Raw genomic sequence first — 56,559 nt, 5'->3', positions numbered from 1 at the left:
ATGGCAACGGCATCGCCACGTCCGAAATTGCCCTTCACCAGCCGCACACCGGCGGGAAGCAGGCTTTTGCCGGCATAAAGCGCCTTTTCCGCACCCGCATCCACATGGATTTCGCCAGCCGGCTGCAATTGCCCGGCAATCCAGGTCTTGCGCGCCGTCACCGGTGTACCGGAGGGCGCGAACCAGGAGGACCGAGCGCCATTTTCGATGGCCTTCAGCGGATTGAGCGTCTTGCCGGAAGCGATGATCATGCCGCAACCGGCAGCCGTGGCGATCTTGCCGGCATCGATCTTGGTACGCATGCCGCCACGCGAAAGCTCGGAAGCCGCCCCGCCTGCCATTGCCTCGATCTCGGGGGTAATGTCGGCGATCGTTTCCAGGAATTTCGCATCCGGATCGAGATGCGGCGGCGCCGTATAAAGCCCGTCAATATCCGAAAGCAGCACCAGAAGATCCGCCCCCGTCATGGTTGCCACGCGCGCCGCCAGACGGTCATTGTCGCCATAACGAATCTCGGTGGTCGCTACCGTATCGTTTTCATTGATGATCGGAATGGCGCCGATCTTCAAAAGCTGATTGATGGTGGCGCGCGCATTGAGATAACGGCGGCGCTCTTCGGTATCGGAGAGCGTCAGCAGAATCTGACCGGCGACGATCTCATGCCGCGACAGGCTTTCCGACCATGCCCGCGCCAGCGCGATCTGGCCGACAGCCGCCGCCGCCTGGCTTTCCTCCAGCTTCAATGCGCCGGAAGGCAGGCCGAGCACGGTGCGGCCAAGCGCAATGGCGCCCGAAGAGACGACCTGGACATCCGCGCCGTTTTTCTTCAGCGCGGCAATATCCTCGCAGATGGCATCCAGCCAATCTTTCTTGAGGCCGGTCTTCCGGTCCACCAGAAGCGCCGATCCGATCTTGATGACGATCCGGTGGTGGCTGGCCAGCGGCTTGCGCGTCAGGCTCATAGGCGGTCGTCCCCTTCCTCGGCCTCGCTGTCCTCATGCGGCATCGACCGGTCGGGCAGCGCGGTTTCGCCGCCATTGCTCGCCGAGACGATGACATCGCGAAGGGCGCGCAGCGCTTCCGTCATGCCGATATGTGCAGCAGCGGACAGAAGGAGCGGCGGGCGGCCGCAGGCCTTTTCCAGTTCCTTGGCCTTCTTTTTCAGCTCTTTTTCATCCAGCACGTCGATCTGCGACAGCGCCACGATTTCCGGCTTGTCGGTCAGCCCGCCGCCATAGGCATCCAGCTCGGCCTTGACCGTCTTGTAGGCCTTGCCGACCTTTTCCTCCTGCGCGGAAACGAGATGCAAAAGCACGCGGGTGCGCTCGACGTGACCAAGGAAGCGATCACCGATGCCGACACCCTCATGCGCACCTTCGATCAGGCCGGGAATATCGGCCAGCACGAATTCGCGGCCGTCAATGGTTGCCACGCCGAGGTTCGGATGCAGGGTGGTGAAGGGATAATTGGCGATCTTTGGTCGCGCGCGGGTCACCGTCGCAAGGAAGGTGGATTTGCCGGCATTGGGCAGACCGACGAGACCGGCATCGGCAATCAGCTTCAGGCGAAGCCAAACCGTTTTTTCCTCACCGGCTAGGCCCGGATTGGCATGGGTGGGCGCCTGGTTGGTGGACGACTTGAAATAGGCATTGCCGAAACCGCCATTGCCGCCGGCAGCGAGACGGAAGCGCTGGCCTTCCTTGGTGAGGTCGACGATCAGCGTCTCATTGTCTTCCTCGAAAATCTGGGTGCCGACCGGTACTCTCAGCACCACGTCCGCGCCCTTGGCGCCGGTACGGGTCTTGCCCATGCCGTGCTGCCCGATCGAGGCCTTGAAATGCTGCTGGAAGCGGAAGTCGATCAGCGTGTTGAGACCATTGACCACCTCAACCCAGACATCGCCGCCGCGTCCGCCGTCACCGCCGTCAGGGCCGCCGAACTCGATGAATTTTTCGCGCCGGAAGGAAACGGCGCCCGCACCGCCGTCACCGGACTTGATATAGACTTTTGCTTCATCGAGAAATTTCATCGGACTGCCGTTCTGTCGGTTTGCGGACGCAACGATCTGTCCGCTGCGTCAAACAAAAATATTGTCGTTTCGAATACAAGCGCTTCTCCGCAAGGTCAAAGACTATCGTGCGGCAAGCCCCTGTGCGAGACAAGACCGGCCTTTGGCAAACCGGCCCTGTTCAAAACATCGGGCCGAAAACTGTATGACGGTTTTCGGCCCGATGCTCTTCAGGTGTCAGCGACGCGGCGCAATGAATTCGTCCGCCGTGATCATCGTATCGATATGCGCCACCATGGCGGCGCGCGCCGTGGCGTAGATCTGGTGGCAGCCGGTCACCCGGAAGCCGAGTTTTTCCTGCACGCGCAGCGAAGCGGGATTATCCGCAAACACGCCGGAATGAAGGGTTACCCCCGGCATGCGGCGGAAGAATCGCTCCACCACGCCGGCAACCGCCTCGGTCATGTAACCTTTGCCCCAGTAGAAGCGGTTCAGCCAATAACCGAGATGCCACTCGCCGTGCCGCAATTCCACCGAGACCACGCCGATCAGAGTATCGTCGCCGCTGGTGATGGCGAAATCCCAGTCGGGCAGGGTGCCGGAGGTGCGCAGGACCAGCCATTCCAGCGCATCCTGCTTGTGATAGGGCGCGGGAACGCGGGCCAGCATCCTCGTCACGGCGAAATCGCCAAGCGATTCCGCAATGCTGCCGGCATCGGAAAGGCGCTGCGGCCGCAGCACCAGACGCTTTGTCTCGATGATAGGGCAGGGGCCGGGCGGCGCCAGTGTCGTGGCAGCCCGGCGGCGGGTCAGTTCGAGCGCGCTCATCCCATATCCCCCCAGCTCTTCAGCGAAACCCAGGTCTTGCGGTCCAGCCTGTACCATTCGACCGGCACCATGCCGCCGAGCGCCAGCGAACCGACCATGCCGGAACCCTGGAACTGGAAACCGCACTTCTGGATGACGCGGCGCGAGGCGATGTTGGTGACCCGGCAACGGGCATCGATCTGGTCGATTTCACGCGTGCGGAAAGCCATGTCGATCAGCGCATGCGCTGCTTCGGTCATGTAGCCCCGGTTCCAGTAGGGTTCGCCCAGCCAGTAACCGATTTCCAGCGTCTTTTCGTCTTCCTGGGGTTCCAGCGCGCAGCAGCCCAGAAACTCGCCATTGTCCATGCGGGTAATCGCATAGACGCACTTGCCAATCTCGCCAGCTTTGGAGCGTCGCACAAAATCCGCGGCGTCTTTCGCCGTATACGGGTGCGGCATACGCGACACCATGGTCGCGATATTGGCATTGTTGGCAAGATGGGCAAGGGCGTCGATGTCTTCTTCGTGAGGCTTGCGCAAAACCAGCCTCTGCGACAGTAAAACGGGGCAATCGCTCCTCGACCGATCGGGTCTTAGCCGCTCTTCGGGTGACCGTGATTGGTCAACCCTCAACAATTCAGCTTGCATGGTTCAGTCCCTCCTTGGGGGTAAAGAAAAAGGGGAGTTGGGTGGTGCCCCATCTCCCCTGTTTTCTTGACTGAACCTGATACGTCTCAGCCGGGTCGATGGGACACCGGCTGCATATGACGCTTACCGGCTTATTCTGCGGCTTCCGCTTTCGGAGCCACGGATACGAACACGCGGCCATTGGCCTTCGTGCGGAAGTTTACATTGCCAGCGGTCAGCGCAAAAATCGTGTGGTCCTTGCCGATGCCGACATTGGCGCCCGGATGCCACTGCGTGCCACGCTGACGCAGAATAATGTTGCCTGGAATGACGGCTTCGCCGCCGAACTTCTTCACGCCAAGGCGCTTGGATTCGGAATCGCGACCGTTACGCGAGGAACCGCCAGCTTTTTTGTGTGCCATTGGAGTTCTCCTTTAAACCTTGTTTCCCGTGTCGCGCCGATCAGGCAGCAACGATGTCCGTGATGCGGACGACAGTATGATGCTGGCGATGGCCGCGCGAACGCTTGGAGTTCTGACGACGACGCTTCTTGAAGGCGATGACCTTCTTGCCGCGATTGTGCTCGACAACTTCAGCCTTCACGATCGCACCCTTGACGAAGGGAGCACCGAACTTGGCGTCGGCGCCTTCGCCAACAACGAGAACTTCGGTGAATTCTACAGTTGCGCCTGCCTCTGCTTCCAGCTTTTCGATGGTCAGCACGGCGTCGGCCGCTACGCGGTACTGCTTACCGCCGGTCTTGATGACTGCGAACATTTTTTATCCTTTCATGTTCGTTCCGGCTCTGCCCGCAAATGCAAGCTGGCCGTCTTTTTATCAGTCGGAGTAGCGGAAATCCGTCAGGACCGAATGCCCCTTTGAATGTCTGCCGGTGAAGCCGCCTTTTGAAGGGCGGAATAAACGGAAGGCGCACTACGCCATCAATTTGGGTGCCGATTACGCGAGACGCCGGTTTATGTCAAGATGACGAAGGTTTGAAAAGTAACTGTAACGCCAAGAATTTCATGCTTTTTTGGCAGGTGAAGCAGACGGGTCTCGAAATTTGCCCTGCAAGTGTTTATATGGGCCTTCCAACAAGGAGCAGAAATGGCCCGCATAGACCAGACCGACGATTGGCGGGACCGCCATGCGCCGACACTTTCCGCCTTCGAGTCGCTTGCGATCGAGGCATATGGCCACCTGCCGGAAGAATTTCGCGCACTGACGAAGGATCTCATCATCGAGATCGCCGATTTTCCAACCGATGACGTGTTTGAGGACATGGCGCTCGAAACACCCTTCGACCTCCTAGGACTGTTCGAAGGGCGCGGCATTTCCGAACGTTTCACCATGGAAACGGGCGAGATGGTGAACCGCATCACGCTTTATCGCCGCCCCATTCTCGACTACTGGGCCGAAAACGAGGAAACGCTGGGCGATATCATAACCCACGTCCTCATCCACGAGATCGGCCACCATTTCGGCCTGTCGGACGACGACATGGAGCGGATCGAGGAAAGCGCCGACGAGGCCGCCGCCGATCGCTGATCGGGGCGGCTGGCGCCGCTCATTGCTCGCCGAGCTTCATGTCCGGATGGTATTCCTTGCCCTCGACCACCTTGGTCACGGCCTGACCGCAATGCATGACGCCGCTCGCGGCGTTGAAGGCATAGCTCGGGGAGCCGGCCAGTTCCCAGCCCTTGTTCAGCGCCTTGGTGACCCGGTGACAGAATTTGGAGTCGTCCGGGCCGGTGATGAAACGATAGACCTTCACGTCTTTTTTGCCTTTCCTTGTGCGATGATATCGGCCATGGCGACCAGCCTTTCGGCCTCAACCACATGCAGCCGCTCGATCATCCGACCGTTCATGTTGATGACGTTCAATTCCACAGATTCCGGTTTTGCGAAAGCGGCAAGGATGGCGCGGGCCTCTGCAACTGCCGCCCCATCCGGAGCGAAATGCCGGTTGGCCGGTTCGATCTGAGCAGGATGGATCAGCATCTTGCCATCAAAGCCCATGGCGCGCCCCTGTTCGCATTCGGCTTCGAAAGCTGCGATATCGCGAAAGTCATTCGAGACGCTGTCGATAACGTCCAGCCCGTAAGCCCGGGCAGCCAGCACCACCTGCATCATCCACGGCACGAGATAGCTGCGGCCGGGAAGGGACGGAACGCGTGTTTCCTTGCGCAGATCGTTGAGGCCGATGACGAAAGCGGCAAGCCGCGCTTGCGGCGTATGGGCCGCATCGGCAATTGATGCAGCATTAAGGACACCGAAGGGTGTTTCGATCATCGCCCAGACTTTCAGGCGCTCCGGCGCATCGGTCTCGGCCAGAAGGTCGGCCACCGCATGAATATCGGCGGGCTGCTCCACCTTCGGCAAGAGAACCGCATCCGGGAGGCAGGAAAGCACGAGTTGCAAATCCGCCTTTCCATCCGTCGTCGAGAGCGGATTGATACGGATAATGGCTTCCCGCCCGCCGAAAGGCGCGTCCGCAAACAGCCTTGCCAGATTGTCCCGTGCCTTGCCCTTCATATCGGGCGCAACCGAATCCTCCAGGTCGAGGATCACGCCGTCACAGTCGAGTTCAGAGATTTTTTCGAGCGCCCGGACATTGACGGCCGGAACTGACAGTAGTGAACGGCGTGGTTTCACGGAAATATTTTCGGAAAAATTGACGATGCCGCACTTGTGTCAAGCTTTTGTGACATCTGCAAGCTGACAATCCACTGAATCCTCTTGCAAGCCGGAAAAAGAAGGCCCACATTCATCTGGATAGAAAGGTTTGGATCATGCAAGGCATACGTTCATTTTTCATCGCCGCATCCGGCATTGCAATTCTGGCCATGGCCGCTCTTTTGACCGCCTCGCTTACGGTCGCCTTTATTGGTGTGCTCGCGGTTCTCAGCGCTGCCCGCCTTCTCTCCGCGCGCCTGAAACCGGCCCCCATTCCTGTGAAACCCCGCACGCAGCGCGACATGCGCGTCTGGAACGACGGCAAGGGCACGATTATCGATCTCTGAGATCGTCTCATCCGGTTAAAAATACCAGTGCGCCGTGCGTGGCGTACCGAAGAATGCGGGTTTGCGCTTCTAAAGCGCCGAGTTTTGCAGTATTTCCCGGCAGAGAACATTCGGCAGGCTTTGCCGCCACCGGATTTTGTTCAAGGGAAACACGGGAAGCGACAGATGGAAAAATTCACCAAGCTGACGGGCGTTGCCGCGCCCATGCCGGTGGTCAATATCGACACCGATATGATCATTCCGAAAGACTATCTGAAGACCATCAAGCGCACCGGCCTTGGCAAAGGCCTCTTCGCCGAGTCGCGTTATCTCGAAGATGGCTCGCCCAATCCGGATTTCGTGCTGAACAAGCCCGCCTATCAGAACGCCCAGATTCTCGTGGCCGGCGACAATTTCGGCTGCGGCTCCTCGCGCGAACATGCGCCATGGGCGCTTCTCGATTTCGGTATCCGCTGCGTCATCTCCACCAGCTTCGCCGACATCTTCTACAATAACTGTTTTAAGAACGGCATCCTGCCGGTCGTCGTCAGCCCCGAGAACCTCGAAAAGCTGCTGGACGACGCTTCGCGCGGATCGAACGCGGTTCTGTCCATCGATCTGGAACGCCAGGAAATCAGTGGCCCCGACGGCGGCACGATCACCTTCGAAATCGACGAATTCAAGCGCCATTGCATGCTGAACGGTCTCGACGACATCGGCCTGACGCTGGAACATTCCGGCGCCATCGACACGTTTGAAAAGGCGAACGCCTCGGTCCGCCCCTGGGCCTGACCACATTCCGCTCTTCAAAAAAGCCGATCCCCTACCAAACAGTACCGGATCGGCTTTTGCTTTGCTTGAAAAGCCGTTGAGGCGGAGATAAGAAGCCCCCGATCCCGTCCGGCTGCGATACGACTTGGCATGCGCAGGACGGAACGAGTTTGACGCCGCGCTCGCCGCCATCGAAAACCCCTCGTGATGTTTTCCGGCGCGCCGCCCAAGGAGGGTTCTCATGACAGTCCGTTCGCTTTTCCTGCTGCCCGGTGACGGTATCGGCCCGGAAGCCATGACTGAGGTCCGCAAGCTGATCGATTATATGAACAGCGCGCACAATGCCGGCTTTACCGTTTCGGAGGGCCTTGTCGGCGGTTCCGCCTATGACGCCCATGGCGTTGCGATTTCCGATGCGGACATGGAAAAGGCGCTTGCCGCCGACGCAATCCTGTTCGGCGCCGTCGGCGGCCCGAAATGGGACGGCGTTCCCTATGAGCATCGCCCGGAAGCCGGCCTGCTTCGCCTGCGCAAGGATCTCGAACTTTTCGCCAACCTGCGCCCCGCCATCTGCTATCCCGCACTTGCTGCCGCCTCCTCCCTGAAGCCGGAACTGGTCGAAGGCCTCGATATCCTTATCGTCCGCGAACTGACCGGCGGCGTTTATTTCGGTGAGCCGAAGCAGATCATCGATCTCGGCAACGGCCAGAAACGCGGCATCGACACGCAGATCTACGACACCTTCGAGATCGAGCGCATCGCCAGCGTCGCTTTCGAACTGGCCCGCACCCGCGACAACCGCGTCTGCTCGATGGAAAAGCGCAACGTCATGAAATCGGGCGTGTTGTGGAACCAGGTTGTCACTGAAACCCACGCCGCCAAGTTCAAGGACGTGCAGCTGGAACATATGCTGGCGGATGCCGGCGGCATGCAGCTGGTGCGCAAGCCCAAGCAGTTCGACGTGATCGTCACCGACAACCTCTTCGGCGACATGCTTTCCGACGTCGCCGCCATGCTGACCGGCTCGCTCGGCATGCTGCCTTCGGCCTCGCTCGGCGCACCGGATGCAAAGACCGGCAAGCGCAAGGCCATGTATGAGCCGGTCCACGGTTCGGCCCCGGATATCGCCGGCAAGGGCATCGCCAACCCCATCGCCATGATCGCGTCCTTCGCCATGTGCCTGCGATACTCGTTCAACCTGGTCGATGAGGCAACGAAGCTCGAAACCGCAATTGCCAATGTTCTGGACCAGGGCATCCGCACCGCCGACATCATGGCCGACGGTTGCCGTCAGGTCGGCACCGGCGACATGGGTGATGCGGTTCTCGCCGAATTCAAGGCGCTTTCGGCGTAACGATCGACGAAACCGGTTGGGCAGGCGGCGCCGCCGTCTGCCCCTCCTTCTTTGGCAGAAGATGCTCATACCGCCGGTCGGTCAGCGTCTTCAGAAATGCCACGATGGCATCCACCCGCTTGTCATCCAGCGCCGGCGCGGACGTCAGTTCCGTCATGGCTATATTCTCAGGCACTTCAGGCGCATCCCATGTCTTGCCGGTTTCCGGATTGATCTGACGGCTGGGCTTCTTGCTCTTATATTTCACGTAAAACAGCACCACCGTGCGCAGGTCCTTGAATACGCCATTGTGCATATAAGGGCCGGTGACGGCGACATTGCGCAGGGTCGGCACCTTGAACTTGCCGCGCTGGGCGGGATCGCCTCCCACTTCAGGATTTTGCGCCAGACCCAAGTCGATAGCGTCCGGCTTCGAGCCATTCGCGGTCCTGACCGCCGTATTGGCCGGAACGCCGATATTGAAATATTTATGGTTGGTGAAAAGACCGTCTTCCAAGCCCTTGGCCCCACGGATCTCATGGCAGGTATTGCAATTTGTGAACTGCGTCGAGGAAATCAGAACCCGGCCCAGCTCCTCCTGATCCGTCAGCTTTTCCTCGCCGCGCAGGAAACGGTCATATTTGGAATCGAAGGTGGAGAATTCATCAGAGCGCTCGAAGCTCGCCAGAGCCTTGGTCATCGCGGAATAGGCGGTTTCATCGCTCTGGAAGACATCTTTGCCAAACTGCGTGCCAAAGGCTGCAACATAATCCGGGTTTTCCCTGAGCCGTTTTACGACAGAGGCTTTGTCCGGCATGCCCATTTCAAGCGGATTGAGCGGCGGTCCACCTGCCTGATCCTCCAGCTGGGAGGCGCGGCCATCCCAGAACTGTCCACCCACATAGTCTCCCGCCGCATTTCTGCCGAAAGGCGGCGTGAATTTCGCATAGGCAGCGGTCGGCGCATTGCGGTCACCGAGCGAAATGCCATCGTCACCCAGCGACACATCCCGCCCGACCTTTTCGCTCTCCCGTGCATCGGAAAATCCGGCCGCCTGCATATGGCAGGTGGAACAGGCCATGGTGCGATTCATCGAAAGACTGGGGTCGTCGAACAGGGCCGCGCCGAGCTTCTCCAGCGTCGCGTAATCTTCTCCGCCATGGGCGGCCATGCCTTCAGACCCTGTGCCGAAGGGAGCCAGCAGAATGGATGCAGCAAGAGCGGCGGAGACAAAAATTCCGGGTTTCATCATGGGTAGCACGCTTGAGACAAAATGCGCGATGGCAGGTTCGGACCACGAAACAGAAAACGGCTTTCGATCCGGCCAGACGTCACTGAACATGGATTGCTGGAACTGTTTCCGCTTTTACATGTCCTCTGACGCGATCTATAGCACTTTCCCGTGGCCAGAGCCTACAAACTTTCGCAGCTTGCTCCACTTTGCCGCACATCCCATGGAAAGGCCATCGACGCAGACCGATCAGCTGCCTCTGGCAATGGCGTGAAAGAAGGTGCCGGAGACGAGACCCCTTCTGCCGCCCGATGGCCCGAGCGGACGGCCCTGCCCGTCGGCGATCTGGGCAAAAGGCTCGTCGCGGCCGGGATCGGTGACCCGCGCATAATGAAACTCATGGCCGCGCAGAATATCGCCCGCCGCGCCGAGCGGACCGCCTGCCGCAACCGTCGCCTGCCGATAACCGAGATTCATCTTGCGCGTCGCAAAACTGGTGGCATGCGACAGAAGTCCGGTCATGGCATGGGTTACCCCATCGGCATCCTCCAGCGCCGCACCCAGCACCATATAGCCGCCGCACTCGCCGTGCACCGGCCTTGTCGCGGCAAAACGGGCAATGCCTGTCTTGAAACCGGCCGCATCGGCAAGCTTTCCAGCAAAAAGTTCGGGATATCCGCCCGGCAACCAGCAAATATCGCAGCTCTCGTCAGGCGCCTCGTCAGCCAGAGGCGAGAAAGGCACGATTTCGGCCCCGGCCGCATGCCAATGTTTCCTGAGATGCGGATAAAGGAAAGTGAAGGCCGCATCCTCCGCCAGCGCAATGCGTTGGCCGGGCGGCGCAATCGCCGCTTCCGCCGATCCGGAAGGCACATTCACCGGCGCAGCGAGTGAAAGCAGCGCATCGAGATCGATGGATTTTTCCATCGCATCTGCCAGCCGTTCTATATGTGCATCGATTTCCGGATGTTCGCTCGCCTGAACCAGCCCAAGATGCCGCTCCGGCAGGACAAGCGAAGGATCGCGCAGGACGCAGCCGGCAACGGGAAGTCCGATTTTTTCGATGGCTTGCGAGCACAGCGTCCGGTGTCTTTCACTGCCGGCCCGGTTCAGAACCACCGCCGCCATGGTGACGGCGGGGTCGTAATGGGCGAAACCATGGGCAATGGCGGCCGCCGTCTGCGACTGGCCCGACACATCCAGCACCAGAAGCACGGGAATGCCGAACAGCCGCGCCAGATCCGCCGCCGAACCGGTACGGTTTTCCGCCACCGGAATGCCATCGAACAGGCCCATGGCGCTTTCGATCAGAACGAGTTCCGCGTCCTCGGTCTGCTGCGAAAACAGATGCTGCAGCAGGTGCGGCTGCATGGCCCAGCTATCCAGATTGAGACCGGGCGTGCCGGTGGCGAAGGCATGGAAACCTGGATCGATGTAATCCGGCCCCGTCTTGATGCCCCGTACCTTGATGCCCCGCCGGGCAAAGGCACGGAGGAGGCCGATGGTTACGCTGGTCTTGCCGGACCCCGAACGGGGTGCGCCAATGATGATCGCCCGCGCGGTCATGTCCGTGCAACTCCCAGCCGTTCGCGCATCGAGACGATCTCTCCAATGACGATCAAAGCCGGGGCTTCGAAGTTTTCCCGCTTTGCATCGTCGGCTATGCTTTCCAGCTTACCGATAAAAATACGCTCCTCCGCCGTCGTGGCCGACATGATGACGGCAACCGGTGTTGCAGCCGAACGGCCACCCTGCATCAAAAGTGCCGCAATCGCGCCGATATTCTTCAGCCCCATATAAACGACGATGGGTTCGTGCGTTTTTGCCAGCGCCGGCCAGTCGAGATCCTCTTCGGTGCCCGCCGCATGGCCGGTGGCGAGCGTCACGGCGCGGCTGATACCGCGCATGGTGGCGGGAATACGCGCGGATGCAAGAGCAGCAAGCGAAGAGGTCATGCCCGGCAATATGCGGAATGGAATGCCGGCGCGGACAAGCGCCTCCGCCTCCTCACCACCGCGGCCGAAAATGAAAGGATCACCACCCTTTAGCCGCAATACCTTTTTGCCCTGCCGGGCGTAATCGATCAGCGACGCGGTAATGTCGTCCTGCGTCGCGGAAGGCTTGCCGCCGCGCTTGCCGGCAAAGACGATTTCCGCCTGCGGACCGAGAGCCACAACATCATCGCTCACCAGCGCATCGCGGACGATGACATCGGCCAGAGAAAGCGCCAGCGCCACTTCCAGCGTCAGATACCGTACATCACCAGGCCCCGCGCCCGCGAGCCAGACATGACCGGCTTCGAAGACCGGACCTTTTGCGACGATGCTGTTTAAAATCTGCGGTATCGACATTCTTCTTGGCTGCTTTTTAACGATGACGGAAAAAGCCGTCCCGGCTATAGGAATTCATATGGAAACGGATGGAAAGACCCTTCGCCGCGGCTGGACCACGGGCACCTGCGCGGCAGCGGCCACGAAGGCGGCCTGCACCGCACTTTTGACCGGCGAGTTTCCTTACCCTGTCGAAGTCGAACTTCCAAGCGGCGCAAGACCCGCATTTTCCCTTGCGACGGAGGAAAAGGGCGAAAACTTTGCCCGCGCCGGCGTCGTCAAGGATGCGGGTGACGATCCCGACGTCACCCATGGGGCGCTGATCGAAAGCACCGTCAGACGGGGAAAGCCTGGAAGCGGCATCTCTTTCAAGGCCGGCAAGGGTGTCGGCACCGTCACCCGGCCGGGCCTGCCGCTGCCGCCGGGAGAGCCCGCCATAAACCCCGTGCCGCGCAAGATGATCGAGACCGCCATTCATGAGGTGGCGGGGGCATCGGCCGATTTCGAAATCGAAATTTCGGTTCGTGACGGCGAGAAACTGGCGGAAAAGACCCTGAACGGCAGGCTCGGCATTGTCGGCGGCATTTCCATTCTCGGCACCACCGGCATCGTCATCCCCTTTTCCTGCTCGGCCTGGATTCACTCCATCTGGCGCGGCATCGACGTGGCGCGGGCGACCGGCTGCACCCATGTGCTGGGCGCGACCGGCGACACCTCCGAAAAGGCCGGGCAGGCGCTTTACGGCCTGCCCGAGACTGCGCTGATCGATATGGGCGACTTCATCGGCGGCATGCTGAAATATCTGCGCAGCCACCCGGTCGAGCGGGTGACGATCGCCGGCGGCGTCGCCAAAATGACCAAGCTCGCCCAGGGCATGCTCGACGTGCATTCCAAAAAAGGCCTTGCCGATCTCGAAGCTTTGGCGGCTTTGGCCACGGAAGCGGGGGGAGATGACAATCTCGCCGCTGCCATCCGCCAGGCCAACATGGTCTCGCACGCCTTTCAGTTGGCCGAGCGAACGGGGATAGACCTCGGCGCGATCGTTGCGGAAAAAGCCTGGGTAACCGCGGCGGCGGCGCTGAACACGCCGGCCATCGCGCTCGATATTCTGGTTTTTGATCGTCAGGGCGCGCTGAAGGGGCGCACCGCCTCCACGCCGTCGCATCAACCCGCCGCATCGTCCTTCGGAGAGCGGAACCGACGGACATAGTCGGCGCTGTAAAGCGCGCTCTCGCGAAAATCCGTCGAGGCAAGACCGCGACCGACAAAGATCAGCGCCGTGCGCTCCACCGGCTCGGCCGCAAGCCTGCCCTCGATGTCGAACAGCGTTCCACGAATGACCCGCTCATCCGGCCACGAGGCGCGCACCACGATGGCGACCGGGCAATCGGACCCATAAAGCGGCGTCAGCTCCTCCACCACCCTGCCGATGGCATGGATGGCAAGGTGGATGGCGAGTGTCGCGCCGGTCGCGCCGAAAGCCTTCAACGTTTCACCGTCCGGCATCTTCGATGCGCGGCCGGAAATACGGGTCAGCACGAGGCTCTGCGCCACTTCCGGCACCGTCAGTTCCCGCTGCAAGGCGGCGGCGGCGGCGGCGAAGGAGGGCACACCGGGCGTGACGGTATAATCCAGTCCCAGCCGTTCCAGCCGGCGGATTTGTTCCCCCATGGCGCTCCACACCGAAAGATCGCCGGAATGCAGCCGCGCCACATCCTTGCCCGCCTTTGCCGCCGCCACGAATTCCGCCTCGATCTCATCCAGCGAAAGTGCCGCCGTATCGACGATACGGGCGCCCGGCGGGCAATAATCGATCAGGGCCTTCGGAACCAAGGAACCGGCATAAAGGCAGACCGGACAAGCCGCGATGAAATCGCGCCCGCGCACCGTGATGAGATCGGCGGCACCCGGACCGGCACCGATGAAATGAACCGTCATTGTTTTTCTCCCTGTTCGATGGCGCAGCCGCTATCGTTTGGCGCATTGCTCGTCGTTGCGATGGCGATCGTCACATCACCGACCACGAGGCGCGGCGCGACCAGCCTTGCACTCTCTCCGGCTGCCGCAAGCGCTGCCGCTTCGCTGACGCTTGGCGAACCGGTATGATCCAGGCTCGCTTGCGAAAATGTCATTATATCCGCGGCAACCGCCTCGAGCCGCTCCTGCATTACGATTTCAAGTGACAGCGACAGGACTTTCGCCGCTTCCGCAAGCCCGGCTTCTCCGGCCTTGAGCGGCGCAGTCGCCAGCGAGCCGACCGTCACGCCGAGGGCCTGCTCGGCGGCACGCACAGCCGCTATAATGGCGCTCGACCCCGTGCCTCTGCGGCAGCCTATACCGGCCACGGTCACCATGGCTTGACCCAGCGCCATTGCGTCACCGGCATGGCCGGACGCCAGCCCGACATGGAACCCACAGCCGCCGCCCGCGACACCTCAAGACGGATCAACGAACCGCCAAGCCTGGCGTGGGTGGCAAGCAACAGCGTTTCCATTTCCAGCGTCACCGCATTGGCGATAAGTCGTCCGCCCGGTTTAAGAGCTTCCATGGCACCCGCAAGCACACCCGCTTCACTGCCGCCGCCGCCAATGAAAATAGCATCCGGCCGGGGCAACCCTTCAAAAGCGGCAGGGGCTGTACCGATCATGACCTCAAGTCCCGGAACCCCGAACGTCTCCGCGTTGCGGGCAATGCGCTCGGCCCTTTCCGGATGCTGCTCTATCGCAACGGCACGAAGAGAGGGGTGGGAAAGCATCCATTCAATGCCGATCGAACCCGAACCGGCGCCTATGTCCCACAGCAATTCGCCCCGCCGCGGAGACAGGGACGATAATGTCACGGCGCGGATTTCCCGTTTGGTGATCTGCCCGTCATGTTCGAACAGGCCATCATCCAACCCTGGCGCAAAAGACAGGACACGCGCACCCTCGTCCGCGACGACGTCCATCGCCACAACATTCAACGGGTCGATATCTGCAAAGGAGAAATCGGCCGCCTTGACCTGCCGTCGCCTTTCCCGTTCTCCGCCCAGGGCTTCCAGCAGAATGAATGACGAATCACCGAAACCGCAACTCACCAGCAATTCCGCAATCAGAATCGGTGCTCGCTCGTCCGACGTGAGCGCAATAATCCTCGCACCGGGGTGCAGATGCGGTCGCATGAGATCGATGGAACGCCCATGCAGCGAAACGCAATCGACGGATTGCAATGCCCAGCCAAGGCGGGCGGCGGCCAGTGAAAAGGCGGAAGGCGAGGGGTAACACATCGTTTCCTCCGCCGCGATCCGCCGCAGAAGCGTGACGCCGACCCCGTGGAGGAATGGATCGCCGGACGCCAGGACGCAGATCCGGCGGCCGCGCAACGCCACAACATCGCTCATCCCCACATCAAACGGTACCGGCCAGGGGCACGCCTTGCCGCGAATGGCTGCAGCCGCGAGTTCCAGATGGCGTTTGCCGCCGAAAACCACTTCGGCCGCCTCTATCGCCCGGCGCGCATTTTTACCGAGGCCCTCAAGCCCATCTTCGCCGATACCGACGATGGAAAGCCATGGCTTTGCGTTCTTTTCGGTGGAAGCCTTGTCCTTTCCGGAATATTCAGACGTCATGACACGCTCCATACTCATCCTTGGCGGCACGGCGGATGCCCGTATTCTGGCTGGCGAGCTGGCCGAGGACGCCGGCTGCCGCATTCTGTTGTCCATGGCGGGACGCACGCTCTCGCCGGTTGAACAGCCAGTGCCGATGCGCAGCGGCGGGTTTGGCGGGACGGCGGGTCTGGCGGATTTCATTCGCGCCGAGGATTTCGATATTCTGGTGGACGCCACCCATCCCTATGCGGCAAGAATGTCCGCCAACGCGGTCGAAGCCGCAAGGCTTGCCGGCGTTCCGCTCGTTGTGCTTTCGCGTCCCGCCTGGCAATGCCAGCCGGGTGACAGGTGGCAGGGCGTCGACACTGTCGAACAGGCCGTTACCGCGCTGGGAAATGAAAGCAGGCGTGTATTTCTGGCGCTTGGGCGGCAGGAGCTTCTTCCTTTCGAAGCAGCGCCCCGGCACAGCTATCTCATCCGCAGCGTCGACCCGGTCGACCCGCCGCTGAAGCTGGCGAATGCGCGTTACGTCACCGCGCGCGGCCCCTTTGCGCTGGATGACGAAATCCGCATGCTTGCGGAAAACCGCATCGAGACGGTTGTTTCCAAGAATTCGGGCGGCAGCGCCAGCTATGGCAAGATCGAAGCGGCAAGACACCTCGGCCTGCCGGTCATAATGATCGAACGGCCACGACCCTTGAGCGAGGCGCCCCTGAATGGCGCGATCGTGCCGGATATAGCGACTGCCCTCACCGCCATCCGCCATCAGCTCTCCCTTCTCGAAAACCGCGGCGAATAAACGATCGGTTCTTTGCCGGAGCGCGCGATCAAACGGGTTTCCACCGAACCGACGATGATGCAGGTGGCCATGTCAGCCATGTCGCTCAAAGCTTCGGATAAGGGCACGACCCGAATGCGTTCATCCGCCCGGCCTGCGGCGCGACCGAAGATCACCGGTACCGAACCGGGCAGATGCGCGCGCAAAAGATCAAAAGCAGCGCCGAGCTGATGCGGCCGCGCCTTGCTGACGGGATTATAGAAGGCCATCACGAATCCGGCTTCCGCCGCCGCGATCAGCCGTTTTTCGATGATGCCCCAGGGCTTGAGATTATCCGATAGCGAAATGGTGCAGAAATCATGGCCAAGCGGCGCGCCGGCCTTTGCCGCGACGGCCAGCATGGCGGTCACACCCGGTACAACGGAAAAATCGATGTCGCGCCATTCGGACGGACCATTTTCAATCGCCTCGCAAATGGCCGCCGCCATGGCGAAAACACCGGGATCGCCGCCGGATACCACGCAGACCTTGCCGCCCTGCGCCGCTAGTGTCAGCGCCTGTTCGGCGCGGGAGATTTCCTCGCGATTGTCGGAAGCGTGGCGGCGCTGATGAAGACCAAGCGACAGGCGATCAAGATAAGGAATATAGCCAAAAAAGTCTTCCGAAGCTTCGACGGCGGCAAGCGCCTCCGGCGTCACCTGCCCCGCATTGCCGGGGCCGAGACCGACAACGATGAGTTTGCCGGTCATGGCTTTTCACCCGCGGAGGGCCTGGTTTTCCAGCCCGGCACGAGAACCAGCGAAAAATACGGCGCCGGTGACGCGTCGCGCTCGACAAGCGGCACCGCATGGCTGTTTGCCATGGTGCCGCGCTCGACATAGAGCGCCGCATGGAGCTTGCCGGCTTTTTCCAGCGCCCGGCGGATTTTCGGCAGGTTACGCCCGACCTTCATGATCACCGCGCCATCCGTGCCGGAAAGCCGTTCCGCCAGAATATCCTCTGCCAGCGTACCGGGAAGCACGCTCAATATGTCGTCGCCCTGCACCAACGGCAAACCGGCCATGGACCAGCAGCCGGACATGGCGGTGACGCCGGCGACCACCTCCGCATCATAGGACGGCGCAAGCCGCAGATGAAGATGCATATAGGAACCGTAAAACAGCGGATCGCCCTCCGACAGGACAGCGACATTGCGCCCGACATCGAGATGGGCGGCAATATCCTGCGCTGACTGGTCAAAAAAGGCGGCGATCGCGCCACGATAATCCTCGCCGTTCTTGTCGCTTTCGACAGTGACGGGATAGACCAGCGGCATTTCCAGCGTGCCGGGGCGGATAAAGGCCTCCACGATACCGCGACCATTGCCGCTGCCGCCCTTCTTGCAGAAGAAGGCGAGTACGTCGGCATTTTCGATGGCGCGCACCGCTTTCAACGTCAAAAGCTCGGGATCGCCGGGACCGGTGCCGACACCGATCAGCCTGCCCTTTTGATGTTCGAAAAGAGCCGCACTCACAGGCCCGCCCTCGCAACCGCGTTGATGGCTGCGGCCGTCATCGCCGAACCGCCCATGCGCCCCTTCACGATGGCATAGGGAATGCCGAGCGTACTTGCCTCCAACGCATCTTTCGATTCCGCCGCACCGACAAAGCCGACGGGCATACCGATGATGGCCGCCGGACGCGCAGCACCCTTTTCCAGCATCTCCAAGAGATAGAACAGCGCCGTCGGCGCATTGCCAATGGCGACGAGAGCGCCATCCAACTTCTCCGCCCAGAGATCGAGCGCCGCGGCCGAACGGGTATTGCCGATCGACTTTGCGATATCCGGCGTGCGCGGATCGCGAAGCGTGCAGATCACCGCATTCTCGGCCGGAAGCCGGGCACGGGTCACGCCATGGGCAACCATTTCCGCATCACAGAGAATGGGCTTGCCGGCGAGAAGCGCGCGACGCGCAGCGACAACGAAATCCGGCGAAAAGCGAAAGTGTCTTGCCGCCTCCACCTGCCCGCATGCATGGATCATGCGAATGGCGATATCCGCCTGCTCGTCGCTAAAGGCGGACAAATCCGCTTCCTCGCGGATGATGGCGAAGGAGCGTTCATAGATCGCATTGCCATCGCGAATATAGTCATGGTCGGTCATCAGTCATCCTGTCGAAGCGCCGCACCAATCACCTCTTTGCCGAGGCGAGCAAACAGGGTGGCGGCGTTTTCCCCGGGCTTATGTTCTTTTTCGTGAAGACGGGCAAGCCGCGAAAGCGCCGTCCTTTGTTGCGTGAAAGGTAAAATCCCATCGTGCGGAGCGTCGGCGCGGCCGGAAATGGCAAATGCAAGACCTTCGGCCGTGCCATAAAAGGCCAGAAGCGAGGGGGCTGGGCGCGCGCAACCTTTGCCGCAGCCGGAAATATGCAGCGTAAACGAGCCGTCGAGCAATGAGGCACATTCCCTTGAAGCAAAACCGGCCAGTTCATGGGTAGGAAGAAAGGCCGAAGCACAGCCCGGCGCACCGGAACAGACGGCGATGGACGATCGGGCATCGCCAGCCGCAATGATGAAACCGGATGCCTTGGCAATCTCAAGCAGTGTATTGCAGGCGAATTCCGGGCCGAAAAATAGCATGCCATGGTTTGCTGACGGCCGTAGAGCCCTGATGCCGAGCATATCAGCGCCCTGGCATAGGCGCGATAAATCGGAGCTTCGAACCTGCCCGAAGGCCAGCGCGGCGCCGGCGGCGAAAAAATCCTTGCCCGCGGCCATCAGTCCCAGCGGCGCAGACGGCGACCAGGCCGTCTCTTTCTCTGTCACCCGGTCCAGCAGTCGGTCACCACAAACCGCCTTGATGATCGAACGGTCCAGATCGCGGCCACGGGCGAGCGGCCCCTTGCCGGCGAGATAAAGGAGGAGCGACAGGACCACATCCGCCGCTGCCCCCGTCTCGACCGCACCTGCATCCAGCGCCTTGCTTTCCGGCCCGCCGACAAGCAACCGCCAGAAAATCCGGCCGTTCAGCCGGAACGCCTTCAGGCGAATATCGGCCAGCAAATCCACCATGGAGAAAGATCCGCCGCCATCGATGACGACAGAGGTCTTGGCGGCAAGCCTTTCATGAAGGGCGAGCCGTTCGGCCTCTTTCCGAATCTCCCCGGCGAGAAAACGACCATCGGCGACTTCCGTGTCATCCCGGCCCGCAAGCGGCGAAGTCTCGACGGCCAGCCCCTCGCGCAGCGGCAGCCCAAGCACCAGAACGTCCTTTTCCAGGGCGCATGCGCTTTCTGGCGACAAACCACGGAACTGGAGGCTGCCGCGTGCCGTGATGTCGATCAGCCCATTGCCGTGCCGCTCGGCGAGATCGCACAGTGCCATCATCGCCCGGGGCGTGATATCCGCCTCGAATGCGATGCGCGACAGAAAGCCGTCGCCGGTCCGCATGGGTGTGGAGAGCGCAGGGCACAGACCGCGGCGACCGAATGGCTGAACGGGATCGGCAGCGGCCACCATCATGCGCCCACCCTTGCAGAGCCCGGCAGCGTCAGCATTTCCAGCTCCGCATCCACCGCATTGCGGCGGCTATGCCACAGGCCGCGACGGCGGGCAGACAGGAAACGCTCGGCCATGACCTCGGCCGCCTTTGGATTTTCACGCAGGATGAAATCGCGCACCGCCTCATCACCGAAATAGGCGTCATAAAGCGCCTCGATCAGCGCGGAGGACACCGCATGGGTGGTTTCGGCAAAACCGACCAGCCGGTCCACCGTTTCGGCAAATTCCGCCGCTCCGCGCGGACCGTGCCGCATCTGGCCGGCAATGAAGCGCGGATTGACCGCCCGCGCGCGCACCACCCGCGTCAGTGCCTGCGTCATCGATCTCGCACGCGGGCGCGCCGGATCGGTCGTGTCCAGCGCCACGATATCGGCGGCGCCGCCGAGGGCGGATTTCGCGGCGGAGAAACCGCCGATGAAGGCGACATCGGAAGAACCGTCGAGAAGATCGCGGCCGGGATCGTCGCCGGTATGAACCAGAAGATCGGCCCGGCGCACCTGCTCCGTGAAGCCGGCATCCTCGAAAATGGCAAGGCCATCTGCACCGCCAAAGGCATGACTTGCCGCGTCGAGATAAGCCTGCCCAAGCTCCTCGCGTTCGTCCCATTGGCCGCTGGCGAGCTTTTCCTCGATACCGGCGCCATAGGTTCCGGGCGCAGAGCCGAAAATCCGCGCCGGAATATGCCCAAGCAGGGCCGCCTCTTCCGCCAGGGGATTGTCTCCCGGCGCCTCATCCCGCCGCGCCACGGCCCTCGCGGCGGCGTCAAGAAGCGCGATCAGCGCCGGAAACATGTCGCGGAATAGGCCGGAAATGCGAAAAGCGACGTCGACTCGCGGCCGTCCGAGGCTCGCCGGCGGCAGAACCTCGATGCCGGTAACACGTCCCGTCGCCGGATCGTGGATTGGCCGCGCGCCCATCAGATGCAGCGCCTGCGCCACGTCTTCGCCGCCATTGCGGAGGCTGGCGCTGCCCCAGAGATCGAACACCAGATGTTTCGGCCATTCGCCATGGGTTTGCAGATGATGGCGAAGCACCTCTTCTCCCGCCATCCGGCCGAGCTCGAAAGCCGTCGGCGTCGGCATGGTGCGCGGATCGGCGGCATAAAGATTACGGCCGGTGGGCAACACATCCAGCCTTCCGCGCGCCGGCGCGCCAGAAGGGCCGGGCGCGACATGCCGTCCATCGAGCGCGGCAAGCAGCGCGGCTTTCTCCGCCCTCGCACTTTCAAGCCTCAGCGGATCGGCTTCCCCTTCCGGATAACGGCCGAAAATATGCTGGCCATCCTTGATGGCGAAATCCTTCAGATCGCAGAGAAAGGCATCGATACGCGAAAGCGCCGCATCGGCGTCGTCCTTCATCCCCACACCCGCCTCAGCCGCAAGGCCGATTTCCCGCGCTTTTTCAACGATCAGTTTCGCCAGCCGGTCGCGCCGCCGCCGATCAAGCCCATCAGCCTGCGCATATTCATCGACCAGCTGTTCCAGCGCCAATTGCTCCGGCGAAAGCCCGGCATTCACCAGCACCGGCGGCACATGGCCGATTGTGACCGCGGCGATGCGCCGTTTGGCCACCGCCGCCTCGCCGGGATTGGAGACGATGAACGGATAGATCACCGGCAGCGAGCCGGTGACGATTTCCGGAAAACAATCGCGAGAAAGCGCCACCGTCTTGCCCGGCAACCATTCCAGCGTGCCATGCGCACCGACATGCACGATGGCATGCGCCTGCGCGACCTTCTGCATCCAAGCGCCGAAGGCGACGAGAGCGTGGCGCGGCGGCAGGGCAGGATCGTGGTAATCTACCCGGCGATCTTCATTGCTTCCCCGATCCGGCGCGAGCGCCACGACGATCTGGCCAAAACGGGCGGCACGAAAATGGAATGCGCCACCGGCGAGCGCTTCGTCACTTTCCGGCGCTCCCCATGTCGCATACAAGCCAGCCGCAGCGGCATCCGGCAAAGCTGCGAGAAAATCATGATAGCCGGAAAGATCAATCACCGCATTCTGCTGCTCGACACGATTGAGCAGCGCTCGCGCCGTTTGCGGAATATCCTCTACCACATAGCCGGCATCGGCAAGATCGCGCAGCATTTCAAGCACGCTTTGCGGTACATCGAGACCAACGGCATAACCGGTGCGCCCCGGCGCCGCCCCGGGATAGTCCGGCATCAGAATGACGATCCGCCGATCCTGTTTCGAAGCCTGTTTCAGGCGCAGGAATGCCGCGATACGGTTTGCCACCTGTTCGACACGGTCCGCCTCCGGCACATTCAGGAGGCTGGCGCCGCCATCCAGCCGTGGCTGTTTGAACGAAATCGCACCGGCGAGAAGCCGGCCGTCCAACTCGGGCAAGACGACATGCATCGCAAGATCGGACGGATTGAGCCCGCGTGCATTGTCCGCCCAGCCGTCGCGCCGGGTGGTTGCCATCACCACCTGAAAAACGGGAACGCCGACGCGGTCGAACAGAGTCTTGCCGCCATCATCGATCTGGCTGGCAAAGGCCGTCGCGGCGATGATGGCACCGGGCTGAAGATCGGGAAGCACGGTTTCGAGGAAACGGATGGCTTCCCCATCCTTCAGACCGCTGACAAAAATCGGCAACGGCGCAAAACCGCGCGCAGATAGTGCGTGAAACAGCGCATCGACAGGCGCGGCATCCGCCGCCAGAAGCATGGACCGATAAAAGAGAATGGGCAGAACGGGTGCGCCTGCAAGAAAACCGGCACAAGCCTCGTCCCGCGCCACGACACCCAGATCCGGTCGATAAAAGCCTGCTTTCGACAGAGGTTCGGCCTCTGTATCAGGCCATTTTCCGCCGCCTGCCAAAACAGCCAGGCCGGCGGCAAGACGCCCCATGTTTTCCTGTCCGCCCTCCCGGAATAAGGAGAGGATGGAGGTCAGCGTCGACGTGTCCACGGTGGAGGCCGTTTCGAGCTTTTCATCTCTTTCGCTGCATTCACCCGGCAAGAGCACAAGCTTGATACCGCGCCGCCGCGCCAGAATGGCGAGCTGATCGACGCCGTAACGCCAGCGCTCCGCCCCACCGAGAATCCGGATAACAATAACCCGCGCGTGCGCCGCCGTCTTTTCGATCCACAGATCGACCGACATGGGATGCCGAAGCTCGGAAAGGTTGGCGGCGGACAAAGACGGGAGGGTATTTCCCTCCCGCCGCCACGCCCGCTCAAGCCCGGCAAGATCGCTTGCCGAAAAAGACAGCATCACCACATCCGATCGGGGCTGGTTGAGATCAACCGGCTCGATCAGATCGTCCAGAGACGAGGATGTGGTGGCCAGGATATGCATGGGTCAGGCAGCCAGCATCTGTTCGATTTTTTCACGATTGATGCCTTTTTCACCGATGATGACGAGACGACTGCGGCGCTCCTCGCCCGCCGCCCAGGGACGGTCGTAATAATGGTTGACGCGGCTGCCGACCGCCTGCACCTGTAGGCGCATGGGCTTGGCGGAGACCTCGATGAAACCCTTGATGCGCAGCACATTTTCGGCAGCCGCCGTCTCGGCGATACGAAGCGCCAGCGCTTCCGGATCGGTGACGGCCGGCAGGTCGATGACGAAGCTGTCGAAATCGTCGTGTTCATGGTCGAACGCGCCATCATGGTGGGTACGGCGGTTTTCGATATCCTCTTCCACCGCAAGGCCAAGGCCGATCAGCACCGCGGGATCGATGGCGCCATTCGACGCGACGACGATCTTCGCAGCCCTCGGCAAATGATCGAGCACATGCGCCTTCGCCCTGTCGAGGCCGGCATCATCCAGAAGGTCGCCCTTGGTCAGCACGATAAGATCTGCGCAGGCCACCTGGTCTTCGAAAACCTCTTCAACCGGATCGTCATGATCGAGCGCCTCGTCATTGACCCGTTGGGCGGCCAGCGCTTCCATGTCGTGGGCAACCTGCCCCTCTGCAAGGGTGGCGCCATCCACCACGGCGACCACCGCGTCCACCGTCACACGGCTCTTGATCGCCGGCCACTGGAAGGCCTGCACCAGCGGCTTCGGCAGGGCAAGGCCGGATGTCTCGATGAGGATATGCTCCACCTTCGGCCGGCGGCTGAGGATTTGTTCGATGGCGGGCTGGAAATCATCCGCCACCGTGCAGCAGATGCAGCCATTGGCCAGTTCGACGATGTTTTCTTCCGGGCAGCTCTCGATGCCGCAGCCTTTGAGAATTTCCCCATCGATGCCGATATCACCGAATTCGTTGACGATGATGGCGAGCCGCTTGCCGTCCAGCTTTTCGAGAAGTCCGCGCAGCAACGTGGTTTTTCCCGCCCCCAGAAAGCCGGTAACAATCGTGCAGGGAACGCGGTCCAGAAGGGTGCTCATAATTTCTCCTCGGTAAAATCGAATGGGGGAACGCGCGCCACCATGCCGCGCTTCAGTGGTTCGGGGCGGCCGCGCCAGGGCATCAGGCCATCGGGGGCAGCAGCCAGCAGCCGTGCGCCGGTCAACAAATCTTCCGCGTCACCGGGGTTCAGCCCGCCGAAAACATAGGACCAGCCATTGGCACTGCGCAGCACGGCGCTGAGGCCGCGCTTGCAATTGGCAAGGCAATTGACGGAACGGACGACGACGCGTGCTTCTTCCGCTTTTGCGATCACGGCATCGGCGAGACGGGAACCGGGGCGCGGTTCGGCATTGGGATCGGCTTCATCACGACAGCTTCTGCAAACGAAGACGGTCACGCCGGACGCCGTTTCGTCCCGCGCGTTTCCGCCTGCACATGAAGATGCCGCTGAAATATCCAAACCGTATCGTTTCCCGCGCCTTGCAAAAAAATCTCGGGGGTGCGGATATCGAAAACGGCATGCGGACAGGCGCAAACCGGATGTTCGATCTGACCGACTGACCGGAGCACCCCGCCCGGCAGACGTTTTCCTGAAACGGCAGGTCTCCTGGCTCGCGGCTCTACACCCTGACACCGCCTTCCCGAACCATCGCGCAGGTCCAGTGGCTTTACGGTGCGGGCTTACCGCTCACAGTTGCGGGGGCAGCCACGGAGTGACCCGGTAATCGGGTTGGAACCGTGTTCCCTCTTAGCTTTTCCCGTTGCCGGGAAAAGACCGTCAGTGACTTACCCTTAGGCTGAACGGGCGTAAGGGTCAATGCCGCGCCCTGTCCCCCCGCGCATTGCCGGGTGCGGCAAATTGGGTATAGTCGCCGCTCCGAATGGCGGCGCCGTACGGCCCCGCGCCGCTGGATGAGAAGGAACATGCGATGACACGCGACATCAGCGACAACGAAGCCGAACGCCACCGGCAGAAAATGGTCAACCGCAAGTCGGTGCAGGATGCCGAAGTTGCGGCAAAAACCATCGAGAAAGGCCTGCTGATGATCAATACCGGCCCCGGCAAGGGCAAGTCCACCGCCGCTTTCGGCCTTGCGCTGCGCATGCTCGGCACCGGGCGGCGGGTGGGGATCGTGCAATTCATCAAGGGCGCATGGTCGACGGGCGAACAGCAGGCGCTGACTTTGTTCGGCAACAAGGTCGTCTGGCGCACCATGGGCGAGGGTTTCACCTGGGACACGCAGGATCTGAAACGCGATGTCGCCGCAGCCGCTAAGGCCTGGGAAGAAGCAAGGACCCTGATGGCCGACGAGACCATTGGCCTTCTGATCCTCGATGAGTTGAACATTGCACTGCGTTACGATTACCTGCCGCTGGAGGAGGTCGTCGAAACGCTCGTCCGCCGCAGGCCCGATCTGCATGTCATCATCACTGGCCGCAATGCCAAACAACCCCTCATCGACGTCGCCGACATGGTGACGGAGATGACGCTGGTGAAACACCACTTCAAGGCGGGCGTGAAGGCTCAAGCCGGGATAGAATTCTGACATGACCGCACGGGTGCTGATGTTTCAGGGAACCGGCTCGGATGTCGGCAAATCGCTGATGGTCGCGGGGCTTGCCCGGGCCTTCACGCGGCGCGGCTTCTCCGTCATGCCGTTCAAACCGCAGAACATGTCGAACAATGCGGCGGTGACCGCCGATGGCGGCGAGATAGGCCGGGCGCAGGCGTTGCAGGCGCGGGCGGCAGGCGTAACGCTTTCTGTGCACATGAACCCGGTTCTCTTGAAACCCCAGAGCGAGACCGGCGCGCAGGTGGTGGTGCAGGGCAAGATCCTCGGCAACGCCAAAGCCGCCGAGTATCAACACATGAAGGCCGGGCTGATGCCGCGTGTCCTCGAAAGCTTCAAGCACCTGAAACAACAAGCCGACCTTGTCCTGGTGGAAGGAGCGGGAAGCGCCTCGGAAATCAATCTGCGCGCCAACGACATCGCCAATATGGGTTTTGCCCGCGCCGCCGATGCCCCCGTCATCCTGATCGGCGATATCGACCGCGGCGGCGTCATCGCCAGCCTCGTCGGCACCAAGGCGGTGCTCGACGCCGATGACGCAGCGATGATCGAAGGTTTTATCGTCAACCGATTTCGCGGCGATCCGGCGCTGTTTGCGGACGGGATGCGGATAATTGCGGAAAAGACCGATTGGGCATCCATCGGGCTTCTGCCGCATTTTTCCGATGCCGCCAAACTGCCGGCGGAAGATGCGCTGGGGCTTTCCGGTCCGGCCCAGCAGAAGCCCGGCGCAAAAATCCGCATCGCCGTGCCGATCCTGCCGCATATTTCCAATTTCGACGATCTCGATCCATTGGACATGGAACCGGATGTGGAGCTGATCCGCATAAGGCCGGGTCAAACCATTCCCGCCGATTGCCGGCTGGTCCTGCTTTGCGGCTCGAAATCGACCATCGCTGATCTTGCCGTGCTGAAGGAGGGGGGGCTGGACATCGATATCAAGGCCCATGCCCGGCGCGGCGGCTACGTTCTCGGCCTCTGCGGCGGATACCAGATGCTTGGAACAGCCGTTGCCGATCCCGACGGCATCGAAGGGCCGCCGTCTACCGTTGACGGGCTCGGCCTGCTGGATGTCGAAACGGTTTTGACCGGTGACAAGCGGCTCGTTTCCGTGCGGGGCCGGAGTTTCGACGGTGTTGATTTATCCGGCTATGAAATGCATGTCGGTGAAACCACCTGCACCACAGGCAACCTGCCATTTTCGACGATTGACGGACATGCAGACGGCGCCGTTTCTCCAGACGGCCGCATCTTCGGAACCTATATTCACGGTCTTTTCGCGGATGACCGCCAGCGCGGCGCATGGCTGCAGCGTCTCGGCGGGCAGGGCACGGACCTGAACTACGATCAGCAGGTGGAGGCCGTCCTCGACCGTCTTGCGGCGCATATGGAAGAGCACCTCGATCTCGACAGGCTGCTTTCTATAGCGCGATAAGGATTGCAAGAAGTCCGAACAGGCCAATCATCAGGAGGTCGGCGGTCCGCGCCAGGCGAAGCGCGGTGCGAATATCGCCGGCAACCAATGTTGCCCTTCCACCTTCGCCCATGAAACGCGCCTCGATCATCTGGCCGCCATAAGAACGCGGCCCGGCAAGCGCGAAACCGAGAGCGCCGGCCAATGCCGCCTCCGGCCAGCCGGCATTGGGAGAACGGTGGTGGCGCGCATCGCGGCGGATCGCGGCAATGGCCCGTTTGGGCGACGCACCCTTTACAAAAAACGCAGCGAGGACGAAAAGACCGCCACTGAGCCTCGAGGCCGGCAGATTGACCAGATCGTCCAGCCGCGCCGATGCCCAGCCGAAGGCCTCATGGCGCGGCGAACGATGGCCGATCATGCTGTCGGCCGTATTGATCGCCTTGTAAGCCGCACCGCCTGGCAGACCCAGCATTCCCAACCAGAAGGCAGGGGCAACGATGCCATCGGAGAAGTTCTCGGCCAGGCTTTCGATCGCCGCCCGGCAGATTGCCGCTTCGTCCAGTTTTTGCGGATCGCGCCCGACGATCATCGAAACCGCCCTGCGTCCGCCTTCTAACCCTTCGCGTTCCAAAGCCATGGCGACGGCCTCCACATGCTGCTCCAGACTTTTCTGCGCCGGAAGCGAAGCGCCAAGGACCGCCACCGGCAACAGGCCGAAGGGCAAGAGAAGCAGAATCGATTGCGCAGACCACGCGAAAATCACGGTCAACCCGACGAAAACAGAAAGCGCCGCCACGCCCGCTACCTTGCGCTTTGAAAATGACGCACTCTCCCGGTTCCATTTTTTGTCCATGAGCGCGATAAGCGAACCAATCCAGGTAACGGGATGGCCGATGCGTTTGAACAGCCAGTCCGGATAGCCGGTCAGGCGTTCGATCACGAGCGACAGAAAAGCGAGAGCAAAGAACATGGGCGAAACAGTATCAGAAATGGCGCAGGCTGCGATCCGTCACGGCGGCAATCTCGGCAAGGCGCGCCTGGTATTTCCGGAAGCGCCTGAACCATGGATCGACCTTTCGACCGGGATCAACCCGCACTCCTATCCGCATTCGCCCGTTCCTGCCAGCGCATTCGCCCGCCTGCCGGAACCTGGTGCCGCCGATGAACTGAAACGACTGGCGGCAGACCACTTCGGCGCGCCTTCCGCGGGCCATGTGGCGCTCTCTCCCGGCACCCAGATGCTGATGCCTCTTCTGGCGCAGATCGCCATCCAGCGTGGAGCCCAAAACGGTGCCGTGCTTTCACCCGCCTATGCGGAACATGCGCGCACCGCCCGCATGGCGGGGCTTGCCGTCGCCGAAGTGGAAAACTTCGACGGCCTGTCGGCTTGCGGCTATGCGGTGGTGGTCAATCCCAACAATCCCGATGGTCGCATCACGGATCGCGAAGCTTTATTGACGCTCGCCCGGACGATAGGCCGCAAGGGCGGTCTGGTCGTCGTTGATGAAGCCTTCATCGAAACGGGCGCCGCCGAAAGCCTCGCGGATGCAATCAGCGGCGACGCGCTGGTGGTGCTGCGATCCTTCGGCAAGTTCTACGGCATGGCGGGTGTGCGTCTGGGTTTCGCAATTACCAATCCCGATATCGCTGTCGAACTGGAAGCCAGGCTTGGCCCCTGGGCGGTTTCCGGCCCGGCGCTGCATATTGCAACCGAAGCGCTGGCGGACAGGGAATGGCAATCATCCATGCGTCTGCGGCTCGCAGAGGACGCGAAGCGCATGAATGACCTGCTGGAAAAGGCAGGGCTGACAATGGCCGGCGGCACGTCCCTGTTCACGCTGGTGCGGGACGGGCGTGCCAAGGCACTGTTCGGCCATCTCGGCCGACATGGCATCCTGACCCGCATCTTCGATGAAAGGCCGAACGACACGCGTTTCGGCCTTCCCGGCCATGAAGAGGAATGGCAGCGCCTCGAAAAAGCGCTGTCATCTTTCAATCATCCCTCGAAGGTGTAGGTGTCGATCGACTCCGGCTTCATTTCAATGGAGAAGCCCGGCAGTTTCGGCGGCATATAGGCGGCATTGCGAATCTCGCAGGGCTCGATGAAGTGCTCGTGCAGATGGTCGACATATTCGATCACACGGCCTTCCTTGGTGCCTGAAACCACGAGATAGTCGATCATCGACAGGTGCTGAACATATTCGCAAAGGCCGACGCCGCCGGCATGCGGCCAGACCGGGAGATTGTATTTGGCGGCGATCAGCAGCACGGCCAGCACCTCGTTGAGACCACCCATGCGGCAGCTGTCGATCTGCACCACGTCGATGGCGCCTTCGGCGATGAACTGCTTGAACATGATACGGTTCTGGCACATTTCACCGGTCGCCACCTTTACCGGGCCGATGGCGGCGCGGATCTTGCGATGGCCGGCAACATCGTCGGGGCTGGTAGGCTCCTCGATGAAGAAGGGCTTGGCAAAGGCGAGCTTCTTGACCCAGTCGATTGCCTGATCCACTTCCCATACCTGGTTGGCGTCGATCATCAGGTAGCGGTCGGGGCCGATCACTTCGCGGGCGATGGTGAGGCGGCGGATGTCGTCTTCCAGATCGCGGCCGACCTTCATCTTCACATGGTTGAAACCGGCATCGATGGCTTCCTGGCAAAGACGGCGCAGCTTGGCGTCGTCATAACCGAGCCACCCGGCCGACGTCGTGTAGCACGCGTAGCCTTCGCTCTTCAGCGTCTCGATGCGTTCACTCTTGCCGCTTTCGGCTTTCTTTAGGATCGCAAGCGCCTCGTCACGGGTCAGCACATCGGTCAGATAACGATAGTCGACGATATCGGCGATTTCTTCCGGGCTCATATCGGCAACGAGCTGCCAAACAGGCTTGCCCGCCTTCTTGGCCAGCAGATCCCAGACCGCATTGACGACCGCACCGGTGGCGAGATGCATCGCGCCCTTGTCCGGTCCGATCCAGCGCAGCTGGCTGTCGCTCGTCAGATGCCGCCAATATTTGCCGGGGTTCTCGGTGACGGTGGCAAGATCGGTGCCCACCACCAGATGACGCATCGCCTCGATGGCCATGCAGCAGATGTCGTTGCCGCGGCCGATGGTGAAGGTCAGGCCATGGCCTTTCAGACCCGGCTCGTCGGTGTCGAGAATGACGTACGCAGCCGAATAATCCGGGTCGGGGTTCATCGCATCCGAACCGTCGAGGCTCTGGGAGGTCGGGAAACGCAGGTCGAAAACACGCAGATCTGTAATTTTGGTCATGGCCGGTCACTCACGGTCAGTGTCAAGGGAAATCGTTCAATCGTGATGGAAGGTTTCTTCCATCATGGCCCACCACTCGCCTTCCTTCCGGCTTTCGAGCGGTTGCTGGCAGGGAATGGTGAAAGACCACCATTCCTGGTTCTTGGGGCTTGCGGCCATCTTCGCCATGTCGGCGCTGAAATCGCTGCCGTGATATTCCCAATAGCCGAAAAGCAGATTCTCCGGCTCGCGCAGGAATATCGTGTAATTGCGGATATTGCAGTCGCTAATGAGCCCCAGAACTTCCGGCCAGACGGCGGCGTGCAACCTTTTATATTCTGCGATCATCTCCGGTTTGACACCTATGACCATGCCCATGCGCTGCATGAAAAACTCCATTATTGCTTGATGGTGGCGAGCGCCGCACGCAGCTTCGGCTGTGGCAGCCTCAATCCCAGCCGTTCCGCAGCCGCGATGATAGGGATGAATCGACGACGCTTCTTTTCATCGTGATTGCCGGCGATATCCGCAAGCCGATGCGCGAGAAACGGATTGCGCAAACGCTCGCGCAACACACCGATGTAAGCCTCCGCCTCAGCTCCCATGCCTTCAGCCGCAAAGACCGGCAGAACCTCGTCCCGCCAGAGCGTTTCCAGATCCACAGCAAGAGTGTGGTCGGCCATTGCCTGCCGCACCGTCTCGTCCTTCGCACGCGCATCCTGCAACCAGCGTTCCGCCAGATAGGAATGGCCGAGATTGAGCAGGAAAAGTTTCAGCTTTTCATAGTGGTCGAGATCGTCCGTCAACACCACGGCAGGGTGCGTGCAAGGAAGGACAAGCCCGTCCTGCTTTTCAATCGCCCATAGCGCATAGGGCTCCGCCACCGCGCCCACCGGGTCGATAGGCTCGGAAACAATGCGATCCACCAGACTGTTGGCGAAACGGCACTTCTCATTCAGATAAAAGGCAAAGCCGGCCGGCAATTGCCATTCATCGGCAAGCCGGCGAATGATCTGCTTCAGCTTTTCGCCGTTGCGCGGCACGAGCTCGCAAGGGAAGATCGACAAAGGCGCTTCCGGGTTGGTCTGGAAGCGCTCCAGCAACAGCATGCAAAGCTTGGCCGGAAAGCTTTTCGGAACCACCGTGAAATCGGCTGCAAGGCTTGGCCCATCAGCTAAATCCAGCTCATAACCACGATCGCCCGTATTGGACAGAATGACCTTGGCCATGCGGGCGAGACGCCGCACCTCGGTCCAATCGGTTGGAGCGGTCAATGCCCGCGCGACAGCCTTGCCCGGAATTTCCTCGTCCACGTCCTGCCCATCGCGGATGCCGCGAATGCGCACAGGGTAGGGCGCACCGCTGTTCAACGCGGCGACCCGCTTCAGGCTCTCGGCATTGCCGGTCGTCTGGACGATCGCAATACGCCCGAGAGCCTCGCCCTTGTCCAGCGCCTGCGAAACGAACAAGTCCGCATGCGCCAGAAGAAAGCGGCTGGTGCCGAATTGCAGAATGGGCGTATCGGACGTCATGCGACCTCCACCATGCCCTTGATGACTCCGGCTTTCGGATCGGTCAGTCCGGCGAATTTGAAGGGTACATCAGCCAGCGTCATGCGGTGGGTGATCAGCGCTTCCGGTATCTTGCCTTCCCGCAGCGCCTGCAACACCCGTTCGAAATCCTCCGGCGTGGCATTGCGGCTGCCAAGCAGCGTCGTTTCGCGCTTGTGGAACTCCGGATCATTGAAGCTGATATCGCTGGCGACGATGGATACCAGCACATAGGAACCGCCATGGCCGACAAAGGAGAACCCACGCTCCATGGCCTTCGGATTGCCGGTCGCATCGAAGACCACATCAAAGAAATCACCGCTGGTGATGTCGGAAAGGCGATCCCCGTCGCCCTCTCCGAGCGCCACCGTATGGGCAACACCGAGATGCTTTTTGCAGAAATCCAGCCGGTCTGTGCGCCCGTCGATCATGGTCACTTCGCCGCCATCGAGAACCGCGAAAACCGCCACCGCCATGCCGATCGGGCCGGCGCCGACGACCAGGACCTTCTGCCCCTTTTCGACCGCTCCACGACGCACCGCATGCGCGCCGATGGCCAGAAATTCGGTCATGGCCGCCTGATCGAGGCTCAGCCCCTCCGCCTTCAGCGCGAATTGCTGCGGCACGCTCAGATATTCGACCATGCCGCCATCGCGATGAACGCCGAGAACGCCGATATTGCGGCAGCAATTGCTCTTGCCCTTCAGGCAGGCGCTGCATTTGCCGCATGAGATATAGGGAATGACAGTGACCACGTCACCGATGGAAAGATGGCTGCCTTGCGGCGCCTCCTCCACCGTGCCGGAAAGCTCGTGGCCCATGATGCGCGGATAGGAAAGATAGGGCTGGTTACCGGTGAAGATGTGCAGATCCGTGCCGCAGACGCCGATGCGGCGAATGCGCACCAGCACGTCACCGTCGCCCCGTGCAGGCTTGGGCAGGTCCTTGGCGGTGAGTTGACCGGGAGTGTCGCAGAAAATCGCCAGCATGCATCACCTGTCGGAAAGGGAATAAAAACGGATGGCGTTGCCGCCGAAAACGGCCTCATGGTCCTCTGCCGGCACGACATCGCGGCAAAAATCCAGCCATGCCTGGTAATCGCCCGCCAGCCGCAACACCGGCCAGTCGCTGCCGAAAATCACGCGGTTTGCGCCGAACAGTTCCAGAATGGTTTCGGCATAGGGCCGCACCGCTTCCGGCAGTTGATCGCCGCGTTCGGTCAGAAGGCCGGAGAGCTTGCAATGGACATTCGAAAGAGCCGCCAAAGCGGCCATATCCCTGCGCCAGTCGCTGTAGTGACCGGTAGCAATCAGCGGCTTCGCACCATGATCGATGACAACGGGCAATTGCGGATGGCGGCGGGCGAAGGTGAGGAGATGCGGCAAATTGGTCGGCAAGACCAGCGCATCGAACGCCAAACCGTGGTTCACCAGCGCCGCCACGGCGGGATCGAGTGCCGGATCATCGATCCAGGCGACATCCTCCATACCCTGCAACATCGGACGCACGGCTTTAAACGCCTGATGTTTCGCCCGGCGGGCGATTTCACTCGCTGCATCGGCGGATTTCATATCCACCCAACCGACAATACCCTTGATGAAATCGGTCTTTTCCGAAAGCGCCAGCATGAAATCCGTGTCGGCCACGCTCTCCATCGTCTGCACCAGCACCGTGCCGGAAACCCCGGCGGCGGCCAGCAACGGCGACAGATCGGCCGGAAGAAAGTCCCGATAGATCGCGGCAAGCGACGGCGGCGGCCATTGCCCGGCGCGATCCTTCATCAGCCAGAAATGCTGGTGGGCGTCAATAATCATCGCCTCAGGCCTTTCCGCCGGGCACCGGCGCGCCTTCGGCGATCAGGCCACGCCTGTGCAGCTCGGACCAGAACTCATCCGGGATCGACTGCTCGAACCATTCGATATTGGCGGCAAGCTGCTGCGCGTTGCGCGCGCCCGACACGACCGTGACCGAAGCCGGATGGGCAAGCGGAAACTGCAGCGCGGCCGCCTGCAGCGAGACGCCCAGCTCCTCGCACACGCCCTGCAGCGCATCGACGCGGGTGAGGATGTCGGCAGGAGCATCGGCATAGTTGAACTTGCGGTTGCCGGCCAGAATGCCCGAATTAAATGCACCGGCCACAACGATGCCGACGCCGCTTTCAGCGCAGCGGTTCATGAAGGCGAGGCTCTGCTGCTCCAGAAGCGTATAACGACCGGCAAGCATGGCGACGTCGATATCGAAGACATCCATGGCGTCGCTGACGATTTCCCACTCATTGACACCAAGGCCGACGGCGCCCGTCGATCCTTCCTCACGCAGCTTGCCGAGCGCCCGGAAGCCGCCGCCGGTGGTCAGCTGCTCCCAATAATGCCGGTGCTTTTCGCCATGGGTATAGGAGCCGATATCATGCACATAAAGAATATCCGGCTTCAGAACGCCAAGCCGCTGCTGGCTCGCCTCAAAGGAGCGCAAAATACCGTCATAGGAATAATCATAGACCGGGCGGAAGGGGAGCGGCGCAATATAGGCGTCTTCCTCCGGGCCGACGGTTTCATCGGGAACCATCACACGGCCGACCTTGGTGCTGAGCGTATAGTCGCCCCGCTCATGCTCCGTCACCATGGTGCCGAGACGGCGTTCCGACCGCGTATAGCCGTAAAAGGGTGCGGTATCGAAATAACGCATGCCGCTTTCCCATGCCTTGTCGAACGCGCCTTTGGATTCCTCATAGGGCGTGACGCGGTAGAGATTGCCCATCTGGGCGCAGCCGAGGCCCATGACGGTGACATCGACGGCGCGACGCGGCAATTTACGTGTATCGGAGACTTTCATCGCAGGGACTTTCCAGCTTGTCTTTGGAAGGACGCGCCGCATCAAGGCGGCGCGTTATCACGCCATCAGTAAAGAACGTTCTTGGCTTCAGGCTTGTCGATATTGTCCTTGGTGACAACAACGACGCCGGTATCGACGAACTTCTCGACCTTTTCCTTGTTGATGAGCTTGGAGATGGTCTCTACGCCCTTTTCACCCATCTGATAGGAACCCTGAACCACGATGCCGGCGAGCGTGCCGTCCTTGACAAAGCCCTGAAGGTCCTGATTGCCGTCGAAGCCGATGGCGACAACCTTGCCGGCCTTGCCGCTCTGGGCGAGCGCGCGGCCAACGCCGATGGCCGTCGGCTCATTGGCGCCGAAAATGCCCTTGAGGTCGGAATTGGCGGCCAGAACGTCGGTGGTCTGGTTCAGCGCGGTCGCCATCTGCGACTGCGAATAGAACGGGCCGACGATCTTCAGGTTGGAATTCATCTGGATATAATCGGTGAAACCTCCGACGCGGCCGATTTCCGAACCGGCACCGGCGACATAAGACATGACGGCGATCTTGCCTTCCTTGCCCACCTTGTCGATCAGCGCCTGCGCGGCCAGTTCGCCGGCTTTCTTATTATCGGTCGCGAGGAACGACTGGTAATATTGCTCCGAGCCGCTCGCCAGCTGAGAGTCGATCAGCACCACTGGAATACGGGCTTCCCAGGCCTTCTTGACGGCCGGCACCAGCGCGTCCGGATCGGAAGGCGCAAGCACGATACCCGCAACCTTACGGTTGATGGCGTTTTCAACCATGTTGACCTGGTCGGCAATGGCGGATTCGGCCGCCGGACCCTGGAAGGTCATGGTGTTACCGGAAGAGTTCTTCATCGCCGCATCGGCGCCCTTCTGGACGTTCTGCCAGAAGGTGGAATTGACGGTCTTGACGATGACGGCGATTTCGCCGGCCTGCACGGTGGAAACGCTCCACAGCGCAATTGCGGATGTCAGAAGGGCAGTCGCAATTTTCTTCATTTCTTCCTCCGTGATGTCGGCATACCGGGCCTCCCCTTGCCGATCTCTTTGCGGAAAGGGTCCGCAGGCCCTTGATCAGCGGCGATTGCGCAACTGGTCGATCCAGACGGTGACCAGAATGACGAGGCCGATGATGATCTGTTGCGTGAAGGCGGAGACGCCGTTCATGTTGAGACCGTTGCGCAGGATGCCGATGACGAAGGCGCCGATGGCCGTACCGGAAATCGTACCGACGCCGCCGATCAGCGATGTACCGCCGATAACCGCGCTGGCAATCGCATCCAGCTCATACATCACACCCTCGTTCGGCTGGGCGGTGACGAGGCGCGACATCAGCACGCAGCCCGTCAACCCCGCGAGCGTGCCTGACAGGATGTAGGTGAAATTGGTGACGCGGGCGACATTGACACCGGACAGGCGCGCGGCATCCGCATTGGAGCCGACGGCGTAGATGTGGCGGCCGAGGATCGAGCGGTTGAGCATGAAGGAAACCGCAAGCGCAATCACCACCATCAGGATGACGGGGTAGGGGATGCCGGGAAACACCACATTCGGAAAGCCGTCGTCACCGATATTGACGATGCGGAAGAGAGCGCCATTGCCGAGTTCGCCGAAGGATTCGCCGAGACCGGAGACGGCGCGCGCACCGGTGATCTGCAGCGCCACGCCACGGGCGATCAGCATCATGCCAAGGGTGGCAATGAAGGGCGGCAGCTTGAAACGGGTGACAAGCAGGCCGTTGATAAGGCCGCAGAGCGACCCCGTCAGTATGCCGAGCAGCATGCCGACCGGCACCGGCATGCCGAGTTCCTTCACGGCGAGCGCGGCGACGACGCCGGCAAGCGCCAGCACCGAGCCGACGGAAAGATCGATGCCGCCGGTGATGATGACACAGGTTGCGCCAATGCCGAGAAGCGCGATGGAAGTCACCTGCAGCGCGATCGTCATGCCATTATTGACGGTGAAGAAAGCGCTGCTGGTTGCGGAGAAGACCGCGACAAGCGCAAAGAGGCTACCGAGCGCCGCAAACTTCTGGATAATATCCTTCTGGCGGTCGCTGACAGCAAAGCTCTTCTTGGGTTCTGCAATATTGGCCATGTCGTTCCTCACTGCGCGGCCCGGCCGTAACCGGACGCATACCGCATGATTTCTTCCTGATTGGTCTTGGCGGTGTCGAGCACGCCCGTGATCCGGCCCTGATGGAAAACGGCGATACGGTCCGTCAGCCCGAGAATTTCAGGCAGCTCCGAGCTGATGAGAATGACGCCGATGCCCTGCGCGGCCAGTTCGTCCATGATCTTGTAGATCGCGAATTTAGCGCCGACATCGATGCCGCGTGTCGGCTCATCGAAGAACAGCACCCGCGATTGCCGGAACAGCCATTTGCCGATGATGATTTTCTGCTGGTTGCCGCCCGAAAGCAGCCGCACCGTCTGTTCGATCGACGGGGTGCGGATATTCAGGAGGTCGACGTAACGTTTCGCCACATCGTCATGCTTCCTGAAGTCGATCAGGCCGAAACGGTTGGAAACCTCGCCGAGATTGGCAAGCGTGGTATTGGCCGCGACCGACATCTTGATCGCAAGACCGTCGCTTTTGCGGTCTTCCGAGAGATAGGCAATACCCTCCCGGATGGCGTCCTGCGGCGAGTTGATCGAAAGTTCGCGCCCGTTGAAAACGATCCTGCCCGCATCGAGCGGATCGGCGCCGAAGATGGCCCGGGCAACCTCGGTGCGGCCCGCACCCATCAGCCCGGCAAAACCGAGGATTTCACCACGCCGCAGCGAAAAACCGACATCATGGAACACGCCGCTGCGCGTCAGGCCTTCGACGGAGAAGATGATGTCCTCCGCCGGGCGGGACGTGCGTTCGGGAAACTTCTCCTCCAGCGAGCGTCCGACCATGCGCGTGACGATGTCATCGACGGTGATCGACGCGAAATCGTCAGTCGAAATATAACGCCCATCGCGCAAAACCGTAACACGGTCGACGATTTCAGCCATTTCATCGAGACGATGGGAAATATAAACGATCCCCACACCGGATGCCTTGAGATCGCGGATAACCTTGAACAAAAGCTGCGTTTCCTGCTCGGTCAGCGACGAGGTCGGCTCGTCCATGATGAGCACTTCCGCGTCAAGAGAGAGCGCCTTGGCGATTTCGACCATCTGACATTGCGCGACCGAGAGGCCGCGCACGATCTGGTCGGGATCGATATCGACACCCAGCCGATCGAGACAACGCTTGGCGTCAAGCCGCAGCTTCTTGCGGTCAACGAGAAAACCGCGGCGCGGCTCCCGTGCAAGATAGATGTTTTCGGCGACGGTAAGATGCGGAACGAGGTTGAGTTCCTGGTGAATGATGGCGATGCCTGCGGCTTCGGATTCGAGTGGCGATACATATTGCACCTTCACGCCCTTGTGCAGGATGGTGCCGTCGCTCGGCTGATAGACGCCGCTGATGATTTTCATCAGCGTCGATTTTCCTGCGCCATTCTCGCCGCAGACCGCATGCACTTCGCCGCTCAACAGATCGAAATGCACATTCGACAGCGCCTTGACGCCCGGGAATTCCTTGCTGATATTTTCGAGACGCAGGAGGACCAAAGGCTCCGCGCGCGCCATCTCCCCAGGCGAAAATTCGCCCCGAATTGTCGATGCGCCCTGCGACATTAAAAAACCTCCACCCGCACTCCCCGCTCCACCGGGGGTCATGAACAGGCCAAATGGTTAGGCCGGTTTTGGAGAATGGTCAAGCCAATTAGGTCAAAAAGTGAAGATGCGCATTTAAGAGAAAGGAAAGTCGTCAAAGTTGACTTTAAAATAATGACGTTTTTTCAATTATTTGAGTAATTTCTTGCGTATTGCTGCACTTGGCGTTACGGTAAGGCCAAATATCAGCATCACAAAGGCTTCAGCAAAAAACACATGAGTGGTCAGGCCAAAATAGCGGAACCGCGCCGGCTTTATCAGCAGATTGCGGACCAGATACGCGAACTCATCGATCTCGGTGAATTCCTGCCCGGCACACGGCTTCCTGCCGAACGAGAACTGGCCCAGAAGCTCGGCGTATCGCGACCCTCGCTGCGCGAGGCGCTGATTGCGCTTGAAATCGATAATACTGTCGAAATTCGCATGGGTTCCGGCGTTTATGTGTCGGCCGAAGCGCTTCAGACGACCCATCACACCAAGTCGATGGGCGACAGCCCCTCCGAGCTGATGCAGGCACGGGCTGCGCTGGAGGGCGCTACCATCGTGCTGGCGGCAAGCCGGATGACCGATGAAACGATCACGACCCTCCGTCAGATCCTCAATACCATGCAGAGGGAAATCGAGGCCGGACGCAAACCTCTCGATCAGGACCGGCTGTTTCACGTCACCATAGCCGAACAGTCCGGCAACAGCGTCCTGGCGCGATTGGTGGCGAACCTGTTCGATGAGCGCCACAGCCCCATTTCAGCGCAGCTGCGCGTGAAATTCGAAGACCGCGACACCTGGACTTATGCGCTTCAGGAACACGAAGCGATTCTGGCCGCGCTGGAACTCAAGGATCCGCTGCTGGCACAGGCGGCCATGCATACCCATCTGGAAGGCTCGAAACGGCGCTGGGTGGAAAACTGATTTAAGAACATAGCAGGCAATATACCGGGAGGAGGAAAACCCGTGAGTGAGAATTCCGAGGCAACCATTTTGCTGAACGCCAACGACAATGTCGCGGTGGCGCGGCGGTCCATTCCGGCCGGTGGTGCGACGGGCAGGGGCGATCTGACGGCGCTGGAATTGATCGGGCGTGGTCACAAGGTGGCCCTGAAGTTCATCAGATCCGGAGACGAGGTGCTGAAATACGGGCAGGTGATCGGCATTGCGACCCAGGATATCGAGCCTGGCCGGCATGTGCATCTGCACAATCTCGCCATGGTGCCTTCCGAACACGCGCATCAGTTCAGCGTGGACATCGAGGAGAAGGGCATGGTGCCGGAAGCCGCGCGCCGTACTTTCATGGGTTATGACCGTGGTTTCGGCGGCGTCGGTACACGCAACTATATCGGCGTCATCGCTTCGGTGAACTGTTCCGCCACCGTGTCGCGTTATATCGCCGATTATTTCAACAAGCAGGGCGGCCTTGACGGCTTCGACAATGTCGATGGCGTCGTGGCCCTGACCCATGGCGGCGGCTGCGCGCTGAACACTAAATCGGAAGGCTACCGCCTGCTGATCCGCACCATTCAGGGTTATGCCCGCCATCCGAATTTCGGCGGTATTCTGCTGATCGGCCTCGGCTGTGAAACCAACCAGATCGCCCCGATCCTCGAACATTACAAGATGGAGGAGGGTGAGCGGCTGCGAACCATGACGATCCAGCAGCATGGCGGCACGCGCAAGACGATCGATGCGGCGATTGCCGAGATCAAGGCCATGCTGCCGATGGTCAATGCCGCACGCCGCACCGAGCAACCGCTTTCGAAGCTGAAGGTGGCGCTGGAATGCGGCGGTTCGGATGGTTATTCCGGCATATCCGCCAATCCGGCCCTGGGTTATGCATCCGACCTCATTGTCCGCAACGGCGGCACCACGGTTCTGTCCGAAACGCCCGAAATTTATGGCGCCGAGCACCTGCTGACGAAACGCGCCGTCACGCCGGCAGTCGCCGAAAAACTGTTGCAGCGCATAGACTGGTGGCGGGACTATACCGCCCGCAATGGCGACGAACTCAACAACAATCCCTCCCATGGCAACAAGCTTGGCGGCCTGACCACCATTCTGGAAAAATCACTGGGCGCAGTCGCCAAGGGTGGCTCCATGCCGCTGAAGGCGGTTTATGAATTCGCCGAGACCGTGACGGAGCAAGGCTTCGTCTTCATGGATACCCCCGGTTACGACCCCGTCGCCGTCACCGGCCAGGTCGCCGGCGGCTGCAACGTCATCTGTTTCACCACCGGGCGCGGCTCGGTTTCGGGCTTCAAGCCGGCTCCCTGCATCAAGATCGCCACCAATTCCGAAATGTATGAACACATGAAGGAAGACATGGATCTGAACTGCGGCGAGATCGTCACAGGAGCGGAAACCATCGAAGAATCCGGCAAACGAATTTTCGAGCATATTCTGGCTGTGGCTTCCGGCGACAAGACTGTGAGCGAGATTTACGACTATGGCGACAATGAATTCGTGCCGTGGCAGGTTGGGGCGGTGACCTGAACCTGCAGCGGTACCAAGATTGTCCCACGTGAAACAAAAGGCCCGGAAATCGCTTTCCCGGCCTTTGTTATTCCTGACTATTTCCGCGCTTAGTGGCGGAAGTGGCGCATGCCGGTAAAGACCATTGCCACATTATGCTCGTTTGCAGCATCGATCACTTCCTGATCGCGCATCGAGCCACCGGGCTGGATAACAGCGGTGGCACCTGCGGCAATCGCAGCGAGCAAACCGTCGGCAAAGGGATAGAACGCCTCTGAAGCGACGGCGGAGCCGCGTGTCAGCGGTTCGGCAAGGCCCAGAGCCTTGGCAGCATCTTCCGCCTTCTGCGCCGCGATACGGGCCGAATCCACGCGGCTCATCTGGCCGGCGCCAATGCCCGCCGTCTGTCCATCCTTGGCATAGATGACGGCGTTGGATTTCACGTGCTTGGCGATCTTGAAGGCGAACTTCATGTCCTCAAGCTCCTGTGCCGTCGGTGCGCGCTTGGTGACGACCTTGAGATCGAGATCCTCGACCATGCCATTGTCACGGCTCTGTACCAGCAGGCCACCCGAAACGGTCTTCGCCGTAATCCCGGCTGCGCGCGGGTCGGGCAGGCCGCCGGCGGTCAAAAGGCGCAGGTTCGGCTTGCGGGCGATGATGGACTTGGCTTCTTCGGTGACGTCCGGCGCGATGATGACTTCGGTAAAGAGCTTGACGATCTCTTCCGCCGTTTCCGCATCAAGCGTGCGGTTCAAGGCAATGACGCCGCCAAATGCGGAGACAGAATCGCACGCCAGCGCCCGCCGATAGGCTTCGGCAAGTGTCGGGCCGGTTGCGACGCCACAGGGGTTTGCATGCTTGATAATGGCAACAGCGGGCGCGTTTTCCGGCAGGAATTCCGCCACGAGCTCGTAAGCTGCATCCGTATCATTGATATTGTTATAAGAAAGCTGCTTGCCCTGAAGCAACGTCGCGGTTGCGACGCCGGGGCGTTTTTCGCCGGTAAGGTAAAACCCGGCGCTCTGGTGCGGGTTCTCGCCATAACGCATCTTTTCCTTCAGCGCGCCACCGATAGCGCGGTAATCCGGCGTCTCGATGGAAAGGGCTTCCGCGAACCAGTTGGAAATCACCGCATCATAGGCCGCGGTTCGGGCGTAGGCCTTGGCAGCAAAGCGCTGGCGCAGCGCATAGGAGGTCTGCCCGTCATCGGCCTGCAGGGCCTCCACGAGGGCAGGATAATCTGAAGGGTCGGTCACGACTGTGACATAGGCATGGTTCTTGGCGGAAGCGCGGATCATCGCCGGGCCGCCAATATCGATATTCTCCACCGTCGTCGGATAATCGCCGCCCTTGGCGCGAACGTCCTCGAAGGGATAAAGATTGATCACCGACAGATCGATCGCCTCGATACCATGCACCTTCATCGCCTCGACATGCTCGGCATCATCCCGGATAGCGAGAAGCCCGCCATGAACATTCGGATGCAGGGTCTTGACGCGGCCGTCCATGATTTCCGGAAAATTGGTCACGTCGGAAACATCCGTCACCGGCAGTCCCGCGTCGGCAATGGCCTTCGCCGTTCCGCCGGTGGACAGCAGCCGAACACCAAGCTTGGAGAGAACCGTCGCCAGCTCGATGATATCCGTCTTATCGGACACGGAAAGAAGCGCCGTGCGGATTTTGACCTTATCGGGGGCGGGGATTTTTTTGGACACGACGGCCATCGGGCATACTCCGTTGAACGGGGAGGACAGGCTGGAAAGGGATTGATCCAGCAATTGCCGCCGCGTTAACACAGCTTACCGAATTAATAAACAGCGGGGAGGGTGTACCGTGAAAACTATGACGGTTTTTGCCTGCCGCCGCCGGCGATTGTCTAGGCCTTGCGTTCGATGATCCAGCGAATTTCCCGCGTGTTGGCGAGATTGAAAGGCAGCTCGATCTGCTGTGATGGCCGCATGCCGGAGGCGTCGGCCATGAAGACATCCTCCGTCACGAACACCTCCATTCCCGGCGCGGAAAACAGCCAGCTGGTTCCATCTGCCGCCTCCAGGTAAACCGACTCCTCGTCGCGCTGATGAAGTTGAATATGGGGGTGGACATGGAAACGTGAAACCGCCGAGATCGATTGCAATTGCGTTTTCGCCGCATTGTCGTCGGCACGAAGCAAGTCACGTCCCTTTATCTTGGTGCCCGCCGCATTCAATTCGATTTCGCGTTCATGATAGCAGCCGAAATTCTGTAAATATCCATCATGTGACGCCCGCAGCACATCATTGCCGCTTTCATCCGTTCCTCGTTCGCTATCCACCTGGCTGACGCCCGAAATCATGATCGGACCAAGCAGTCTGGAGCGCGACAATCTGCAGGAGGAGGTATCCGCAAGCGTCACGGTGGAATGTGCCGCCGTTGACCGGCTGGCCCGCTGATATTCCGGCGCGGCATTGCGCGGAAAACCGGAATTGACGATGAATCGGTTCTTGCCGCAGGACATTTCAAAGGACAGGCAACCCGAATGGGCGTTGCGCGAAAGTTCGGCCGAACCGGGATAACCCGTGTCCACGATAATGACCGTTTCGTCTGTCGCAAGTCGGTGGTAATTCACATCCGGCAGGAATTTGGACGGTCGGCCAGCCGTTTCGTCATAACGGAGCACGGAGACCAGTTCGTTGGCCAATGTCGCGGTCGCGCCATTAAATAACGCAAGATCGCCGCCCTGATGCCGGAAAAACCGGATCGCCGGGAACATCCGGTCTATCGCCGGCACCAATCCCGACGGCAAATCGTGACCGAGGTTGATGTAGCTTTGCCGAAGCGGCAGAAGATCGAGCAATAGATCCAGCATGACGCGCGGATTGCGCGACACATGTCCGCCGTCGGGCAAGATCTGGCGTTCCATTTCCTGAGCCAGCTTCATTCCATGCCGAGTGATACGCGACAGGCGTGCGGGCATGGCGATGGATGCCATGGCGAGCGCTATTCTGATCCGCAGTCTCGCTTCGCCATCCGGTGCGTGTTTGACGATCCTGTCGAGATAACGCACATGAAAGGCAAGGCTTTTCAGGAAACGGCGATAAAAACTCGCATCAGCCTCGTATAAAACGACAGGAGAATGGGAGAGCCAGGCGATCAGCCGTTGCGCTGCAATCTCCGGCGACCATGCGGTGCCCGTAAGCCTCTTGCCATAGATGCTGATCCACTCCGCAACGATGCGGCGCGCCCGCTTGCAAGCCTCACTCGACCTGTCTGACCGGATATGGCGCAGCCAGCTGAATGCATGCAGCCGCTCTTCGAAAACGGGCGATGGATAATCCACCTGAAATGGCGAGAGCCCATCCGTTTCCACGACACGCCCGGCAAGCGCAATCCGGCCCCGCAGCAATTCCTCGGCAAAATAAGGATCGACCGCGCGAAGATCGGTCGGCGCCGCCACCAAACCATCGGGAACGCGGCTGATAAAACGGGATAGGTAAAGACGCACGGGAGTAAGGCCGACACACAGATGCCGATACGCCATCCGTGAAAGAAGACCGGCCGCACTCATGCTGCCTGCAAAGGACCCTGACAAGCTATGTTTCCCGTTTCACATGTTTTGTTTTTATCAGTGAACCGTGATGACCGGAACGTTATCGATAAATATCTAATGATTCGCGAAAGCTTGGCTTTTTTCTAATTCTTACGCAAGACACAGCTAAAAAACCCGTCGACGCCACCGAACATATCCGGCGTCGTCCGCAGGTCTCCCTCGGGACTGATCGCCGCTTCCATTCCCGGCCAATCCTCTTTGCGAACCGCAAGACGCGACACGTCGGGATATTCCGCCAGCACCTCGGCAATCATCGCTTCTCCTTCCGAAGGATCGAGCGAGCAATTGGAGAATACGACAACACCGCCAGGCCCTACCAGCGTCAGTGCGTGGCGCAACATCTGCCCCTGAAGTGCCGCAAGCTTGGCAATATCCGTTTCATCCTTGGTCCAGCAGACATCCGGATGTTTGCGCAGCGTTCCGGTGGAAGAACAGGGCGCATCGAGGAGAACGGCGTCGAAAAGCTGCTCCGGTTGGTATTTCAACATGTTGACCTCCACCGTCTCCGCTTCGAGGCCAAGCCGGTCGAGATTTTCCCTGAGACGGCGCAGGCGATTGCCGGATTGGTCCAGCGCCGTCACCTTTGCACCCGCAAGCGCGAGCTGTGCCGTCTTGCCGCCCGGGGCGGCGCAAAGATCGGCCACACGCTTACCGGAAATATCTCCCAACAACCGGACAGGCATGCTGGCTGCGAGATCCTGCACCCACCATGCACCCTCGGTGAAACCTTCGAGCGAAGGGATCTGACCTTCGAATTTACCCAGCCGCACACTGCCGTTCGGCATAACCGTGCCGCCCAGCTTCTCCGCCCACAGAGCGGGATCAGCCTTGACCGTCAGATCGATCGAAGACGGCGTCAACTGCGCCTCGGAAATCCTCTGGGCCACCTCAAGGCCATAAGCTGAAACGAGACGTGCATGGAACCAGTCCGGCAATACCGAAACGGCCGTGACAGCCTTTTCAATGTCCGTTTTTTCACGACCCAGCCGCCTGAGAACGGCATTGACCAGCTTGACGAAGCGCCGGTTGCGCGGGTCGCGATGCGCCTGTTCGACGGCCAGATCGACGGCGGAATGATCGGGAACATCGAGATACAGCATCTGTGCGGCGCCAACGACGAGCACATGGTGCAGAGATCGAGCACCTTGCGGCAACGGGCCGTCGAGCAACATCGACAGTGCCGTCTCGATCCGGGGCAGATGGCGAAGCGCGCTGTTGACGATCGCTCTTGCCAGCGCGCGGTCGGCAGGCGACAAGGCGCGATAGATCGGATTGCCGTTTTCGCTGTCCAGCATCCCATCCAGAGAGGTCTTCTTTTCCAGCACAGCCGCGAGAATGCGGGTTGCGGCAATGCGTACGGCAAGACCGGGTTTATCCTGGAAAGACGAAGGGCCGTCTTCACGGCCCCTACCATGGGCCGGCCGCGGTTTTCTGGCCCGCGCCGGCTTATTCTGCATATCGGATGTCAAGACCACGGCCCTTTGCGCTGGTTTTCATTGCCTCGTCCCCAACCCGTATTGGGGACGGAACCTGATTTGCGCAGAGGTCTATCACCCGAAGGCGGCGGCGTCGATGCTCGCGGGGAAAACTCCTGTGCCATGGCGTGCAACGCCGCCACCCGGTTTTCAGTGTTCGGGTGTGTGGAGAAGAGATTATCCATGCGTTCGCCGGAAAGCGGGTTGATGATGAACATATGCGCCGTTGCCGGATTACGCTCGGCATCGTCGTTGTGAATGCGCTGCGCCATACCGGAAATCTTCTGCAGGGCCGAAGCGAGCCAGAGCGGATTGCCGCAGATTTCAGCGCCGCGCCTGTCAGCCGAATATTCACGCGTGCGGCTGATCGCCATCTGAACGAGCATCGCAGCAAGCGGCGCCACGATCATCGCTGCCAGCACACCAATGAAACCGAGCGGATTATTGTTGTTTTCCCGGTTGCCGCCAAAAAAGAAGGCAAAGTTGCCAAGCATGGAAATGGCGCCCGCGAGCGTGGCAGTGATGGTCATCGTCAAGGTATCGCGGTTCTGCACATGCGCCAGCTCATGCGCCATGACACCGGCCACTTCTTCCGGCGTCAAACGCTCCAGCAGCCCCGTCGAGGCGGCCACCGCAGCATTTTGCGGATTTCGTCCCGTGGCGAAAGCGTTGGGTTGCGGGCTGTCGTAAATATAGACTTTAGGCATCGGCAGGCCCGCATTGTGCGAAAGATCGCGGATCATGTGGAAGAACTCCGGCGCATTGGCCTCGTCGATCTCCCGCGCCCGATAGGCAGAGAGGACCATCTTGTCCGAATTCCAATAGGAAAACAGATTCATACCGGCCGCGATGACCAGGGCGATCATCATGCCGCCCTTGCCGCCGATCAGAAAACCGACACCCATGAACAATGCCGTCATGAAGGCCAGAAGCATTGCCGTGCGCATCACGTTCATCCGTCAAAATCTCCTTATCGATAGCCCGAAATATTCCGGGGTTTATAAAGCGTGTCTGATTATATAATCTGGTAAACGGCAAACATATTTCAATATCCCGTCATAGGGAGGATTTCTCATGCAGGATGCGGATAACGACAATGGCGCGGAAAAGCGCAGACGGCTTTCACCGGCGGCGGAACGGGCCTTGAAAGAGGCGGAAGAACGGCGAAGGCATCAGGCCGATCTTCAATTGCCGCCAGAGACGGGTGGCCGCGGCGGTGCCGAACCCGTTCGTTTCGGCGACTATGAAATAAAAGGCCGAGCCATCGATTTTTGAGCCGCGCAAGAACAAAAATACCCGCCTATGGCGGGTATTTTCAATGAAAACAGAGAGTTGGTTATTTCTGTTCCAGCAACCTGCAGACCGCCTCCAGCTGTTCAAGCGTACGATATCCGATACGGATCTGTCCGGATCCGCCCTTGTGGCTGATCTTCACATCGAGTCCCAATGCATCCGACAGGCTGCGCTCCAGCGCAATCGTATCCGAATCCTTTTCAGCCGCCGGCCGCTTCTCGGCGGCCTCACCCTGCGATTTGATATCGTTTTGTGCCAGACGTTCGGCATCGCGTACCGATAATCCCCTGGAAACGATCGTCCGCGCCAGATTTGCCGGATCGGATGTCGAAACAAGCGCCCGGGCATGACCAGCGGAAAGGGAACCATCCGCGAGCATATCCCTTACCGGATCGGGAAGTTTGAGAAGTCTGAGGCTATTTGCGACGTGGCTGCGGCTTTTGCCGATAATCTCGCCGAGATCATTCTGGGTGTAACCGTGTTCGGCGATCAGCTGCTCGTAACCCATCGCTTCTTCCAGCGGATTAAGGTCTGACCGCTGTACGTTTTCGACAATGGCGAGTTCAAGCGCAGTGCGATCATCCACATCGCGAACAATGACAGGCACATCGGTAAAACCAGCCAGTTGCGCAGCACGCCAGCGCCTTTCACCGGCAATAATCTCGTATCGGTTGACTCCAACCGTTCGTACCACCACAGGCTGAACAATTCCGTGCTGACGAATCGAGGCAGCCAGATCCTGCAGCTCATTCTCGTCAAAGTGGCGACGCGGGTTTCTTTGGCTACGAGCGATGAACTCGATCGGGATAGTACGATCGGCATTGACCGCGCGCTGTGGCTCACCCACGGGCACGGGCTGATCCATTTCTCCGATCAATGCGGCAAGACCGCGCCCGAGCCGACGCTTGGAAAGATCATCACTCATAAGATATTACTCCATACATTCCGGCAACGTCAGGCCGCCTTGCGCAAACGTTCTCTCTGGATCACTTCGGATGCCAGTTGCAGATAAGCCTGGCTGCCGGCGCATTTCAGATCGTAAAGAATTGCCGGTTTACCATAAGACGGCGCTTCGGAAACACGAACATTACGGGGAATGAGCGTGTGGTAAACCTTTTCTCCAAGATGGGTGCGCACATCGGTAACCACCTGTTGCGCAAGATTATTACGCGCATCGAACATCGTCAGAACGATACCCTGAATATCGAGCTGGGGATTGACGGAGCCACGTATCTGGCTGACCGTATCCAACAACTGGCTAAGCCCCTCTAGCGCAAAAAATTCGCATTGCAACGGGACAAGCACGGAATGCGCCGCAGTCATGGCATTCATGGTCAGAAGATTGAAAGACGGCGGGCAATCCACCAGAATATAGGAATAGCCTCTCGCCTCCTGAGTTTCCATGGCCGCACGCAAAAGGAAGACGCGATTAGAGACATTCGCAACCTGCATCTCGAAACCGAGCAAATCCATTGTCGAAGGCACGATGTCGAGATTGGGAACAGCGGTAGGAACAGCGACTTCCGCGATATTGTGATCGCCCACTAGAAGATCATAGGACGAGAGCTTCCGCTCCTTGCGATCTATCCCCAGTCCGGTACTCGCATTCCCCTGCGGGTCGAGATCGATGATCAGGACGCGCTCACCAATAGCCGCCAGCGCTGTCGCCAGATTGATAGCGGTGGTTGTTTTGCCAACGCCGCCTTTCTGGTTTGCAACTGCGATAATCCGGTTTTTTTCAAAAGTCATGCCGCACCTGGTCAGTTCGTCAGCGCCTCAACATGAGATTGCTGATTTCAAGAACAACAGAATCTGCCTCAATGGCACTCTGATGTTTTACCAGATCAAACTCCCAGCGACCATGCGCTTTCTGCACTTCGGATTCATAATCCCGGCCTTTATTAAAATAGGCCCTTAAATTGGGATTATTCTGCGCCCATGGAGCGATGTAATCGAAAAGCAGATCCAATTCGGCAAGGGCACGGGCTGAAACGGCATCGCAATTTTCGACAATTTCCGGCGACTTTTCGATCCGGACGGGATGAACCGCGCCTCTTGCACCCGTTTCCTTCAGCGCAATACGGAGAAACGCAGCCTTTTTATTGTTGCTTTCAACCAGATCAACCCAGCCATCTCCCAACTCTGCCAGAAAAATAGCGGTAATCACTCCCGGAAATCCGCCACCGCTGCCCAGATCAATCCATTTTTGCGGCTTGGGAGATAGTTGAAATATCTGCGCGCTATCGGCGACGTGTCGGCTCCAAAGCTCGGTAAGCGTAGAAGGTGCAACCAGATTTGTGGTGTTGTTCCACTTTTTAAAAAGCTCGACAAAATGCTCGAGTCTCTCTTGTGTTTCACGTGAAACACTCTGGCCGTTTATCTTCATCATCCGACTCGCTATTGGTGCATGTGTAATTTCTCGTCTCGCGCTACGGACGTTTTCCGCAGCAAAGCGAGAAGCAGCGATATCGCAGCCGGCGTCATACCGTCAACACGCGCCGCCTGGGCAATATTCTCCGGACGCGCCTTTTCCAGCTTTTGTTTCAATTCATTGGAAAGGCCGGACAGACTCCGGAAATCAAAATCACCGGGGATTTTTCTGTTCTCATCACGTTTAATATCAACGATATCCGCGCTCTGCCGATGCATGTAGACGGCATAATTGGCTTCGATCTGGAGAACATCGGCAACCTTGTCGCGGATCGCATTCAATTCTGGCCAATGATGTCTAAGAGTGTCCAACGTCATCTCAGGATAGGCCAGCAATTCATAAATAGACCGTCGCTGGCCGTCCTGATTGAGTTTCAGCCCCTGTTTCGCAGCTTGGGAAGGACTGATGGACATACTCTTCATCAGCGCACGACCTTCATCCAGATCGGAAACAAACGTCGCAAAGCGCAGTTCGCGTTCCCCGCCGATGATACCAACCGCCTGCCCTACCGGTGTAAGTCGCAGATCGGCATTGTCCACCCGCAGGGAAAGCCGATATTCTGCCCTGGATGTGAACATACGATAAGGCTCGCTCACACCTTTGGAGGTTAGATCATCGATCATCACGCCGATATAGGATTCGGTCCGGCTGAAATATAAGGCGTCGGCATCACTCGCATAAAGCGAAGCATTCAGGCCCGCGACGAGGCCCTGGGCGCCGGCTTCCTCATAACCCGTCGTACCATTGATCTGCCCGGCAAGAAACAGACCGGCAATTTTACGGCATTCCAGCGATGGCTTCAGTTCCCGTGGATCGACATAGTCATATTCAATGGCATAACCCGGCTGCAAAATCGTAACGCGCTCAAGGCCGGGTATGGTACGAATGAACAGTTCCTGCACAGAGGCCGGCAATGAGGTCGAAATACCGTTCGGATAAATCGTATGATCGTCCAGGCCTTCCGGCTCCAAAAATATTTGGTGGCCATCGCGCTCGCCGAAACGCGTGATCTTGTCTTCGATCGATGGGCAATAGCGCGGTCCGACACCTTCGATCTGTCCAGAATACATGGCGGAAAGATGGATATTCTCCTGAATGATCCTGTGCCCTGCCGGAGTGGTCCGCGTTACGCCGCATTCAATCTGTGGGTTTGCAATGTGATCGGTCATGAAGGAAAAGGGAACCGGATCCTCATCCGCAGCCTGCCGTTCAACCGCGTTCCAGTCAATGGTACGCCCATCTAGCCGGGCAGGGGTTCCGGTTTTCAGCCGGCCCATTACCAGACCAAGCCGTGAAAGCGTCGCCGAAAGGCCAAGGGATGGCTTTTCACCGACCCTGCCGGCGGGAATCTTTTCGGAACCGATATGAATAAGGCCACGCAAAAATGTGCCGCTGGTTAATACAACAGCGCCACAGGGAATCCGGCTACCATTTGCCATGATGACGGCAGAGACCCGCCCGTCGGCCATTTCAATATCATAGGCGTCGCCTTCAATAATGGTGAGATTGTCGATGGCAGCGATTTCATGCTGCATCGCTTCCCGGTACAGTCGGCGATCGGCCTGGGTGCGCGGTCCTCGTACCGCCGGGCCTTTCTTGCGGTTGAGCATGCGGAACTGGATGCCGGCCGCATCGGCAACCCGCCCCATCAGGCCATCCAGAGCGTCGATTTCTCGCACAAGATGCCCCTTGCCCAAACCGCCTATCGCCGGATTGCACGACATCACGCCGATCGTCTCGCGCTTATGGGTGACAAGCGCAGTCTTCGCACCATGACGCGCAGCAGCCGCGGCCGCTTCGCTGCCCGCATGGCCGCCGCCGATAATGATGACATCAAATGACTGGTGCATAGTGTTGCGCCTTATTCCAGACATTGGTGCCGCCGCTTCTGGGCGCCAATGTTTCACGTGAATCATTTCCCAATGCAGAATTCCGAGAAGATCACGCCGAGCAAGTCTTCCACATCGACCCGACCGGTAATGCGCCCGAGCGATGTCGCCGCAAGCCTTAGATATTCAGACCTTATAGCAAGGTCCAAGGTCTCGGAATCGAGTGCATCACTAACATAGTTCAGCGTCTCTTCAAGTCGTTTTTTATGGCGTGCGCGCGCCGGGACCAAACTGTGAATGACGCCAATCTGCGCTTCGATTTCCCGTTTGATCGATAAACGTAGATCTTCGAGACCAAGGCCCTCTTTCGCCGAGATGGACAAGTCGAAATCCTCCCGCGTGATGGAGGCGGAAAGTGCCGCTTTGGTTCGAACGCGCAAATGACGCTGCGATCCAATCTCCCATACGGATTGTTTCGGAGACGAATCGTTATCCTGCAACAACAAAACGAGATCGGCGCTCTCGGCCGTCAACACCGCCCGCCGAACGCCTTCCTGTTCCACCACATCCTTGGTTTCGCGAATTCCTGCCGTATCGAATATCCGTACCAGATACCCATCCATATTGATATCGACGCTGAGCACGTCTCGCGTGGTTCCGGCTATGTCGGTGACGATGGCGACATCGCGCCCGCTCAGCGCGTTAAGAAGCGTCGATTTCCCGGCATTCGGTTCTCCAACCAGCGCCACTTTGAAACCATCACGGATGATCTCGCTGCCTCCGCCACCTTGAACATGTCCGGCGATTTCGTCCTTCAGCTCTGTGACCGCCTGCCAGACCTGGGCAGCAACAGAATCTGGAACATCGTCCTCATCGGCAAAATCCAGCTCCGCCTCAATCAGTGCACGGGTACGGGTCAACCGGTTCGCCCACCCTTCATAAAGCGCTGACAACCTGCCGGTACTTTGCTCCACCGCCAGCCGCCGCTGCATCTCCGTTTCGGCCTGCAACAGATCTGCCAGCCCCTCGATTTCAAGAAGGTCCATCTTACCATTGTCGAAGGCGCGTCGGGAAAACTCGCCGGCTTCTGCGGGTCGAACCCCTTCGAAGCTGTCAAGCTCCCCGAAGATCACCGACATCACCGCTCGGCTGCCATGGCAATGGATTTCCGCGCAATCTTCACCCGTAAAGGACTTGGGTCCCGGAAAAACAACCACCAGCACCTGATCGATAATCTCGTCGTTTCGATTGCGAATCGAATACAGGCTGGCCCGTCGGGGCGAAGGAAGTTTGCGAGCTGTTAATGCGGTTATGACGTCAAAGGTTCGTGGTCCACTGATCCTGATGACGGCAACGCCGGCCGGCAAGGCGCCGCTTGAAAGCGCATAGATCGTATCGGCGGACGCTGGCATGACTTACCTCGGTTTAAAACAGTCAAGCCGCATCCGAATGAACGGACGCGGCTTTAAAGATTCGCTGGTGAATCCGGATAAACTTCGAATCAGGTATTCATCGATTCGAAGAAATCCGAATTGTTCTTGGTCTGCTTCAACTTGTCGATCAGGAATTCGATGGCGTCCATCGTGCCCATCGGCGCGAGAATACGGCGAAGAACGAAAATCTTCTGCAGGTCCTGGCGCGGCACCAGCAAATCTTCCTTACGCGTGCCGGACTTCAGAATATCCAGCGCCGGGAAGATGCGCTTGTCGGCAACCTTGCGGTCAAGCACGATTTCCGAGTTGCCGGTTCCCTTGAATTCTTCGAAGATAACTTCGTCCATACGGCTGCCGGTATCGATGAGCGCCGTTGCAATGATCGTCAGCGAGCCGCCTTCCTCGATGTTACGCGCAGCGCCGAAGAAACGCTTCGGGCGCTGCAGGGCGTTGGCATCGACACCACCGGTCAGAACCTTGCCGGAAGAGGGAACGACCGTGTTATAGGCACGTCCGAGGCGCGTGATGGAATCAAGCAGGATCACCACGTCACGGCCATGTTCGACAAGACGCTTTGCCTTTTCGATGACCATTTCAGCGACCTGGACGTGGCGCACCGCCGGTTCGTCGAAAGTGGAGGAAACAACCTCACCCTTTACCGAACGTTGCATGTCGGTGACTTCTTCCGGGCGTTCGTCGATCAGCAGAACGATCAGATAACATTCGGGATGGTTCGCCGTGATCGAATGCGCGATATTCTGCAGCAGGACCGTTTTACCCGTACGCGGTGGCGCGACGATCAGTCCGCGCTGGCCCTTGCCGAGCGGCGCCACGAGATCGATGACACGCGAGGAGAGGTCCTTGGATGTCGGAACATCCAGCTCCATCTTGAAGCGCTCATTGGGATAAAGCGGCGTCAGATTGTCGAAATGAACCTTGTGGCGGATCTTCTCGGGATCATCGAAATTGATCGTGTTGACCTTGAGAAGCGCGAAATAACGTTCGCCTTCCTTGGGACCGCGGATCGGCCCTTCGACGGTATCGCCGGTCTTCAGCGAGAAGCGGCGAATCTGCGAAGGCGAGATATAGATGTCATCGGGGCCGGGCAGATAATTTGCGTTGGCGGACCGCAGGAACCCGAAACCGTCCTGCAGGACTTCGACAACGCCCTCGCCGATGATTTCGATGTCCTGGCTCGCAAGGACCTTGAGGATTGCGAACATGAGCTCCTGCTTGCGCATGGTGCTCGCATTTTCAACTTCCAGGGATTCGGCAAAAGTCAGCAAGTCGGTAGGCGATTTGCTCTTAAGTTCCTGAAGCTTCATTTCAGCCATGAAGAGAAGACCGTTTGATAATGTAATGTCGGGGGAGGGCGTGTTCGCGAATCAGATGCTGTGGGAAATACCGCAGATGACTGAATAATTCACATGCCACGAAGATGAGTGGCCCGAAAATAGCGATTGAACACGGCCGCTGCAAGAGGAAAGCACGAATTCCGCGAAATTTATCGTCACCCCCTCCTAACCGAAGGGTTTCACAACCACAAGTATGACAATCAGGATCATCAGCACGGTCGGAACTTCGTTCATCAACCGCCAGTGCCGGGCGGGTCTCGTGTTTTCATCCCGCGCGAAGCGTTTTGCGCTCCGGGTGAAATAGACATGGGTTGCGGTCAAAAGCACCACCAGCCCGATCTTCGCATGCAGCCAGCCGCCGGAAAAACCGTAAACCGACCATGCGAGATAAAGGCCCAATATCCAGGATATCATCATCGCCGGGTTCATGATGACCTTGATCAGTCGCTGCTCCATCACCTTGAAGGTCTCGGATTGCTGCGAACCGGCCGGCGCATCGGTGTGATAGATGAAAAGACGAGGCAGGTAAAAAATCGCCGCCATCCAGGAAATCACGGCAATGATATGCAGCGCCTTGACCCACAGATAGAGATCGGCCGGGTCGGCGTAAAACAGCGACGCAATGAAGACGACAAAAATACCGAGCGCTATACCGGCCCGCAAAGCCGCCCTGTTACCGGAACGGGCAGACGTCTGTTGCTCGTCGTTCATATCAAGGCTCCGCCGCCGCGCACCCTTTGCACCAGACGGGTGACGTTTTCAGGGTCGGCCTGCGGGGTAATACCGTGACCGAGATTGAAGATCAGCGGTCCCTGTCCAAGAGCCTGCAGCACGGCGTCGATGCCATCCTGCAAGGCCTTGCCGCCGGCCACCATCAACATCGGGTCGAGATTGCCCTGCACCGGGCCGTCCTTCTGCAAATCCCTGGCAAAACCCAAGGGCACCGCCCAGTCGAGACCGATGGCATCAGCGCCCGTCTTGCGACGATAATCCTTGAGGAGATAACCGGCCCCTTTTGCAAAGGCGATGATCCTTGCAGCAGGCCGACGGGCACGCACCGAGGCAATGATGCGGGCAACCGGTTTTATCGCATAATTCTCGAATTCCTTCTCGCCCAGTACACCGGCCCAGGAATCAAAAATCTGCACCGCATCAGCGCCGGCATCGATCTGCGCCACCAGATAATCGGCAGAAATATCGGCGAGGAGTGCGAGCAGCTTTTCCATGGCGGCAGGCTCCCGATAACCGAACAGCCGCGCCGGCGCCTGGTCCGGCGTCCCGTGGCCGGCAATCATATAGGTCGCAACCGTCCAGGGTGCGCCGCAGAAACCGAGAAGTGTCGTTTCCTGCGGCAAAGATCCACGCAGGCGGGAAACGGTTTCGAAAACGGGTGAAAGATGCGACATGACATTCGTCGCATCGAGCTTTCCAATACCATCGGCATCGATCGGGTCCATGGCTGGACCTTTTCCTTCGCTGAAGGATACGTTGCGATGAAGCGCATCCGGTATCACCAGAATATCTGAAAAGAGAATGGCGGCGTCGAGCCCGAACCGGCGAATGGGTTGAAGGGTCACTTCCGTCGCCAACTCGGGATTATAACAGAGATCAAGGAAACTTCCGGCGTTCTTCCGCGTTTGCCTATACTCCGGAAGATAGCGCCCGGCCTGGCGCATCAGCCATATGGGCGGCGGTGTGACCGTCTGTCCATTCAACACCGTCATTACCTTGCGTTCGCTCATGGCACCCAGCTTCTAAAAAAATAAAATCAAAGAGATTTAAAAGATTTTCTATTTCTTAGAGTCTGTGGGTAGCAAGGATTAAAATCATTCCAGTCGAAATGCCGCAGCCAGAGCTTTCAGAAGAGAGCGAAGGATATTATCGGCCTGAAATTTTCAAAGACGTGGGAAAACGGAGATTTATCAAATTATTTCAATAGTTTATTTATTTGAAACCAGGAGCCTTGTCTGTGGACAATCTGGGGACGGATTTGAACGCTTTCATATTCCTCCCATAATTCAC

General features: G+C 59.6%; 55 protein-coding genes and 1 riboswitch (1 of these 56 only partly in view). Of the genes, 12 read left to right on the top strand and 43 right to left on the bottom strand.

The genetic code is table 11. The features are described 5' to 3' along the window. The 6 genes from proB to rplU form a co-directional block, all read right to left on the bottom strand. Positions 1 to 962, bottom strand: partial view of a glutamate 5-kinase gene (gene proB / locus ACI2KA_RS11500; RefSeq protein ID WP_404502075.1) — the 5' portion only. Its footprint begins 208 nt before the window's first position; the window shows 962 of its 1,170 coding nt (coding positions 1–962); the start codon lies at positions 960 to 962; its stop codon lies off the left edge, out of view. Further along, positions 959 to 2,029, bottom strand: coding sequence for a GTPase ObgE (gene obgE / locus ACI2KA_RS11495; protein ID WP_404502073.1), 1,071 nt, complete (start codon positions 2,027 to 2,029; stop codon positions 959 to 961). Before obgE ends, proB begins: the two co-directional genes overlap by 4 nt. 216 nt (positions 2,030 to 2,245) lie before the next feature. Further along, on the bottom strand, positions 2,246 to 2,836 hold the full coding sequence (locus ACI2KA_RS11490) for a GNAT family N-acetyltransferase (RefSeq protein ID WP_404502071.1): 591 nt from the start codon (positions 2,834 to 2,836) through the stop codon (positions 2,246 to 2,248). Then, positions 2,833 to 3,465, bottom strand: coding sequence for a GNAT family N-acetyltransferase (locus ACI2KA_RS11485; protein WP_404502069.1), 633 nt, complete (start codon positions 3,463 to 3,465; stop codon positions 2,833 to 2,835). The genes ACI2KA_RS11490 and ACI2KA_RS11485 overlap by 4 nt, the downstream gene beginning before the upstream one ends. 131 nt (positions 3,466 to 3,596) lie before the next feature. Next, a complete protein-coding gene (gene rpmA / locus ACI2KA_RS11480) occupies positions 3,597 to 3,866 on the bottom strand; it encodes a 50S ribosomal protein L27 (RefSeq protein WP_003492686.1) in 270 nt (89 codons plus the stop codon). A 40-nt stretch (positions 3,867 to 3,906) separates the two neighbouring features. Further along, complete coding sequence (gene rplU / locus ACI2KA_RS11475) at positions 3,907 to 4,221, bottom strand: 50S ribosomal protein L21 (protein ID WP_003492690.1); 315 nt, start codon at positions 4,219 to 4,221, stop codon at positions 3,907 to 3,909. Between the two features lie 330 nt (positions 4,222 to 4,551). On the opposite strand from rplU, the gene ACI2KA_RS11470 reads away from it, so the two are divergent. Beyond that, positions 4,552 to 4,992 (top strand): metallopeptidase family protein, encoded by a 441-nt coding sequence (locus tag ACI2KA_RS11470; protein ID WP_003520258.1) that lies wholly within the window; start codon positions 4,552 to 4,554, stop codon positions 4,990 to 4,992. 19 nt (positions 4,993 to 5,011) lie between these two features. Here ACI2KA_RS11470 and ACI2KA_RS11465 read toward each other — a convergent pair whose 3' ends face one another. After that, entirely contained in the window at positions 5,012 to 5,218 is a 207-nt protein-coding gene (locus tag ACI2KA_RS11465) for a DUF1737 domain-containing protein (RefSeq protein WP_404502067.1), read from the bottom strand. Further along, on the bottom strand, positions 5,215 to 6,126 hold the full coding sequence (locus ACI2KA_RS11460) for an HpcH/HpaI aldolase/citrate lyase family protein (RefSeq protein WP_404502477.1): 912 nt from the start codon (positions 6,124 to 6,126) through the stop codon (positions 5,215 to 5,217). The genes ACI2KA_RS11465 and ACI2KA_RS11460 overlap by 4 nt, the downstream gene beginning before the upstream one ends. A gap of 110 nt (positions 6,127 to 6,236) precedes the next feature. Between ACI2KA_RS11460 and ACI2KA_RS11455 the strand changes: the two genes are divergently transcribed. The 3 genes from ACI2KA_RS11455 (at position 6,237) to leuB (ending at position 8,571) form a co-directional block, all read left to right on the top strand. Further along, complete coding sequence (locus ACI2KA_RS11455; protein ID WP_404502065.1) at positions 6,237 to 6,467, top strand: hypothetical protein; 231 nt, start codon at positions 6,237 to 6,239, stop codon at positions 6,465 to 6,467. Positions 6,468 to 6,632: 165 nt separating this feature from the next. After that, entirely contained in the window at positions 6,633 to 7,238 is a 606-nt protein-coding gene (leuD, locus tag ACI2KA_RS11450) for a 3-isopropylmalate dehydratase small subunit (protein WP_065114390.1), read from the top strand. Between the two features lie 220 nt (positions 7,239 to 7,458). Beyond that, positions 7,459 to 8,571, top strand: coding sequence for a 3-isopropylmalate dehydrogenase (gene leuB / locus ACI2KA_RS11445; RefSeq protein WP_404502063.1), 1,113 nt, complete (start codon positions 7,459 to 7,461; stop codon positions 8,569 to 8,571). On the opposite strand, the gene ACI2KA_RS11440 is transcribed toward leuB, so the two are convergent. From ACI2KA_RS11440 to cobA, 3 genes are all read right to left on the bottom strand, one after another. Then, entirely contained in the window at positions 8,552 to 9,802 is a 1,251-nt protein-coding gene (locus ACI2KA_RS11440; protein ID WP_404502061.1) for a cytochrome-c peroxidase, read from the bottom strand. The genes leuB and ACI2KA_RS11440 overlap by 20 nt on opposite strands. A 228-nt stretch (positions 9,803 to 10,030) precedes the next feature. Then, entirely contained in the window at positions 10,031 to 11,347 is a 1,317-nt protein-coding gene (locus ACI2KA_RS11435; RefSeq protein ID WP_404502059.1) for a cobyrinate a,c-diamide synthase, read from the bottom strand. Next, the gene (gene cobA, locus ACI2KA_RS11430; protein WP_404502057.1) at positions 11,344 to 12,132 is read right to left on the bottom strand and encodes a uroporphyrinogen-III C-methyltransferase; all 789 of its coding nucleotides are present in this window, start codon (positions 12,130 to 12,132) and stop codon (positions 11,344 to 11,346) included. Before cobA ends, ACI2KA_RS11435 begins: the two co-directional genes overlap by 4 nt. Positions 12,133 to 12,190: 58 nt before the next feature. On the opposite strand from cobA, the gene ACI2KA_RS11425 reads away from it, so the two are divergent. Continuing rightward, on the top strand, positions 12,191 to 13,321 hold the full coding sequence (locus ACI2KA_RS11425) for a cobalt-precorrin-5B (C(1))-methyltransferase (RefSeq protein WP_404502055.1): 1,131 nt from the start codon (positions 12,191 to 12,193) through the stop codon (positions 13,319 to 13,321). Here ACI2KA_RS11425 and cobM read toward each other — a convergent pair. The 3 genes from cobM to cbiE are packed head-to-tail and all read right to left on the bottom strand — an operon-like array spanning position 13,276 to position 15,718. Beyond that, entirely contained in the window at positions 13,276 to 14,049 is a 774-nt protein-coding gene (gene cobM, locus ACI2KA_RS11420) for a precorrin-4 C(11)-methyltransferase (protein WP_404502053.1), read from the bottom strand. The genes ACI2KA_RS11425 and cobM overlap by 46 nt on opposite strands. Next, positions 14,046 to 14,465 (bottom strand): cobalamin biosynthesis protein, encoded by a 420-nt coding sequence (locus tag ACI2KA_RS11415; protein ID WP_404502475.1) that lies wholly within the window; start codon positions 14,463 to 14,465, stop codon positions 14,046 to 14,048. The genes cobM and ACI2KA_RS11415 overlap by 4 nt, the downstream gene beginning before the upstream one ends. Continuing rightward, positions 14,459 to 15,718: a precorrin-6y C5,15-methyltransferase (decarboxylating) subunit CbiE gene (gene cbiE / locus ACI2KA_RS11410; protein ID WP_404502051.1), complete on the bottom strand. Its 1,260-nt coding sequence runs from the start codon at positions 15,716 to 15,718 to the stop codon at positions 14,459 to 14,461. Before cbiE ends, ACI2KA_RS11415 begins: the two co-directional genes overlap by 7 nt. Between cbiE and ACI2KA_RS11405 the strand changes: the two genes are divergently transcribed. Further along, positions 15,717 to 16,499 (top strand): cobalt-precorrin-6A reductase, encoded by a 783-nt coding sequence (locus ACI2KA_RS11405; protein WP_404502049.1) that lies wholly within the window; start codon positions 15,717 to 15,719, stop codon positions 16,497 to 16,499. The genes cbiE and ACI2KA_RS11405 overlap by 2 nt on opposite strands. Here ACI2KA_RS11405 and ACI2KA_RS11400 read toward each other — a convergent pair. Genes ACI2KA_RS11400 through ACI2KA_RS11370 form a run of 7 tightly spaced genes read right to left on the bottom strand, consistent with a single transcriptional unit; the run spans position 16,466 to position 24,788 of the window. Further along, the gene (locus ACI2KA_RS11400) at positions 16,466 to 17,227 is read right to left on the bottom strand and encodes a precorrin-3B C(17)-methyltransferase (RefSeq protein WP_404502047.1); all 762 of its coding nucleotides are present in this window, start codon (positions 17,225 to 17,227) and stop codon (positions 16,466 to 16,468) included. The genes ACI2KA_RS11405 and ACI2KA_RS11400 overlap by 34 nt on opposite strands. Further along, positions 17,224 to 17,991, bottom strand: coding sequence for a precorrin-2 C(20)-methyltransferase (locus ACI2KA_RS11395; RefSeq protein WP_404502046.1), 768 nt, complete (start codon positions 17,989 to 17,991; stop codon positions 17,224 to 17,226). The genes ACI2KA_RS11400 and ACI2KA_RS11395 overlap by 4 nt, the downstream gene beginning before the upstream one ends. Further along, the gene (locus tag ACI2KA_RS11390; protein ID WP_404502044.1) at positions 17,988 to 18,620 is read right to left on the bottom strand and encodes a precorrin-8X methylmutase; all 633 of its coding nucleotides are present in this window, start codon (positions 18,618 to 18,620) and stop codon (positions 17,988 to 17,990) included. The genes ACI2KA_RS11395 and ACI2KA_RS11390 overlap by 4 nt, the downstream gene beginning before the upstream one ends. Then, on the bottom strand, positions 18,620 to 19,975 hold the full coding sequence (gene cobG, locus ACI2KA_RS11385) for a precorrin-3B synthase (RefSeq protein ID WP_404502473.1): 1,356 nt from the start codon (positions 19,973 to 19,975) through the stop codon (positions 18,620 to 18,622). The genes ACI2KA_RS11390 and cobG overlap by 1 nt, the downstream gene beginning before the upstream one ends. Next, positions 19,975 to 23,325 carry a cobaltochelatase subunit CobN gene (gene cobN, locus ACI2KA_RS11380; RefSeq protein ID WP_404502042.1) on the bottom strand — a complete coding sequence of 1,117 codons (3,351 nt, stop codon included), beginning with the start codon at positions 23,323 to 23,325 and terminating at the stop codon, positions 19,975 to 19,977. The genes cobG and cobN overlap by 1 nt, the downstream gene beginning before the upstream one ends. 3 nt (positions 23,326 to 23,328) lie before the next feature. Next, positions 23,329 to 24,366, bottom strand: coding sequence for a cobalamin biosynthesis protein CobW (gene cobW / locus ACI2KA_RS11375; RefSeq protein ID WP_404502040.1), 1,038 nt, complete (start codon positions 24,364 to 24,366; stop codon positions 23,329 to 23,331). Beyond that, complete coding sequence (locus tag ACI2KA_RS11370) at positions 24,363 to 24,788, bottom strand: DUF1636 family protein (protein ID WP_404502038.1); 426 nt, start codon at positions 24,786 to 24,788, stop codon at positions 24,363 to 24,365. The genes cobW and ACI2KA_RS11370 overlap by 4 nt, the downstream gene beginning before the upstream one ends. Positions 24,789 to 24,907: 119 nt before the next feature. Further along, positions 24,908 to 25,123, bottom strand: a riboswitch (cobalamin riboswitch). 134 nt (positions 25,124 to 25,257) lie between these two features. On the opposite strand from ACI2KA_RS11370, the gene cobO reads away from it, so the two are divergent. After that, positions 25,258 to 25,875: a cob(I)yrinic acid a,c-diamide adenosyltransferase gene (gene cobO / locus ACI2KA_RS11365; protein ID WP_404502036.1), complete on the top strand. Its 618-nt coding sequence runs from the start codon at positions 25,258 to 25,260 to the stop codon at positions 25,873 to 25,875. Position 25,876: 1 nt separating this feature from the next. Continuing rightward, complete coding sequence (locus ACI2KA_RS11360) at positions 25,877 to 27,334, top strand: cobyric acid synthase (RefSeq protein WP_404502034.1); 1,458 nt, start codon at positions 25,877 to 25,879, stop codon at positions 27,332 to 27,334. On the opposite strand, the gene cbiB is transcribed toward ACI2KA_RS11360, so the two are convergent. Continuing rightward, positions 27,321 to 28,286, bottom strand: a complete 966-nt coding sequence (gene cbiB / locus ACI2KA_RS11355) for an adenosylcobinamide-phosphate synthase CbiB (protein WP_404502032.1) — start codon at positions 28,284 to 28,286, stop codon at positions 27,321 to 27,323. The two genes, ACI2KA_RS11360 and cbiB, sit on opposite strands and share 14 nt — an antisense overlap. On the opposite strand from cbiB, the gene cobD reads away from it, so the two are divergent. After that, positions 28,285 to 29,331 (top strand): threonine-phosphate decarboxylase CobD, encoded by a 1,047-nt coding sequence (gene cobD, locus ACI2KA_RS11350; protein WP_404502030.1) that lies wholly within the window; start codon positions 28,285 to 28,287, stop codon positions 29,329 to 29,331. The genes cbiB and cobD overlap by 2 nt on opposite strands. On the opposite strand, the gene ACI2KA_RS11345 is transcribed toward cobD, so the two are convergent. From ACI2KA_RS11345 to ACI2KA_RS11305, 9 genes are all read right to left on the bottom strand, one after another. Beyond that, complete coding sequence (locus ACI2KA_RS11345) at positions 29,313 to 30,590, bottom strand: L-fuconate dehydratase (protein WP_404502028.1); 1,278 nt, start codon at positions 30,588 to 30,590, stop codon at positions 29,313 to 29,315. The genes cobD and ACI2KA_RS11345 overlap by 19 nt on opposite strands. Before the next feature lie 36 nt (positions 30,591 to 30,626). After that, the gene (locus ACI2KA_RS11340) at positions 30,627 to 30,956 is read right to left on the bottom strand and encodes an L-rhamnose mutarotase (RefSeq protein ID WP_404502026.1); all 330 of its coding nucleotides are present in this window, start codon (positions 30,954 to 30,956) and stop codon (positions 30,627 to 30,629) included. Positions 30,957 to 30,967: 11 nt separating this feature from the next. Continuing rightward, the gene (locus tag ACI2KA_RS11335) at positions 30,968 to 32,101 is read right to left on the bottom strand and encodes a mannitol dehydrogenase family protein (RefSeq protein WP_404502024.1); all 1,134 of its coding nucleotides are present in this window, start codon (positions 32,099 to 32,101) and stop codon (positions 30,968 to 30,970) included. After that, positions 32,098 to 33,108: a zinc-binding alcohol dehydrogenase family protein gene (locus ACI2KA_RS11330; protein ID WP_404502022.1), complete on the bottom strand. Its 1,011-nt coding sequence runs from the start codon at positions 33,106 to 33,108 to the stop codon at positions 32,098 to 32,100. The genes ACI2KA_RS11335 and ACI2KA_RS11330 overlap by 4 nt, the downstream gene beginning before the upstream one ends. 3 nt (positions 33,109 to 33,111) lie before the next feature. Next, positions 33,112 to 33,933, bottom strand: coding sequence for an amidohydrolase family protein (locus tag ACI2KA_RS11325; RefSeq protein ID WP_404502020.1), 822 nt, complete (start codon positions 33,931 to 33,933; stop codon positions 33,112 to 33,114). 4 nt (positions 33,934 to 33,937) lie between these two features. Next, the gene (locus ACI2KA_RS11320; protein WP_404502018.1) at positions 33,938 to 34,951 is read right to left on the bottom strand and encodes an aldo/keto reductase; all 1,014 of its coding nucleotides are present in this window, start codon (positions 34,949 to 34,951) and stop codon (positions 33,938 to 33,940) included. 65 nt (positions 34,952 to 35,016) lie between these two features. Beyond that, positions 35,017 to 35,958, bottom strand: a complete 942-nt coding sequence (locus ACI2KA_RS11315; RefSeq protein WP_404502016.1) for an ABC transporter substrate-binding protein — start codon at positions 35,956 to 35,958, stop codon at positions 35,017 to 35,019. 75 nt (positions 35,959 to 36,033) lie between these two features. Beyond that, positions 36,034 to 37,056, bottom strand: a complete 1,023-nt coding sequence (locus tag ACI2KA_RS11310) for an ABC transporter permease (RefSeq protein ID WP_065114417.1) — start codon at positions 37,054 to 37,056, stop codon at positions 36,034 to 36,036. An 8-nt stretch (positions 37,057 to 37,064) separates the two neighbouring features. Further along, a complete protein-coding gene (locus tag ACI2KA_RS11305) occupies positions 37,065 to 38,630 on the bottom strand; it encodes a sugar ABC transporter ATP-binding protein (protein ID WP_404502013.1) in 1,566 nt (521 codons plus the stop codon). A 255-nt stretch (positions 38,631 to 38,885) separates the two neighbouring features. Here ACI2KA_RS11305 and ACI2KA_RS11300 point away from each other — a divergent pair, with 255 nt between their 5' ends. Both ACI2KA_RS11300 and ACI2KA_RS11295 read left to right on the top strand, forming a co-directional pair. Next, the gene (locus tag ACI2KA_RS11300; RefSeq protein ID WP_404502011.1) at positions 38,886 to 39,578 is read left to right on the top strand and encodes a FadR/GntR family transcriptional regulator; all 693 of its coding nucleotides are present in this window, start codon (positions 38,886 to 38,888) and stop codon (positions 39,576 to 39,578) included. A gap of 42 nt (positions 39,579 to 39,620) precedes the next feature. Then, positions 39,621 to 41,153, top strand: coding sequence for a UxaA family hydrolase (locus tag ACI2KA_RS11295; RefSeq protein WP_404502009.1), 1,533 nt, complete (start codon positions 39,621 to 39,623; stop codon positions 41,151 to 41,153). Between the two features lie 89 nt (positions 41,154 to 41,242). Here the strand turns inward: ACI2KA_RS11295 and purH are convergent, their stop codons facing one another. The 4 genes from purH to htpX all read right to left on the bottom strand — a co-directional run bounded on the left by purH (position 41,243) and on the right by htpX (position 47,152). Then, complete coding sequence (purH, locus tag ACI2KA_RS11290; RefSeq protein ID WP_404502007.1) at positions 41,243 to 42,859, bottom strand: bifunctional phosphoribosylaminoimidazolecarboxamide formyltransferase/IMP cyclohydrolase; 1,617 nt, start codon at positions 42,857 to 42,859, stop codon at positions 41,243 to 41,245. A gap of 152 nt (positions 42,860 to 43,011) precedes the next feature. After that, positions 43,012 to 44,679, bottom strand: coding sequence for a heparinase II/III family protein (locus tag ACI2KA_RS11285; protein ID WP_404502471.1), 1,668 nt, complete (start codon positions 44,677 to 44,679; stop codon positions 43,012 to 43,014). Positions 44,680 to 44,804: 125 nt separating this feature from the next. Beyond that, complete coding sequence (locus ACI2KA_RS11280; protein ID WP_404502005.1) at positions 44,805 to 46,190, bottom strand: RsmB/NOP family class I SAM-dependent RNA methyltransferase; 1,386 nt, start codon at positions 46,188 to 46,190, stop codon at positions 44,805 to 44,807. Beyond that, on the bottom strand, positions 46,187 to 47,152 hold the full coding sequence (gene htpX / locus ACI2KA_RS11275) for a zinc metalloprotease HtpX (RefSeq protein WP_404502003.1): 966 nt from the start codon (positions 47,150 to 47,152) through the stop codon (positions 46,187 to 46,189). Before htpX ends, ACI2KA_RS11280 begins: the two co-directional genes overlap by 4 nt. Before the next feature lie 118 nt (positions 47,153 to 47,270). On the opposite strand from htpX, the gene ACI2KA_RS11270 reads away from it, so the two are divergent. After that, positions 47,271 to 47,471 (top strand): DUF1674 domain-containing protein, encoded by a 201-nt coding sequence (locus ACI2KA_RS11270; protein ID WP_404502001.1) that lies wholly within the window; start codon positions 47,271 to 47,273, stop codon positions 47,469 to 47,471. A 61-nt stretch (positions 47,472 to 47,532) separates the two neighbouring features. On the opposite strand, the gene ACI2KA_RS11265 is transcribed toward ACI2KA_RS11270, so the two are convergent. From ACI2KA_RS11265 to hemE, 8 genes are all read right to left on the bottom strand, one after another. After that, on the bottom strand, positions 47,533 to 48,414 hold the full coding sequence (locus ACI2KA_RS11265; protein ID WP_404501999.1) for a ParB/RepB/Spo0J family partition protein: 882 nt from the start codon (positions 48,412 to 48,414) through the stop codon (positions 47,533 to 47,535). 29 nt (positions 48,415 to 48,443) lie between these two features. After that, on the bottom strand, positions 48,444 to 49,238 hold the full coding sequence (locus ACI2KA_RS11260) for a ParA family protein (protein WP_404501997.1): 795 nt from the start codon (positions 49,236 to 49,238) through the stop codon (positions 48,444 to 48,446). Positions 49,239 to 49,257: 19 nt separating this feature from the next. After that, positions 49,258 to 49,875: a 16S rRNA (guanine(527)-N(7))-methyltransferase RsmG gene (gene rsmG, locus ACI2KA_RS11255; protein WP_404502469.1), complete on the bottom strand. Its 618-nt coding sequence runs from the start codon at positions 49,873 to 49,875 to the stop codon at positions 49,258 to 49,260. A gap of 11 nt (positions 49,876 to 49,886) precedes the next feature. Beyond that, positions 49,887 to 51,770, bottom strand: a complete 1,884-nt coding sequence (gene mnmG / locus ACI2KA_RS11250; RefSeq protein ID WP_404501995.1) for a tRNA uridine-5-carboxymethylaminomethyl(34) synthesis enzyme MnmG — start codon at positions 51,768 to 51,770, stop codon at positions 49,887 to 49,889. 62 nt (positions 51,771 to 51,832) lie between these two features. Then, the gene (gene mnmE, locus ACI2KA_RS11245) at positions 51,833 to 53,161 is read right to left on the bottom strand and encodes a tRNA uridine-5-carboxymethylaminomethyl(34) synthesis GTPase MnmE (protein WP_404501993.1); all 1,329 of its coding nucleotides are present in this window, start codon (positions 53,159 to 53,161) and stop codon (positions 51,833 to 51,835) included. 89 nt (positions 53,162 to 53,250) lie between these two features. Next, positions 53,251 to 54,516 (bottom strand): transcription termination factor Rho, encoded by a 1,266-nt coding sequence (gene rho / locus ACI2KA_RS11240; protein ID WP_004444236.1) that lies wholly within the window; start codon positions 54,514 to 54,516, stop codon positions 53,251 to 53,253. 186 nt (positions 54,517 to 54,702) lie between these two features. Continuing rightward, complete coding sequence (hemJ, locus tag ACI2KA_RS11235; protein WP_404501991.1) at positions 54,703 to 55,248, bottom strand: protoporphyrinogen oxidase HemJ; 546 nt, start codon at positions 55,246 to 55,248, stop codon at positions 54,703 to 54,705. After that, entirely contained in the window at positions 55,245 to 56,279 is a 1,035-nt protein-coding gene (gene hemE, locus ACI2KA_RS11230; protein WP_404501989.1) for a uroporphyrinogen decarboxylase, read from the bottom strand. The genes hemJ and hemE overlap by 4 nt, the downstream gene beginning before the upstream one ends. Positions 56,280 to 56,559: the final 280 nt, after the last annotated feature.

The organism is Agrobacterium sp. NPDC089420, assembly GCF_044900305.1.
Taxonomy (GTDB): Bacteria; Pseudomonadota; Alphaproteobacteria; order Rhizobiales; family Rhizobiaceae; genus Agrobacterium.
The sequence above is the reverse complement of the archived record's forward strand: the minus strand, read 5'-3'. Positions and strand labels throughout refer to the sequence as shown.

Coding starts and splice junctions, on each gene's coding strand:
- ACI2KA_RS11310 (WP_065114417.1), bottom strand. CDS start 37,056: ATGGCCAATATTGCAGAACCCAAGAAGAGCTTTGCTGTCAGCGACCGC.
- ACI2KA_RS11265 (WP_404501999.1), bottom strand. CDS start 48,414: ATGAGTGATGATCTTTCCAAGCGTCGGCTCGGGCGCGGTCTTGCCGCA.
- ACI2KA_RS11260 (WP_404501997.1), bottom strand. CDS start 49,238: ATGACTTTTGAAAAAAACCGGATTATCGCAGTTGCAAACCAGAAAGGC.
- rpmA (WP_003492686.1), bottom strand. CDS start 3,866: ATGGCACACAAAAAAGCTGGCGGTTCCTCGCGTAACGGTCGCGATTCC.
- ACI2KA_RS11320 (WP_404502018.1), bottom strand. CDS start 34,951: ATGAAAGTCTCCGATACACGTAAATTGCCGCGTCGCGCCGTCGATGTC.
- cobW (WP_404502040.1), bottom strand. CDS start 24,366: ATGAGCACCCTTCTGGACCGCGTTCCCTGCACGATTGTTACCGGCTTT.
- mnmE (WP_404501993.1), bottom strand. CDS start 53,161: ATGCCAGCGTCCGCCGATACGATCTATGCGCTTTCAAGCGGCGCCTTG.
- rsmG (WP_404502469.1), bottom strand. CDS start 49,875: ATGAAGATAAACGGCCAGAGTGTTTCACGTGAAACACAAGAGAGACTC.
- ACI2KA_RS11390 (WP_404502044.1), bottom strand. CDS start 18,620: ATGACCGACCATGACTATATTCGCGATGGCAATGCGATCTATGAACGC.
- cobM (WP_404502053.1), bottom strand. CDS start 14,049: ATGACGGTTCATTTCATCGGTGCCGGTCCGGGTGCCGCCGATCTCATC.
- ACI2KA_RS11335 (WP_404502024.1), bottom strand. CDS start 32,101: ATGACGTCCGATACGCCCATTCTGCAATTCGGCACCAGCCGCTTTCTT.
- cobD (WP_404502030.1), top strand. CDS start 28,285: ATGGGCGAAACAGTATCAGAAATGGCGCAGGCTGCGATCCGTCACGGC.
- ACI2KA_RS11330 (WP_404502022.1), bottom strand. CDS start 33,108: ATGCTGGCGATTTTCTGCGACACTCCCGGTCAACTCACCGCCAAGGAC.
- rplU (WP_003492690.1), bottom strand. CDS start 4,221: ATGTTCGCAGTCATCAAGACCGGCGGTAAGCAGTACCGCGTAGCGGCC.
- ACI2KA_RS11415 (WP_404502475.1), bottom strand. CDS start 14,465: ATGGTGACCGTGGCCGGTATAGGCTGCCGCAGAGGCACGGGGTCGAGC.
- ACI2KA_RS11400 (WP_404502047.1), bottom strand. CDS start 17,227: ATGACCGGCAAACTCATCGTTGTCGGTCTCGGCCCCGGCAATGCGGGG.
- ACI2KA_RS11285 (WP_404502471.1), bottom strand. CDS start 44,679: ATGAGTGCGGCCGGTCTTCTTTCACGGATGGCGTATCGGCATCTGTGT.
- ACI2KA_RS11325 (WP_404502020.1), bottom strand. CDS start 33,933: ATGATTATTGACGCCCACCAGCATTTCTGGCTGATGAAGGATCGCGCC.
- ACI2KA_RS11305 (WP_404502013.1), bottom strand. CDS start 38,630: ATGTCGCAGGGCGCATCGACAATTCGGGGCGAATTTTCGCCTGGGGAG.
- ACI2KA_RS11490 (WP_404502071.1), bottom strand. CDS start 2,836: ATGAGCGCGCTCGAACTGACCCGCCGCCGGGCTGCCACGACACTGGCG.
- cobG (WP_404502473.1), bottom strand. CDS start 19,975: ATGGTGGCCGCTGCCGATCCCGTTCAGCCATTCGGTCGCCGCGGTCTG.
- ACI2KA_RS11345 (WP_404502028.1), bottom strand. CDS start 30,590: ATGACCAAAATTACAGATCTGCGTGTTTTCGACCTGCGTTTCCCGACC.
- htpX (WP_404502003.1), bottom strand. CDS start 47,152: ATGAACGTGATGCGCACGGCAATGCTTCTGGCCTTCATGACGGCATTG.
- mnmG (WP_404501995.1), bottom strand. CDS start 51,770: ATGCACCAGTCATTTGATGTCATCATTATCGGCGGCGGCCATGCGGGC.
- rho (WP_004444236.1), bottom strand. CDS start 54,516: ATGGCTGAAATGAAGCTTCAGGAACTTAAGAGCAAATCGCCTACCGAC.
- cobO (WP_404502036.1), top strand. CDS start 25,258: ATGACACGCGACATCAGCGACAACGAAGCCGAACGCCACCGGCAGAAA.
- cbiE (WP_404502051.1), bottom strand. CDS start 15,718: ATGACGTCTGAATATTCCGGAAAGGACAAGGCTTCCACCGAAAAGAAC.
- ACI2KA_RS11300 (WP_404502011.1), top strand. CDS start 38,886: ATGAGTGGTCAGGCCAAAATAGCGGAACCGCGCCGGCTTTATCAGCAG.
- hemE (WP_404501989.1), bottom strand. CDS start 56,279: ATGAGCGAACGCAAGGTAATGACGGTGTTGAATGGACAGACGGTCACA.
- obgE (WP_404502073.1), bottom strand. CDS start 2,029: ATGAAATTTCTCGATGAAGCAAAAGTCTATATCAAGTCCGGTGACGGC.
- ACI2KA_RS11405 (WP_404502049.1), top strand. CDS start 15,717: ATGACACGCTCCATACTCATCCTTGGCGGCACGGCGGATGCCCGTATT.
- ACI2KA_RS11315 (WP_404502016.1), bottom strand. CDS start 35,958: ATGAAGAAAATTGCGACTGCCCTTCTGACATCCGCAATTGCGCTGTGG.
- hemJ (WP_404501991.1), bottom strand. CDS start 55,248: ATGAACGACGAGCAACAGACGTCTGCCCGTTCCGGTAACAGGGCGGCT.
- ACI2KA_RS11340 (WP_404502026.1), bottom strand. CDS start 30,956: ATGCAGCGCATGGGCATGGTCATAGGTGTCAAACCGGAGATGATCGCA.
- ACI2KA_RS11270 (WP_404502001.1), top strand. CDS start 47,271: ATGCAGGATGCGGATAACGACAATGGCGCGGAAAAGCGCAGACGGCTT.
- ACI2KA_RS11435 (WP_404502059.1), bottom strand. CDS start 11,347: ATGACCGCGCGGGCGATCATCATTGGCGCACCCCGTTCGGGGTCCGGC.
- cobN (WP_404502042.1), bottom strand. CDS start 23,325: ATGCATATCCTGGCCACCACATCCTCGTCTCTGGACGATCTGATCGAG.
- purH (WP_404502007.1), bottom strand. CDS start 42,859: ATGGCCGTCGTGTCCAAAAAAATCCCCGCCCCCGATAAGGTCAAAATC.
- cobA (WP_404502057.1), bottom strand. CDS start 12,132: ATGTCGATACCGCAGATTTTAAACAGCATCGTCGCAAAAGGTCCGGTC.
- ACI2KA_RS11485 (WP_404502069.1), bottom strand. CDS start 3,465: ATGCAAGCTGAATTGTTGAGGGTTGACCAATCACGGTCACCCGAAGAG.
- cbiB (WP_404502032.1), bottom strand. CDS start 28,286: ATGTTCTTTGCTCTCGCTTTTCTGTCGCTCGTGATCGAACGCCTGACC.
- ACI2KA_RS11470 (WP_003520258.1), top strand. CDS start 4,552: ATGGCCCGCATAGACCAGACCGACGATTGGCGGGACCGCCATGCGCCG.
- ACI2KA_RS11425 (WP_404502055.1), top strand. CDS start 12,191: ATGGAAACGGATGGAAAGACCCTTCGCCGCGGCTGGACCACGGGCACC.
- leuB (WP_404502063.1), top strand. CDS start 7,459: ATGACAGTCCGTTCGCTTTTCCTGCTGCCCGGTGACGGTATCGGCCCG.
- ACI2KA_RS11360 (WP_404502034.1), top strand. CDS start 25,877: ATGACCGCACGGGTGCTGATGTTTCAGGGAACCGGCTCGGATGTCGGC.
- ACI2KA_RS11455 (WP_404502065.1), top strand. CDS start 6,237: ATGCAAGGCATACGTTCATTTTTCATCGCCGCATCCGGCATTGCAATT.
- leuD (WP_065114390.1), top strand. CDS start 6,633: ATGGAAAAATTCACCAAGCTGACGGGCGTTGCCGCGCCCATGCCGGTG.
- ACI2KA_RS11440 (WP_404502061.1), bottom strand. CDS start 9,802: ATGATGAAACCCGGAATTTTTGTCTCCGCCGCTCTTGCTGCATCCATT.